Consider the following 57,671-nt stretch of genomic DNA (forward strand, 5'->3'; position numbering starts at 1 on the left):
TGCGCCCGTCCCGCGCTTCGCCGGTGCCGGGCTGGCCGTAGCGGCTGCGCCACCCGTAGAACGATGCATCGCTGAAGCCATAGCGCGCGCACAGCTCGCGCACCGGCACGCCGCTGGCTGCCTCGGCGAGATAACCGCGGATCTGTTCTTCCGAATACCGTCTGTTCACGAATCTCTCCGCTTCGCAACGGCGGGGCCCAGGCGTCGCACAGCCGCGACGCCAACCGTGCCGACTCTCGCCGTAAGTTAGCCCAGAGCCGCCGCAAAAGGCAATTCAGTGTCTTCGCAGTGCGAGTTAAGAAAATTATCGTGGCGCAGGGGTGCCAGCCATTGGCACGCGTCACCAAAATTCGTTATTCCAATTTGGAAATTGCATGGACTGATTGCATGCAAAGGTCACCCAAGCGGGGGATGAAATACCGTTACCGGAACTGGTATTTGGCGCCAGACCGGCCCGCAAACGCTTATGGCAAGCCATGTCTTCAGAGCGATACAAGAGCGTCAAAAAAGAATGTACAGGTCTGTCATCAATTCAAGTTTCTAGGACTTTCTCTAAGCATGTATTAAGATTCCTCGGCATAACTAAATTTCACACGCCTTCGCACGGCGCCCTTGCGGCGCCGGCAGAAACGCGGCCCGGCAGCGCACCACCCAGAAGTCGCCCCGCATGCCGATACCCATCCCGGCCGCCGGCATGCGCCGGATTTTGATGGATCAAAGCATCGCCAAGTTGTGGGTCTGAGCTACGTGGACACTGGCGTGTCACGCGTGTAGTGGAGCATCCTGCCGAGCCCTTGCGTGCGGGATTTCAAGCTTGACCCACTTGGCTCGCGCGGCGTGGCAAACGCGCGGTGCGCCGTGGTTTCATGCGTGCCATCACTGGCGCATCGCTGTTTGCATCGGACCGACAAGAACAAGAGAGCGAAGTCATGTGTCAGGAGAAGTCGGAATGCGTCATGTCAGCACGAAGTTGTTGCATGTCTTTGTCCTGGTCATGGAGTACCGTGACCTGAGCGCCGTTGCAGCCTGCACCCAGGGACGCGTGCCCACGGTGGCCTACAGCCTTGCGCGCTTGCGCGAGATCACCGGCGACCCGTTGTTCGTCAAGCGCAACGGCATGCTCGAGCCCACCCCGCATGCGCTGCGGCTGGAACAGACGGCGCGCCAGATCCTGGCCAAGTGGAACCACCTGGTGCGGCCCGGCGAACCGGGCCTGAGCAAACGCCGCGAAGGCGGCAGGCGCGTCTCCATCGGCTTTTCCTCATCGATCGGCGATCCCGTCATCACCGAGATCCTGACCGCGCTGTGCGAGCAGTTTCCGCAAGACAGCTTTGTCACGCGCCCGGTGATTGCCGACGCCGCCCTCGCGGGCCAGCTGAGCGAGGGCGAGCTCGACTGCGCCTTCGTCGTCGATAGCGGCCATGATGCCGAGCGCGTGCGCCAGCACAACATCATGGCCACGCCGCGCCGGCTGGTCAGCGCCACGCGCGGCGGCAGCCAGGATGAGAGCGAAAGCGCGTGGATCCTGCTGCAGGAAGACAGCGAGGCCGGCAGCCCGCTGCGTGCCTTCCTGAGCCGGCAGGCCAGCACGCCGGGTCATCGCGAGACGGTGGTGCCCTCGTGGCATACGCAGATCACGCTGCTGCACTCCGCCGGCGGCATCTGCTCCGTGCTGGATTTCAACGTGCCGCTGGTCACGCGCGAGCGCAAGACCCGGCTGCTGGCACCGCCAAGCAGCTTCCCCGAATGGGCCGCGCTGCACTTCTGGGGGCCTGAGCGCAGCCGCGACCAGGGCGTGCTGCGCGATGTCATGGAAGTCGGCAGCGCCGTGCTGCGCGACCCGCTCAAGGCCATCGACGGGCGCCGTAACGGGCGTCCCGCAGTCGCGTCCGAGGTCGCAACGACCTGACGCCAGGCGCGACACCAACGTGCAAACGGGCGCTGTCCGCCGCAAGGCGGCAGCGCCCTTTCTTGTCACGGACCGTTGTCACGGATCGGCGACAGCCGCACCGTTCATCACCTCCCCGAGATAGATTTTCGAACTGCCGGCCCGCGCGGCACTCGCGCGCGCTGGATGGCGCAAGGTCTTTTCGGACCGTGATTTACGAATCCTCCTAGTTCCGCCGCGCTGGCTCGCCGCTATGCTGCCATGGCATTGCCGCAGTCCGGCCGTCTCCCGTTTGGCCCGGACCGGCGGTCATGCGAGCAGTTGACCGGCGCCTCCATGTCTGGCGTCATTTTTGCGCCGCACGTCGCCATGGCGTGCGGCGTTTTCTTGACGTTTGCCGAAGGCTGCGCCGCCTGAACATGAATCGAGGAGCACCCGATGGCATTGAGGATCCTGCTTGCCGATGACCACCCGCTGGTCTCGGCGGCCGTCGCCGACCGCCTGCACACCCAGACCGGCTGGGAAGTCTGCGGCAGCGTGACCAGCGCGACGGCGCTGCTCAACAGCATCGACAGCCTGCGCCCCGATGTCGTCATCACGGACTACCACATGCCCGCGCAGGGCGAACGCAACAGCGACGGACTGCGGCTGCTGGCAAGCCTGCGGCGGCGGCATCCGTCAATGGCGGTGATCGTGCTGACCATGATCACCAACCCGCTGGTGCTGCGCTCGATCCTCGACACCCAGGTGCACGGACTGGTGCTGAAGGACGCCCCGCTGACCGAACTGGTCACGGTCGTGTACCGCATCCAGCGCGGCTTTCATTACATCGGCAAGTCGGCCATGGAGGTGCTGTCGCAGGCCGACCCGGGCAGTCTGGCAGGTGCTGGCCGGGCCGGCGCGGAACGCCTGTCGCGGCGTGAAATGGAAGTACTGCGGCTATACCTGACCGGGCGCTCGGTCAGCGAGATCGCGATCCAGCTGTGCCGCAGCGTCAAGACCATCAGCCGGCAGAAGAACTGCGCCATGCAGAAGCTCGGCGTCACCAACGACCGCGAGCTGTTCGAGTTTGCCGCGCTCAACGGCCTGCTGCTTAGCGGTTGAGCGCATGCAGCCGCTCGGCGTACGCTGCCGCGGCATCAGGCCGCGTCGGCCTGCTCCGCCGCGCGGGCCTGTGCGTGGGCAATGCCCGCCTCCAGGCGCGCCAGGCCGCGCGACAGTTCGCGCATGGTCGTGGGCGAGACCTCGGACAGCACATCCTCGAGAAAGGCCGAGCGCAGCGGCATGGCGCGCGCCACCACCTCGCGCCCGGCCGGCGACAGCGTGACATGGGTCACGCGGTTGTCGCGCTCGGACGTGGTGCGCTCGACCCAGCCCAGTTCCTGCATGGCCTTGAGCTGGCGCGTCAGCGCACCGGGATCCATGACGACCAGGTCGGCCAGCGCCTTCTGGCCGATGGCGCCCTCCTGGTGATGCAGCGCATGCAGGATGCGCCAGCGCGGCAAGGGCAGTCCCATGCGCTGCTCGAACGCCCCCGCATAGGCGCGGTAGGTTCGGCCGAACTGCTGCAATACGGCCACGCTCTGTCGCTCCAGTTCCATCCGTTCTCCTCAGGGTAAGTTGCCGCCGGACTTCACTCCGCCGCCATCGCCGGCGCCGGACCGCGGGTCAGCTTGATCGATGGCACCTGGCGCGCGCACCACACGCCCAGCGCGGCCGCTGCGCCCGCCACTACCAGGCCGAGGTGGATGGACCCCACCAGCGACACGCGCGCCTGCTCCAGCAGCAATGCGCCATTGTGCCCGGCCTGCTCCAGCTGGCCGAGCAGCGCCAGCTGCGACGCCTTGTCGATCAGCACCTGCGGGTCGGCCATGCGCGCTGCCCACTGGATCGCATCGGCGCCGGACAGCGCCTGCTCGACGCCGCCGGTATAGCTGCGCGTCACCAGCGTGCCCACAATCGCCGTGCCGACCATGCCGCCCACCATGCGCAGCGACTGCAGCATGGCCGTGGCGATGCCGAGGTGCTCGCGGCCCGCGGTCTGCTGCGCGAACACCGTCAGGTTGGGCATGATAAAGCCCAGGCCCAGCCCGCCGACCAGCATGATGACCATCAGCACGCCATGCGGCATGCCGCGCGTGGCCTGCGACAGCCCCAGGCACGACAGCGCCAGCATGCCAAAGCCGGCATAGAGCATGGTATTGGGCCGGCGGATGCGCGTGACGATGCGGCCGTTCAGGATGCTGCCGACGGTGATGCAGACCACCAGCGGCGTGATCAATACGCCTGCCTCCTTCGGCGAGTAGCCGAAGCCGCCCTGGAACAACAGCGGCGCATACAGCAGCAGCGCGAACATGGTGAAACCCGCGAACACCGACAGCTTGAACAGCGGCGCCAGCCCCGGGTCGCGGAACATCTCGACCGGCAGGATTGGATGGGCGCAGCGCCGCTCCCACTGCCACAGCGCCACCAGTGCCACCACCGCCAGCACGAGCAGGCCCGCGGTATAGGCGTCGAGGCCACGCGCCGGCAGCAATTCCACGCTCATCTGCAAGCTGCCGAGCCCGGCCGCGATCAGCAGCGCCCCCAGCCAGTCGACCCGGATCGGCCCGCGATGCGCCTGCTGGCGCAGATGCGGCAGGTAGCGCCAGGCAAACCACAGCCCCAGCACGCCCACCGGCAGGTTGACGTAGAACACCGCGCGCCAGCCATACCACTCCGTCAGCAGCCCGCCCAGCGACGGACCGATCGCATTGGCAATGCCGAACGCCGCGCTCAGCATCACCTGCCAGCGTAGCCGCACGTGCGAATCCGGAAACAGGTCGGCGATGCAGGCAAAGGCCGTACCGACCAGCATGCCGCCGCCGATGCCCTGCAGCGCGCGCGCCGCCACCAGGAACGGCATGTTCGGCGCCATGCCGCACAACGCCGAGGCCACCGAGAACACCACGATCGATGCCAGCACGAACGGCTTGCGTCCGTAGTAGTCGCCCAGCCGGCCGAATACCGGCACGGTAATCACCGAGGTCAACAGGTAGGCCGTGGCGACCCACGCGTAGTACTCGAACCCCTGCAGCTCCGCCACCACCGTGGGCAGCGCCGTCCCGACCACGGTCTGGTCCAGCGCCACCAGCATCACCACGAAGGCCACGCCCAGCATGGCCAGCAGCGACTCGCGAAACGGCAGGACCTGGCCGGCAGGCTGAGGACTTTGTGGTTCGGGGGTCATTTTATTGCTCGATCAATCGTTGCATTGTCAATAATTATAGGTCAACTTTTGCGGCCTTGCCTTGCCATCGCAGGCACGGTTGTGATGCCCTCGCCCGGGGGCATGAGCGGGCGCAAGCCCCGCTACACCAACAAGGTGGCGCAGGCGCCGGCGATCAACAGGATCCCAGAGTCAAGACGGCATCCGCGCCAGCATGTGCGTCGGGCTACCCACAGCTTGGTGATGTACCATCGCCGGAAACGGAGGTCGCCATGCCTGCAGAGATGCGGAAGTGCCTGTGGTGGTACAAGTTGTGCTGGGTCCTGGTATTGCTGTGCGCCAGCACCTTGCTGGTCGGGGCGCCGGGCCTCCTGATGGCCGTCCTCTTTGTAGCCGCCGCGCTCGCGGGCGGCGCTTCGGCGGCGTACCTGGAACAAGCCAAGCCAACCATCGTCGCCGATTTCGTCTGGTTCGCTGCCTCGGCGGCGGTACTGCTGTTCCCGCTGGCGCTGGCGATCCACAGCGTGCGCGTCTATCGCCTGAGCCGGACGGACTGGACGTAACGCCCGTCTCAAGCGCCATGCTTGCCTTACGCGGCTACACGGTCTGGTCGGTGCCGGAGAGCGACCGATAGCAGCGACTGGCCGCCAATGCGACACTGCGACAAGATCAGCCGGTCGGCCGCGGCGCGGCAGTCGCTATGAATCGTCGCAGGGGCCCGCAGGCCCCCGCGGATTATTCAGGTTGAATACCCGATTGCTTCACCAGATTCCCCCAGCGGTCCACCTCCGCGCGCAGCCGGTCGCCGAGTTGGGCGGGCGTCGACGCTTGCAGGTCGATGCCCTGGCTGTCTAGCCGGGCCCGGGTCTGCGGACTCGCCAGCGCCGTGCGGACTTCGTCGGCAAGCCGGTTCACCACCGCCGTCGGTGTCCGCGCCGGCGCGACCAGGGCCCACCACTGGCTGACCTGCATGCCGGGCAGCCTGGCTTCGGCGGCGGTCGGCACGCCGGGCAGCGCGGCCACGCGCACCGGGCCGGTCACCATCAGCGCCGAGATCTTGTTGCCGCCCAGCAGGCTGCTGCCGCTTGCCAGCGTGGCGAAATGCCCCTTGACCAGTTGCGCGGAGACATCGGTCAGCGCCGGCGCCGAACCGCGGTACGGCACGGCGTCGACCGGGATCCCCACCTGGCTTTCCAGCATCTTGGCGGCCAGATGGCTGATCGAGCCGTTGCCGCTGGTGGCAAGCTGCAGCGGCGTTCCCGCCTTGCGCGAGTCCGCCAGGAAGCGCTGGATCTCTCCGGCACGATATTGCGCGCTGTCCGCGAACAGGATCAGCGGCGCCTCGCCCAGCAGTGACACCGGCGCGAAGTCGCGCAACACATCGTAGGGCATCTGGCGGAACACCGACGGTGCAACGGTGTGCGCCAGTTCGATCACGCCCAGCGTGTAGCCATCCGGCGCGGACTTGGCCAGCGTGTCGGCGCCGATGCGGCCGGAGGCCCCGGCGCGGTTGTCGACCACCACCGGCTGGCCCATCGATTCGCTCAAGCGCTGCGCGACCGCGCGCGCCAGCGCATCGGTACTGCCGCCGGCGGCCCAGGGAACGATCAGCCGGATCGATTTTTCCGGATAGGCAGCCAGCGCCGCCGGCATATGGGCCGCGATGCAGCAAGTGATGGCGGTCAGCAGGTAACGCAGCTTCATCAATGTCTCCCCAAGGTGTTTGAAATCATGCCTGGCCCGGATCGCGGTCGCCGCGCGCGGTCAGCAGCAGCATCACGGCTTCGGTCCGGTCGATGCGCCCGTCGGCGCGCAATGACTGCGCCGCGGCAAGGCCGGCGCCGGCGCACAGTTCGACCCAGAATCCCGCGGCCGCAAGATGGCGGGTGCCATCGCGTGCCGCCGCGTCGTCGACCACCACCGCGCCGCCGCCCGAGCGCCTGACGGCAAGGACCTGTTGGGCGGTCACGGTGGAGCCGGCGGTGGAGAACTGAATCGTCGTGCCGGCGAAGTCGGACTGCTGCGACGCTCCCGCCAGCACGCGCGACAGCCGTGGAAACGGCTCGACCGCCCAGAGGCGCGGCAGCTTCGGCAGGTGCCCCAGCGCAGCCAGGTCCCGCAGCGCGCTATAGATGCCCCACAGCAGGTCTCCGCGCGCGGTCGGCACGATCACATGGTCGGGCCGGCACCCTTGCGCCACCCATTCCAGCGCAACGGCCCGGTAGCCTTCCACGCCGAATACCGGGCTGCCCACCGCCGGCACGCTGTAGTTGGTCAGCGCGAAGGCACCGTCGTCCCGGACGCGCCGGCGCACATGCGCCCAGCGCGCATGGCCGTTATCGCAGACGACGCGCCGTGCGCCGTAATGGCGTAACGCAGCGTCGAATACGGCGGGCAGCGCCTGGTAAGTCGCAACTTCGCAGTCCAGCCCCGCGGCGGCGCAATAGGCCGCCGCTGACACCGCGGCATTGCCGCTGGATGCCAGCACCACCTCGCGCGCGCCGATATCGAGGGCCCGGCTGACGGCCTGCGCCGACATGCGGTCCTTGTGCGATCCGGTCGGGTTCGCCCCTTCGTTCTTGATCCAGACCGACGCCACGCCGGCCAGCGACGCCAAGGCTGGCACCCGAAGGCAAGGCGTCGCGCCCTCGCCAAGGGATACGCCGTCCAGGTAGGGCTGCCAGCGCCCCCATGTATAACTTCCGCTTTTCGGTGCAAAATGCAGTGCCTGGGCGTCGTAGACCGCTTCGAGGCTGCTTGGATGACCGGCGGCGGCGCAGGCCGGGCAGCCTTCCGGCATGTCGTCGAGCGCATAGCGGGCGTGGCAGGTGATGCATCGCAACCCCTGCATGGCCGGGTTGATAAGCGGTTGGGTCGGATTGGCGCGGGAGCGCATGGTAAAGGCTGATGGCCGGAGTGGAAGTGGCTCGAGTCTATGCCAGGCCACGCTCCCGTGGCACATGCGCGCCGATGATCGACTTAAGTAAAACTTATAGGGTAGAGATGGAGACAGCCGCTGATTCAGGCATCAGCGCCCGCCAGGTCGAGGTGTTCCGCATGGTCATGCGCCTGGGATCGGCGCGGCGCGCCGCAGAAGCCTTGCATATCAGCCAGCCCGCCGTGACGCAGATCGTGCTGCAGCTCGAAAAGGCCGCGCGGCTGAGGCTGTTCGACCGCAGCAAGGGGCGCATGGTGCCGACACCCGAGGCGGCATCCTTGATGGATGAAGTCGAACGCGTCTATGTCGGCCTCGACGCCGTGCAACGCCGGATCGATCAATTGCGCGCGCATGAGGATACGGTGCTGCGCGTGGGGGTATTGCACGCCATGGCGTCCAGCGTGATGCCGGCGGCGGTGGCGGACTTCGTCCACAGCTATCCGCGCGTTCGTTGCCAGCTTGAGGTCGACAGCTCCCGCGGCCTGCGCGAGCGCTTGCTGCAGCGCGAACTCGATATCGCCTTCATGGGCGACGAAGCGGACACCAGCGGCCTGACCGCTTCCGAGTTCTACGCGGTGCAGGCCGTCTGCGTCGCGCCGGCAACGCATCCGTTCGCCGCACGCGCGAAAGTGGGAATCGAAGACCTGGTCGACGTGCCGCTGATCGGCCTGGACGCCGCCGATCCCGCGCAACGCGGGCTGCAGGCGTGCTTTGCCGAACTTGGCATCGCGCCGCGCTTCGTGGCGACGACCCCGTACAGCCATACGCAGTGCTCGCTGGCCCTGGCCGGTGCCGGCCTGGCGATCACCAATCCCCTCGTCGCCCGTACCTATGTGGCGCTCGGGCTGCGCAGCGTACCCCTGAGCGCGCCGATTCGATTCCGCGCCATCCTGGCCTTCCATCCGGGCCTGGGGCAATCGACCGCTGCGCAGCAGTTTGTCAGCCTGTGCCGCCAGCGCCTGGCCGATCTGCAGTGATGCACGCACGGCCGCGGCGTCTTTGTCAGGCGGCGTGGCTGCCGCACTGCGCCTCCAGTCGCTCCGCCAGCTGCTCCAGTTCGGCGTGGATGGCTTGCCAGTCGGCGCCGACGGCGCCCAGCCCGGCGCGCCGCACGGTCTGCTCAAGCCAGCGGCAGGCCTGGCTCTGCACCGGATGGCCCATCACCGACAGTGCGCCGGCCAGCCCATGCAGGCGCTGGGCGAAGGTGTCGGCATCGCCGGCGCGCAGCGCTTCGGCCAGCGCGCGCTGGTCGCTGCGCAGCGCATCCGCATGCAGCACGGCGCCGCCGGCTTGCAGGTCGGGCACCGTGCGTGCGGACACGCGGGTGCCGGAAATATCTTCCAGCAGCTCGCGCAGCGTCGCCAGGCCGACCGGCTTGGTCAGGCAGCGGTCGATGCCGGCGTGCCGGCAGCGCTCGGCCACATCGGGTCCCACGCTCGCCGTGATGGCGACGATGGGCATGGCATGTCCCGCCTCGCGCAGGCGCCGCGCCAGCGTGAAGCCGTCCATGCCCGGCATCTGCAGGTCGGTCAGGATCAGGTCGTAGTGCCGGCCCGACGCCAGCGACAGCGCTTCGGGACCGTCGTGGGCCAGGTCGACCGATTGGCCCAGGCTTTCCAGCTGCTCGCGCATGACCACCTGGTTGATGGGATGGTCCTCCACCAGCAGCAGGGCCAGCTGCGCAGCGGGCGCCTCGGCACGCGCCGGCGCGCTGGCGGGCCCCTCGTCCACCTCCGCACCCGCCGCGGCCGCGATGGCCGCGACCAGGCCCTGCCAGGCATAAGGCGAGGCCACCACCGGGGTCTGGGTCAGGTCCGGCGCGATCGGTGCCAGCGCGGAAATCACCACATCGGCATCGGGGCAGGCCGACAGCGCCTCTTCGTCGCAGACCAGCACGTCGACCGGCGTCACCGGCGGTGCGCCGGGATCGTACCGGACCGCGCGTGCGCCGTAGTACCGCAGCAGCTGCTCGACGCCCTGGTAGAGCTCCTGCAAGGTGACGTTCAGGCCGACGGTCAAGCCGCGCAGCCCGGCCTGCGGCCAGGGCTCCGCGGGCGCCGGAATGCCGGCGCTCGCCAGCGGCAGGCTGACAATGAAGCAGCTGCCCAGGCCCGGCTCGCTGACCACGCGGATCTCGCCGCGCATCAGCTCGACCAGCCGCCTGCAGATCGACAAGCCTAGCCCCGTGCCGCCGTAGTGGCGCGTATCGGGCTGCTCGGCCTGCACGAACGGCTCGAACAGGCGGCGCTGGTCGTGCGCCGCAATGCCGATGCCGGTATCGACCACACGGATTTCGACGCCTTCGGCGCCGCCGCCCTGCGCAAGCCGCATGCGCCTGGCCGTGACGATCACCTTGCCCTGTTCGGTGAACTTGACCGCGTTGCTGACCAGGTTGTTCAGGATCTGTTCCAGCTTGACCACGTCGGCCATCACCGGCTCGGACAGCGACGGATCGTTGATGCACAGCAGGCGCAGGTGCTTGCGCGCGGCTTCGGCGGCAAAGCCCCGGGTCACTTCCTCGACCACCTCGTCAAGCCGGCACGGCCGCGGCTGCAGCGACATTTGCCCGGCCTCGATCTTGCTGAAGTCGAGCACGTCGTTGATGATGTCGATCAGCGATTGCGAGGCGTGCTGCATTACGGCGAGCTGGTCGCGCTGGCGCGGCTCGAGCCGGGTCATGCTCAGCAGTTCGATGCTGCCCAGCATGCCGTTGAGGGGGGTGCGGATTTCGTGGCTCATGGTTGCCAGGAACGCGGACTTGGCCCGGTTGGCGGCATCCGCCGCGCGGATGGCCTCTCGCAGGCGCGCCTCGCCGCGCCGCACCTCGGTGACGTCGTTGAGCGCGCACAGCAGCGCCGCGCGCACCTCGTAGGTGATCTGCACCAGGCGGACCTCCAGATAGCGCGTCTCGCCATTGCTGCAGGCCATGTCGACGTCGAAGCAAGGCAGCACCTGCGGCGGGCCCTCGGCACTGGCATCGCAGCTTGCCAGGCGCGCTTCGCAGGCGTCCTGCAGTTGCACCAGGCCGGCAGGCGTGGCCTGGTCGATGAGCACCTGGGCTGCGGCATTGGCCAGCAGCACCTGGCGCGTGTTGCGTTCGACGATCATCAGGCCCACGCCCGCCACCTCGATCACGAAGCGACCCAGCGCATCGCTCTCCTGCAAGCGCAGGGACTGGCGCTGCGCCGGCCGCATGATGCGCCGGTCGATCAGCCAGATCCACGCGAAGATCAGCAGCGACAGCGAACCGGTCAGCCCCACCATCCACAGCGTGTTCTCCCGGAACTGCCGCCACACGCGGGCGAGGTCGACCACGCTCACGGTGCGCCAGCCCCAGGCGTCGAGCGGATAGTCCAGCACCACCACGTGCCGCAGCAGCCCGTACCGCACCAGCGATGAACGCACCGTGCCCGGCCGCGCGCCGCCCGCCGCCAGCGCCGCGGCGACGGGCGCCTCGAGCGGGCCTGCCGGCATGCCGTCGGCGCCCAGCACCATGCCGGCATCGGTCAGCAGCATGAAGCCGCCATCCTCGGCCGGGTCGTCGGGGAGCATCGGGGACAGCGGGAACTCCATCGCCAGCACCGCGGCAGGTTCGCCGCCGTCCTGCACCAGCGTGGCAAAGGTGACCGTGCGGATGCCGCTGATCCAGTCCTGCGCCGGCGGCAGCATCACCGCCTGGCCCGGACGGGCACGCAGGCGCGCCAGCAGCGCATCGTTGCGCAGCCGCTGCAGGGTGTCGCGCAGGAACACCTGGCGCGCGTCGTCGCGCTGCAGCAGCATGCGCGCCGGATTCAGCCGGCGCGGAATGACGTACAGCTGGTCGGCGTGCAGGTCGATCAGGTAAGCGCTCTGCACATCGCGGTATTGCAGGTTGTTGACGCGGAAGGTGAACGTCATGACGTGGGCCAGGTCCTTCAGCCGCTTGGCAGGCTGGCTGGCGCTCGCGGGCGGCACCAGCAACGCGATGTAGGGCCGGTCGCCGCGGCGCTGCAGGCGCTCGGACCATTGCGCGTCGCTGACCGCCGCGACATCGTCGGCGAGGCCAATATCGGACAGCCGCGCCAGCGATCCCTGCGCGCGCACGGTCAGCGCCTCGGCAAGGTGCAGCGTGGACTGCAGCTGTTCGGACTGCGCGTGCAGCACCATGCCCTGCCGGTCGATCGCCTCGCGCAGGCGGTAATGGAGCAGCACGCCCCAGGACAATACGGTCAGGCCCACCACGCAGGCCGAGAACAGATAGACCAGATAGCGGATCTGGCGAATGCTCAACGGCAATGCGGCGCTGGTGTCGGCCGGCATCAGCCTTTTCATTGCTTACCTCGTCATCACGTCGACCGGCCCGGGCGCTTGCTGCGCCGGGCTTCTCACAACATGCCGCGCTGGATGGCGAAGGCGGCGAGCTCGACGTCGTTGTCGGCACCGACCTTGCGCATGACGCTCTGCTTCTGCGTACTGATGGTCTTGACGGTGCGCCCGGTCCGCACCGCGATTTCGGTCACGGACAGGCCGGACAGATAGAGCCGCAGCACTTCGCTTTCGCGGGTGGTGAGCAGTTCGGCCCAGTCGTCGAAATCGCCGAGGCCGCGGCAGCGCCGGCCCCAGATCAGGTCACAGGCGATGTCCGACACCGAAGCCAGATCCAGGTGTGCCATCCGCACCGCCTTCACGACCTCGTCGGCGTGGTCACGGGCGGTCACGACATTGCGGCAGCCATCCTTGATCAGTTGCAGCACGCCGGCGCGGTCCGCGATATTGGCAATGGCGACCACGCGTTGCCGGCCCAGCGCGGCCAGCCGCGCGCCCAGGCGGGCGTAGCTGCCGCAACGCGCATCGTTGCCGGTGCCGAGCGGGAACCGCAGCGCCACCACATCGCAGACGCCATGCCCCAGCGCCTGCACCAGGCCGCGCTCGTCGCCGACCAGGCCTGACACCTCGATGCAGGCGCTGGCCGCGAGCCGCCGGCCCAACAGCCGCCGCGCCACAGGTTGCGAGTCCGCGACGATCACCCGGATTTTTTCCATGACCGCTTTACGCTCCAGCGTTGTCCCGGTCTCAGGATGGGCCATGCGCCTGGCTTTCGAAATCAGCCAAGCCTGAAATGTCCGCGGTATTTTCTGATCAGCAGCTGCCGAGGGACCGCGCGGCCGAGCGCAGGCCGGCAATAACGGCGCGCGTCAGCGCCCGCGCGCAAATCGGCAGTGAAAAAGGGAAAGGGAGGAAGAGAGAAAGAAGGGAAGCCTGACCTGGATGCTCACGCGGCCGCGATTATCCCGCGCCGCCAAGCAGGCCGTTGGTGCGGGCATATTCGTAAAGCTCATAATCGTTTGCCAGACCCAGCTTTTTCATGGCAATGCTTTTTTGCGCGCTGATGGTCTTGCTGCTGCGATTGGCCTGACGCGCAATCTCGATGACCGGCACGCCGGCCGCGCATTGGCGGATCACTTCGAGTTCCCGGCGCGTCAGGATCGGCCGGCGCGACAGTTCATCGAGCCCGCCCGAGGCGAGAATGGCGCGCACCGAGGCCGGCTGGTAGCTCAGTCCGCTGAACGCGGCGCGCACCGCGGGGATCAGTTCCTGGACCGGATCGGTCTTGTTGAGGATCACCGAAATGCCGACCTTCTGGATATTGCGGATCAGCGCCGGATTATCGAGCATGGTCATCACCACGATGCGCGTGGTGGGATAGCGGCGCCGCAACATCTGCAGCATCGGCAGGCCGTCGCCAAACTGCCCGCCGGGCATGGAGTAATCGGTGACGATGACGTCGCAGTCGGTGCTTTCGAGCAACGCCACCAGTTGCGTCGAATTGGTGGCGCTGCCCACGACCTGCATGCCCACTTCAACGGCCAGCACACGACTCATGCCGTCCAGGACGACGGGGTGGTCATCGGCGATGATTATTTTGATCATTGTTACCCCCTGATTTTTCGGTTCCGTGGCCACGCAGCGGTGTCCCAGGGAACTGAGCCGGTATTGCAATACCGGTCATCTTGGCTGACTTGAATATTAGGAGTTCTCCGAAAAACCCGAATTAAGGTATTCCTTAAATAGTACTCCGCCAATCGCCAGGATGGCCGTTCCGGCTGCCGCTGTTGTTGCTGCCCTGGCTGCCCTTCTGTTCGCTTGCCGGATCGTCGGACCCCTCGAAGTACGCTGCAAGATACAAGGCCAGGTTGTCGACATGAGCCTGCACGGCCTGCTGCGCCTGCGCCACATCCAGTTCCAGTTCCCGGCACAACGCGACGATTTCTTCGCCGTCCTCGGCCAGCGCCATGGCGCCGCGCATGCGGTGGGCGTGGTGGCGGAGCGCCTTCCATTCCCCGCGGCGCGCGGCGGCGGACAGCGCCGCGAAATCTTCGCGCATGGTATGCGCCAGCAGCGCCAGGCTGGCGGCGCTGTCAGGGATTCGTGGCAAGCCGGCTTCGTCGTCGGCGGGTCGCATCGGTGCGGCGGCATGCTCGGGCAGCACCGCCCGCAGGCACTCGGCCAGGGGACCGAGCAAGACGGGCTTGGACAGGTAACGGTCCATGCCGGCGTCCAGGCAGCGCTCCACCTCGCCCTGCGCGATGCTTGCGGTCAGCCCGACGATCGGCACGGTCGACCCTTGCGCGCGCAGCCTGCGGCAAAGTTCGTTGCCGTCCATGCCGGGCATGTGGACGTCGGTGAGCACCAGGTCGAACTTGCGCTGCTGCCACAGCGCCAGCGCTTCCTCGCCACCGCTCGCCAGCGTGGCGCGGCAGCCCAGGCGGTCGAGCTGCTGCTGCATCAGCAGCCGGTTGTAGGGATGGTCGTCCACCACCAGGATCTCCATGCCCAGCTGCGGCACGGGCTCGGCGGCCGTCGCCGCTGGCGGTGCGCTAGCCGGCGTCATGCCGGCGGCCAGGCACAGTGCGCGCAGGATGCCGGCCTGGTGGTAGGCGCTGACGAGCCAACTGCCGCCGACGAGCTGCGGTTCGACCGGGCCATCGGCACGTCCGAACACCACGCCGGCATAGCCTTGCGGAATCGCCGCGATACGGCGGGTGGCAACGAACAGCACCATGCCGGGTTGCGGCGCCGGCCCGTCGCAAGCGGTCGCCTCGCACCCCGTCGCGCGCAGGGTCTCGATGGCATGGTTGCGGATCTCGTCGTCCTCGGTCAGCACGGCCACCGGCGGCAGCACCGGCTCCAGCGCCGTGCGCGGCCCCGCTTGCGGCAGCCGCAGCAAGACCCGGAACACGCTGCCCTTGCCGGGCTCGCTGTGCACAAAAACGCTGCCATCCATCAGCGCGGCCAGCCGCCGGCAGATCGACAAGCCCAGGCCCGTGCCGCCATAGCGCCTGGCGGTGGACGGGTCGGCCTGCACGAACGGCTCGAACAGTTTTTCCTGAACCTCGGGCGCGATGCCCGGCCCGGTATCCGCGACCTCGAGTTGGATCGTGATCCTGCCAGCGGCAGCGGCGGTTTCCGGCACGGCGGCCACCTCGCCTTGAGGCGCTCGTCCCAGGCGCACGATGACATGGCCTGTGGCGGTGAACTTCAGCGCATTGCCGATCAGGTTGCCGATGATCTGGCGCACGCGCACGGGGTCGCCGGCCAGGCACGGCAGGCCCGGCTCCGGATAGCACGACAGCGCAATCCCCTTTTGCAGGGCGATCGGCGCGTGCGCCCGCACCGTCGATTCGAGCAGGTCGACCGGGTCGAACGGCACGCTGTCCAGCTGCATCTGGCCCGCTTCCGCGCGCGAGTAATCAAGCAGGTCGTCCAGGATCTGCAGCAGCACCTGCGACGAAGACTGGATGGTCGACAGCATCTCGCGCTGCCTATGCGCAAGGCTGGTCAGCGACAGCAGTTCCAGCGTGCCCAGCATGCCGTACAGCGGCGTGCGGATCTCATGGCTCATGGTGGCAAGGAAGCGCAGCTTGGCGGCGCCGGCCTCGTCCGCAAGCTGGCGGGCGCGGGCCAGCTCGCGGTTCGCCTCGCGTTCTTCCGTGACATCATGGATCGCGCACAGCAACACGTCCTCGCCTTCGAAGCGGGTACGGCGGCCGACCACCAGCACGTCGCGCGCACCGCCGGCGCCCGCCGGTACCCGCACCTCGAGCCGCACGGGGGTTTCGCCGCGCCGCGCCAGGATGGCGTCGAGCCAGGGCCGGCCTTGCGTGCGCGCATCGAGCGGCAGCCATTGCGCGGCCAGCGCGTTCTCGGCGCGCACATGCGCATCGGCGGTGCGCACTACCCGCAGGCCTACCGGCGCGGCCTGCATCACGGTGCGGTTGAAGCGCTCGCTGTCTTCGATGCGCTCGGCGTTGCGCTGCATCGGCACCAGCACCCGGCGCCGGACCATGCGCGCGCCTTGCAGCACCGCGGCGACGCCGAGCCCGTAGAGCAGCAGCGCCACCCCCAGCGCCAGCCCGTGGTCGGCCAGGCCTCGCGACAGCGGATAGGCATAGGCCGCGCGCCAGCCGTGGTCGCGCGCCATGCTGCCGATCATCAGGCTGCCTTGCTCGAACCAGTAGGCCACGCCCTGCTCGCCGGCGGCCAGCTCGCGCGCGACGCGGTCGCCCATGGCCTGCGTGTGCAGCCAGCCGGCATCGCGGCCCTGGAACAGCAGCTTGCCGCGCTCATCGAAGAACACGGCGCGCTTGCCCGATACCCGCTGCACCGCTTGGGTGGCCCCCGGCAGGCTGACATCGCCCATCAGGGCGCGGATCGGAATGGCGGTCGCGGTATAGCCGAGCAGCGTTCCGGTGGCGTTGCGAACGGGCAGGAAGCAGCTCAGCATGGTTTCCTGCCCGATCAGGCCCGGATAAGGGCCGGCCCACAGCGGCGTGCCCGCCGGCGTCGACGCCCGCGCCTCGCGCGACCGGCGCGCCAGCGCCTTGGCCCAGTTGCTGACGGCATCGGCAACCAGTGGCCCGCTCAGCGACAGCGCCGCCGGCAGCGCGGGGGTCACCAGCGCCTCGCTGCCGTCAGCCATCAGAAACACCGAGCGCACGCCTTGCGGCGCCGTGCCCCAGTACGCGCGCTCGAAGATGGCAAAGCGGATGATGTGCGACACCGCCGCGGACCGGTCCGCGCCTGGCACCGGCGCGCCGCGCATCAGGGTGGCGGGATTGATCAGTCCGGGCAAGTCGACGGCTCTCGCATTGCCCGCGGGAACCGCCATCAGCGCGGCTTCCAGCTGGGTCGCGGGCCGGTCGCTGCGCACCAGCCGGTACTCGGGCCCGGTGATCTCGGCCATGCGCCGGATAAAATACTCATGGGTTGCCTTGGCCGCCAGCACCGCGCCAAAGTGCTGGCGCGCGGCCCACGCCTGCTCCCAGACGACGCGCTGGAACCGGCTATGCAGAAACAAGGCGAGGCACCCGCTGATGACCACGATCAGCAGGGCGGCAACGACGGCGAGAAGGCGACCGGGAAACTGCTTGTTTGCGCGAGACAGCCAATTGGGCATTGGCGAAACTCCTTCTCAGCAACCTGCCTGACGCGGCTCGGGAACCGGGCCGTCTTCCGGCGCCCGATGGCCGGGAATTGCCTATGGATTATGCATCAACATCCCGGCTCTTCCTGGCACGCCGCCGTGTCGCGATGGCTGAGGCGCCATGGACGACGTCATGGTCCCGGGTCAGCGCGCCGCCGATGCCACGCAGGCCGCGTCAAGCACTGCCAACGGGTTGGCAGGGCGCGCCGTTTCCGGCGGCAGCGCATAGCGCAGCGCGCAAGAGGATTTCGCATCGCTGCCCCATTTGACCTGCAGTTCGCCGCTGTCCTGCTTCAGCCCGCGCACGATGATGCGCCCGCCCTGCCCGACGGTGCCCGCCGCCTGGCCATGCGCGTCGGTGACCTCGGCCCCGAACGGCAGCGGTGCCCCATCCGGGCCCATGACCCGCAGGATCGCGGCGCGCCCGGGGTTCTCGGTCTCGAACTTCATCTTCACGATGGCGCCCGCGGTGGGTGCGGTGTTCTGCTGCGTAGTCTTCAGCGCCACGCTGAGCGGCAGCCCCTTGGGATCGATCTCGATCTGGTTGCGCGAGAACGGCGTCAGGCTCGGCACGAGGGCGTGGCCCCACGGGTCCACGCGCAGGCCGCTGCCATTGGTCACGCGCGCGCCGGCTGCGTCCGCGGCCTCGATGATGGCCATGGTGTCGCCCGGCATCGGCGTGAACGCCACGCCGCCGGCATAGGCAACGATGCCGCCGCTGATGCCGAAGCCGGCCTGCGAGTAGTTGCGGCCCTTGCTGGCGCTGGCGGTGACGGTGGCAAATGGCGACACATAGCCGACGTTGGCGCCCACGGTGGCGGTGTCGGTGCTGTTGCCGCCGCCCGTGTAGCCGGCATTGATGCCGTAGGTGAAGGCGTTGTCGTCGCCCAGCGTGCCGGTCACCGATTCCTGCAGCGAGGTGCCGCCACTGGAGTCGTGCGACAGGCTTGTCATCGAGTACGGCGCATGCTGGCCGCTGCCCAGCGGGATGCCCACCGTGAGCATCACCCGGTTATCCCATTTGCCCGCATTGACATTGAACTGGCGCGATGCCGAGATGCCGTAGTTGATGCGCTTGTAGCTGTTGTTGTAGCCGGCCTGGAACTGGGTGTCGCTGCCGCTGCGGTTCCAGTAGTTCTGCGTGGATCCGGTCAGGTAAAAGGAGCCGTAGCCTTGCGGCAGCATCTGGTTGATGGTCACCTGCAGCCGGCCGCGCTGGATCCCGCCCATGAACATGCCCGCGGCCATGCCGCGCTGTTCCAGGTCGCGCAGCGCCATGGCATCGGACATGCTGAGGTAGCCGCTGCTGGAGTAGCGGTAGGCGGCCAGGGTCAGGTTGGTGTTGGTCGGCGCCACCAGCTTGCTGTAAGACAGCCGCAGGCTCTGGCCGTCGTGGCCGCCCGCGTCCTGCAGCGTGGTCCAGGCTTGCGTGATGTCGGCACCGAAGGCGCCCAGGTCCGTGTTCAGCGCGCCGCCGCCCATCACCGCGGTGTAGTCCTGCGCCACGATAAAGCCGCCGTAGCCCGTCACCATATTGCTGATGCCATGCTGGACCGTGGCCTGCATCATCATCGGCCGGCTGTGGAGCGAGACATTGCGGTACTGCCCCACGGTAATGCTGTAGCGCGTGATGCCCGGGCGCAGCGCATTGACGGCCGCGGCAAAAGGCAGGCGCGAGATGCGCACGTTGCCGTCGGCTTCGGTGATCACCAGTTCGAGGTCGCCCCCATATCCGGTCGGATACAGGTCAGTAATCTCGAACGCACCGGGCGCGACCGTGGTTTCGTAAATGATGTTGCCGCTCTGGCGCACCTGCACCCGGGCATTGCTGTTGGCAATGCCGCGCACGACCGGCGCGTAGCCGCGTTGCGATTCCGGGTACATGCGGTCGTCGCTGGCAATCTGCACGCCGCGAAAGCCGAAGCTGTCGAACAGGGCCCCGTCGGTATAGGCCTCGCCGATCACCAGCTGGCTGCGGATCGGCGCCAGCGAGCGCTGCAGGCTGGTCTGCACGCTCTGGTAGCGGCTGCCCTCGAAATCGCCATGGGTCAGGTTGCCGACATGGCGGAAGCGCCAGCCACCGAAGTTGAAGCCGGCGTTCAGCCCGACGTAGCTCTGCGTGGTCGAGAACCCGGCCGCATCCGAGTGGTAGACGTTGGCGTTGTACTGCAGCCGCGCCGCGGTGACGCCCTCGTCCCAGTACTTGGGATCGACATAGCCGCGCGCCGTGCGCGACATCGCAATCTGCGGCACGGACACGTCCAGCCGCTGCTCGCCATTGTCGAAGCTGGCGGTGGCATCGGGCACCAGTTCGGGCAGCGCCACGCAGCCCGCCACCAGTTTTGCCGAGGCCTCGGGCGAGAGTTTCGACAGGTCGATGCCGATGCGCTCGACCGCGGTGCGGTCGAAGCAGGGCTGCACGTTGCGCGTATCGTCGCCGACCTGTCGCAGCGTCGCCTCGGTCCGGCCCAGCCAGGCATCGTTCACGTAGAGTTCTGCGCGATAGCTTCCGGGCAAGGCCACGTTGCCCTTGTTGAAGCGGCTCACGTCGATGCGGACGCCGCCCGGCTGCTGCAGGAAGGTGTCGTTGAACTCGACTTCGGCGAGCATGGTCGAAGCGCCGGAGCCGCCGGCCGCTCCCCATGCATTCACGCTGGCAAACAAGGACAACACCACCGCGCTGGCCGGACGCAGCCGCGACGGGAACGACGAGGTCTTCTGGGTTTTCATGGTCTATGCCGGATAACTGGCACTGCGCGGGCAACACTTGCCCCTGCCGCCTGCGCGGCATCGTCAATCGAAGGCATTCAGCCTGGAGGTTCGCCGGGCGGCGCCCGGCGCTAGGTCAGCGCGAAATTCAGTGCGAAGTTCAGCGCTAAAGGGCCGGGGCGGTGCGGCTGTCGAGCGCGGCTTCGCCGCGGGCGGAGCCGCCATAGTCATTGATGGTGTTGAAGCGGACCGTGGCGTCCGGGCCTTGCGCCACCTCGCCGGTCAGCGGAAAGTTCTTGGTTTCGCCCGGCCCGATCATGCCGCCTTCTTCAAAGCGGGCGGTCCTGCCACCGCCGACCAGTTCGATCCGGGAGAAGGAAACGTGATACGCGCTCGGGTTGCGGCCTTCCAGGACAGGCTTGCCGCCGGCCTGGACCACGCGCCAGCGGATCATGGCCGGGGCTTCCTCGGCCGTTCCCTTCAGGCCGGCAGGACGAAAGAACAGCTTGATGCGTGAACGGAACGCCAGTTGCAGCTTGTTGGCATCGGCCTGGTCCGCGCCCGGCTTGGGCGGAATCTCCAGCACGTTGAGCCAGAACACGGATTCGCGGTCCTGCGCCAGCGGCTCGCCGGTGTAGAGGATGCGCAGCGTCTGGCCCTTGCCGGGGTCGATGCGCGACACCGGCGGCGTCACGGTGAACGGCACCTCGATGGCGGCGGGCGCGGCCTTGGGATCGCCCTTGTCGATCCACGCCTGCGTCAGTGCGGGTGTCTTGCCTTCGTTGGTCAGCTTGATGGTGGTCTCGCTCTCCTGCGCGCGATAGATGACCCGGGTGCCGGCGATGACCACGGAGGCCTGCGCTTGCACTGCACTCAGGAGCCCCAGCGCAACAACGCCGGCGGAAATCAGAAACTTGATCGTCATGTTCTTGCTGGCAGCGGGCGCCGGCTCGGGTGAACCGGCAGCCGGATCGGCCGCCAAAATGGTTTACCGGCGCGACGTCAGTTGGTGAAGGCGCGGAGCGCGCCGGTATCACGCTCCGCACCGGCGGCACTGGGTTTACTCGTAGGAGATCGAGTACATCACGCTGGAGTTGGCGGCACCAGGAGTGGCCTGGCCGGTAGCGTAGTACTGGGCGTAGTACCACAGCGTGGCCGCGCCGTTGGTAATGGGAACAGAGTTCGAGTTCTGTGCCGCATCGGTAAACCCGGCCTTGATCGGGGTGTTGGCGGTGCCGCCGTTCAGCAGCCGGATCTGCACGTTCGTGGCGCCGCCCGCCTCCAGGATCAGGTTGCCGGTGGTGGCATCGGTGGTCGGGCCTGCCTCGAAGAACGTATGCACGTTACCGGTGTCCGGCGTGCAGTCGGTCAACGCGATGTTGAAGGGGGTCTGTCCGGCAACGTTGCCGGCCGCGTTCAGGGTCGTGGTCGAGACCGTCGGCAACTGCACGGCAAAGTTGGTGTTGCCGGGGCCTTTGCCGTTACCGTTGATGGTGCAGGTCTGGCCGATGACTTTGCCATTGAAAGTAATGGTGCCATCGACGGCATGGGCAGACTGCGCGCCCATGGCGGTACCGGCAACGATCAGAGCGGCGAGAAGCTTGTTGTTGGTCATGATGGGTGATTCAGAGGTTGGTAGGTCAATGGCTTGCGGATCCGGCGGATCCCGCCCTGCCCCGTGCCGCGTGCAACTGCCGATCAGCTTGTGCATTTGCCGGCCGCCCCGGGGACAAGTGGAATATAGGGATGGGGCTTAATGCCACCAATCAGGCAAGCCTTAGATCTTGTTCGGAATTTTCCCTTTGACAGGGCAGGGTCACCCCATGATGCGTCGGCACCACCAGCGGCTGGCGTGGCGGCCAGCCAGCTCCCTGCAGGCCGCCCTGTTGCAGGGCCGGCGCCGCGCGCGTCAGGCCAGGCGCGGCAGGTGCACCGATACCGCCAGTCCGCGCGGCTGCGCATTGCGCGCGGATACCGTGCCGCCATGCGCGGCGATACCCGCCTGCGCGATACTGAGCCCGAGCCCTGCGCCGGCCGGATGGCCCGGGCCGCTGCGCACGCGATAGAACGGTTCGAACAGGCTTGCCAGCGCATCGGCCGGCACGCCGGGACCACCATCGACGATGTCGAGCCGGATCGCGTCCGCGTCAGCCCGCAGCGTCACGCTCACCGGCGCGGCCGGATCGGTGTACCGGATGGCATTGCGCAGGATGTTCTCGATCGCGCTGCCCAGCGCCGCGGCATCGGCATCGAAGACCAGCTCGTCCGGCGCGGTCCAGTGGATCGCCACACCCCGGGCCGCGGCCTCGAAGCGGGCATCGGCGACGATCACGTCGACCAGATCGGCGAGGTCGACGGGGCTGCGCACCGGCGCCATCGCATGCAGCCGTGCCAACTGCAGCGTGCGTTCGACCAGGGCATCGAGCCGCTCGGTCTCGCGCTCGATGCGATCGAACTGCAGCGCGAGCGTGGCATCGCGGCGGCGCGCCAGCTCCAGCGACAGGCGCAGCCGCCCCAGCGGCGAGCGCAGCTCATGCGCAATATTGCGCAGTAGCTGCTCGCGCCAGTCCACCAGGCGCTGCAGCTGATCGGCCATGGCGTCGAAATCTCGCGCGAGCTGGCCGAGTTCGTCGGCGCGGCGGGCCAGCACCGGCGGCGTGCGCGTGGCCAGCTCGCCGTCGGCGAGCGCCTGCGTGGCTTCGCGCAGGCGCCGCACCGGGCCGGCCACGTGCCGCGTCAGGGCCCAGCACAGCGGCGCCGACACCGCCAGCGCGAACAGGCCGAGCGCCAGCGCCACCGGCGACAGGTGCAGCACCTCCCAGCGCGACGAGTCGAACGGCAGGAACAGCAGCAGTACCTCGCTGCCGTCCGGCAGCGCGATCGGTTGCGGGTCCCACCACGACACCCGCGCGCCGGGCCGCGGCACGTGCTCGACCGCGTGGCCGATCATGCCCGCGCGCCACATCGGCACGATGCGGTCGGCCACGTGGTTACGCAGCCGCGTCGGCAGTTGCCGGCCCAGCATGTCCCGCAGCGCGTCGTCGACGATATAGACGTCCAGCGCCGAGTCATGCGAATCCATCGCCCGCAGCCAGCGCCGCAGGCCTGGACGCCCCTGGGTCCGCGCCACCTCGAGCGCGTCTTCGGTGAGCGCGGCGGGGCTCAGGCCGTCAAGCGCCTCGAAGCGGTACCAGGCCACCGCGGCCGTCAGCGCCATGCCGATGCCGACGATCGCGGCCATGCCCAGCCAGAACGCCAGGAAGTTGCGCCAGAACAGCGGCAGCGGGAACAGCGCGCGCATGCGGCGCCAGCCGTTCACGGCGCCTGCACCAGCAGGTAGCCCTGGCCGCGCAGGTTGCGGATCCGCAGCGGCGACGAGGTGGCGTCGAGCGCCAGCTTGCGGCGCAGCGCGCTGACGTGGGTGTCGAGGCTGCGGTCGTAGCGCTCGGGAGCGCGTCCCAGCGCGAAGCGCCCGATTTCTTCACGCGTCACTACCCGGCCGGCCGAGCGCATCAGGATTTCCAGCACGCGCTGCTCGGCGCCGGTCAGCGTGGCCAGCGCCGGTCCGTGCATGGCTTCGCCGGAGGCCAGGTTCAGGCGCAGCGCGCCGGCCTCCAGCCACGGGCTGGCGCCGGTGGCCGGCGTGGCGCACTGGAACCGGCGCAGCACCGCGTGCATGCGCGCGCGCAGTTCGCGCGGGCTGAAGGGCTTGCTCAGGTAGTCGTCGGCACCGAGCTCGAGCCCGAGCACGCGGTCGGTCTCGTCGCCATGCGCGGTAAACATGATCACCGGGCGCTGCGAGCGCGCGCGGTGCAGCCGCAGCAGCTCCAGGCCGTTGCCGTCGGGCAGCATCAGGTCCAGCAGCGCGACATCGAAGTCATTGCGGGCCAGCAGGGTCTCGCCCTGCTCGCGGGTGTGCGCCAGCGTGACGGTGCAGTGGTCGGGCTCCAGGTATTCGCGCAGCATCTGCGCCAGTTCCAGGTCGTCGTCGATCAGCAGCACGCGCGCGGGGGGCGTGTGAGAGCACATCAGCATGCAGCTTGCCGGGGCCCTGGCGGGCGAGGAGTAGTCCGCCGGCCTCCGGTTCCGTCAAGAAACGTCAAGAAAACAAAAGCTTTCCAAAGTGACTGGTTAGCAATTTGCCCCCGATTCTAATATGAGAATGATTGTTATTTGCATACAGCGGGGAAAATAATGAAGGACAGGCAGGCCGCCGGAAGCGGGTGGGCATTGAAGGCGGCAGCACGGGCAGTGGTTGGGACGGCAGCATCGGGGGGCATGCCGCGTGGTCAATGGATGACCGGGCTGGCGGCAATATGCGCGGCGTCGGGCATGACCGGGGCGTGGGCCCAGGCGCAGGAAGCCAAGACGGAAGCCACCCTCGCCACCGTGGTGGTGACCGCGGCGGGCAGCGCGCAGGATATCCGCGATGCACCCGCGTCGATCAGCGTGGTCACGCGTTCGGACCTGGAAAACAAGGCTTACCGCGACCTCAACGACGCGTTGGTGGAAGTGCCGGGCGTGATCGTCAGCGGCGGCGGCGACCGCACCGATATCAGCCTGCGCGGCATGGGCGCCAAGTACACCCAGGTGCTGATCGACGGCAAGCGCCAGAGTTCGCGCGAGACCCGCACCAACTCCGACTCGTCGGGCGTCGAGAGCAGCTGGACCCCGCCGCTCGCCGCGATCGAGCGGATCGAGGTGGTGCGCGGCCCGATGTCGTCGCTGTATGGCTCCGATGCCATGGGCGGCGTGGTCAACATCATCACGCGCAAGGTGCCGAAGCAATGGACCGGCGAGCTGCGCGGCGATGCCACGCTGCAGCAGCACAGCGACTCGGGCAACCAGTACCAGGGCAACTTCTACCTGGCCGGCCCGCTCAAGAGCGACCTGCTCGGGCTGCAGCTGTACGGCCAGAGCACGCATCGCGTCGAGGACGACATCGATTACGGCTTTCGCGGCCGCCGCGCCGAAAGCCTGACCGCCAAGCTGGCGCTCACCCCCACGCGCCAGCACGACATCGTGTTCGAGGCCACCGGCATGCGCCAGCAGCGCAGCGAGACCGTGGGCAAGACCGTGCCGCCGCTGCCGCCCGGCACGCCGTGCCCGCGCACCGGCTGCCCCACCTCGTCCGAGACCGACTACCGCAGCGAGAAGTACGCGTTGTCGCATACCGGCCGCTGGGGCTTTGGCGTCTCCGACAGCTATATCCAGCAAGAGGAGTTCGACAACCGCAGCCGCCGGATGAAAATCAAGAACCTGGATGCGCGCACCAGCTGGGCCATGCCGCTGGGCAACCACATGCTGTCGGTCGGCGCCGAATACCTGAACCAGCGCCTGAACGACCAGACCGGCAACCAGATCGCGGGCGGCCCGAACCGGGTCGAGCGTTACCAGTGGGCCCTGTTTGCCGAGGACGAATGGCGCCTGGCACAGAGCTTTGCACTGACCGGCGGCGTGCGCATGGACCATGACCAGAACTTCGGCCAGCACTACAGCCCGCGCCTGTACGGCGTCTGGCACGCGGCCGAGCGCTGGACCGTCAAGGGCGGCGTATCCACCGGCTTCCGCGCGCCGGACTTGCGCCAGACCGTCGCCGGTTGGGGCCAGACCAGCCGCGGCGGCAACATGTACGGCAACCCGGACCTGAAGCCCGAGACCATGGTGTCGCAGGAACTGGGCCTGCTCTACGACAAGGGCAACGGCCTGCAGGCCGGCATGACGCTGTTCAACAATGACTTCAAGGACAAGATCACGCGCGTGGCCTGCCCGCTCACGCAATGCACTGATGGCCCGAACCAGTTCGGCGCCGCCCCGACCACGTACATGAACGTGGACCGCGCCTACTCGCGCGGCGTGGAAGCCAGCCTGCGCTGGCCCATCGCGCAAGCGTGGTCGCTGACCGGCAGCTACACCTACACCCGCTCGGAACAGAAAAGCGGCCAATACCAGGGCCAGCCACTTAACCAGTTGCCGATGCACCTGCTGGTGGCCACGCTGAACTGGCGCCCGTCGGAAAAGCTCAACGCGTGGGCTCGCGTCAACTACCGCGGCAAGGAAAGCCAGCCGATCACCGGGCCGTCTTCCAGCACCGTAGTGGCGCCGTCATACACCTTCGTCGACCTGGGCGCGACCTACGCGGTGACCAAGAACGTGTCGGTGTTCGCCGGCATCTACAACCTGTTCGACAAGCAGGTGAACTACACCGACTACGGCTATGTCGAGGATGGCCGGCGCTACTGGATGAGCGTGGCGGTGAAGTTTTGAAGGGGTGGGGTTTGGGGCTTGGGGGCAGCAGGTCAGAATCCCTGGCGCGGTACGCTCACCTCTAAGCCCCAACGCCATCCGCGCGGCACGTTGCCGGAACCTCGCCGTAGCGTGCCATCAGCGCCCCGGCAACCGCATTGGTCCAGCCAAAGCCGTCCTGCAGCGGATACTCGCCGCCGCCCCCGCCCTGGGCGGCGCCTTCGATGCGCCGGATGCGGTATTTCTCGACCAGCTTGCATTCGTGGGTGTACAGGCTGGCCACGGTGGCCAGCCAGCGTTGCGCGATCTCGCGCGCGAGGGCCTCGTGGCCATAGCGCTCCAGGCCGCAAACCGCCAGCCATTGCAGCGGCGCCCAGCCATTGGGATGGTCCCATTGCTGACCCGAGGTGCACTCCGTGGTGGCCAGGCCGCCGTCCACCAGCAGCCGTTCCTGCACCGCCTGCGCCACCGCTTGCGCCTGCGCCGGACTGGCCAGGCCGAGATAGAGCGGCATCACGGTGGCCGCGGTCAGGTAGCGGCGCTGCGCGCCGCGGCACCAGTCGTAGTCGACGAAGACGCCCGCGGCACCGTCCCACAGGTATTCCAGGATGGCAGCCTCGCGCCGCTGCGCCGCGGCGCGGTAGATCTCCGCCGCGGCGTCGCCGGCCTGCTCGCACAGCGCGGCAAGCCGCCTTTCCAGGTGCCACAGCAGCGCATTGAGGTCGACCGGCAGCATCGCCGTGGTGCGGATGGTGGCCAGGTCGGCGGGCTGGCCGGCGCGCGGATCTGGCGCATCGAGCCAGCGCGAGCTGAAGTCCCAGCCCGATTCCGCCGCGGCGCGCAGGTCGCGGAACACCATATGGTGCGGGCGGCCGCTGCGCAGCGCGGTCTCCATGTCTTCCAGGAAGGCCTCCTCGCGCGGCCATGGGCGGTCGTCCCAGTAGCGGTTGAGCAGCGCGCCGTCAGGCAGGCAGACCACGCGGCGGTGCGCGTGGCCGGGACACAGGCCGTCGGCGCCGTCCATCCAGAACGCATATTCGCGGCGCAGCTGCGGCAGGAAGTCGAGCGCGCCGGCCAGTTGCTCGCGCTCGAGCAGGTCCACCATCAATGCAAAGACCGGCGGCTGCGAGCGGCTCAGGTAGTAGTTGCGGGTGCCGTTCGGCACCAGCCCGTAGGTGTCGAGCAGGTAGGCGAAATTCCGCGTCATCTCCACCATCAGGTCGCCGTGCCCGCTGCGGGCCAGCCCCTGCATGGTGAAGTAGGAATCCCAGTAATAGAGTTCACCGAAGCGCCCGCCCGGCACCACGTAGCGATGCGGCAGCGGCAACAGCGACGACAGCGGAGGATGGGCCACGGGCGCGCGCGTCAGCACTGGCCACAGCCCGTCGATATGCTCGCGCAGGGTGCTGGCCGGATCGGATACGTAGTGGCTGTCCGGCACGGTGGCGCGGGTGAAGTACGCCTGCACGAAATCCGCCAGCGAGAAGCCGGGCGTGTCGCGGCTCTCGCGATAGCGCGCCACGATCTGGTCCGGGTCGCAGTTGGGAATGCAGTCAGGGAAGGTCTTGCTGTCGGCGAACAGGCCGCTGTGCTGGACGTCGACGAACAGTTCGCAATAGCGTGCCGCGGGCGACAGCACGTCGGCGCAGGCGCAGCCCGGCAGCGTGTGCGGCGGCGGGCAGTCGCGGTGCGTGATCCAGGCGGGCTGCGCCGCCGCATGGATCTTGCCGGGCGCCGCGGCCGGTCCGGCCACGGCGCCGGCCCCGTCGGGCGTGGCCGGGGCGCTGCGCGGCACCGTGCTGCCGCTTGCGGCGGCGCCGGGCGATGACGGTACCGCGGGTTCGGAATCGGGCTTGCCGGTTGGCCGCATGGACGCCTCCTTGTACCGGCCGCGCCGGCTCCGATGGGATAGAAATAGGAGCCGCGGCGCGCACGGTAAGTTCGCCGCCGCCACGCAAAGCGGCGCATGTGCCACGCCGGGACAAGCCCGGGCGCGCCCTAGACCTCCTTCTCGCCGTGTTGCACCGGAATCGCCGGCGCCGGCTCGCGCACGCCCAGCTGCATGAAGATCCAGGCCGACGCGCAGGTGATCAGCCCCATGCAGATAAAAGTCGCATGGAAGGCCGGCAGCACCGCCGCGGGATCCCCGCCAAAGCGGTGCTGGAACGTCGCCAGCAACGCCCCCGCCGCGGTCACGGCCAGGCTCATCGACAGCATCTGCACCATCGACAGCATGCTGTTGCCGCTGCTGGCGCCGGCGCCGCTGAGGTCCTTCAGCGTGACCGTGTTCATCGCCGTGAACTGGATCGAATTGACCATGCCGAACAATGCCAGCAGCGGCACCAGCAGCCACAGCGGCAGCTGCGGCGTGATCAACGCAAAGGCTGCCATCACCACGCCCACCACGAAGGTGTTCGACACCAGCACGCGCCGGTAGCCATGGCGCTGGATCAGCCGTGTGGCGAGCCGCTTGGACGCCATGCCGGCTGCGGTGACCGGCAGCATCATCAGGCCTGCATCGAACGGCGCATAGCCCAGGCTGACCTGCAGCGTCAGCGGGATCAGGAACGGCATCGAGCCGTTGCCGATGCGCGCGAACAGGTTGCCCAGCAGCCCGACGCTGAAGCTGTGGATGCGGAACAGCCGCAACGGGAACAGCGGCTGCTTGCGGCGGTTGGCATGCAGCCCGTAGGCGGTCAGCGCGGCCATGCTGGCGATCAGCAGCATCAGCACGGTGGCGTGCTGGAAGCCCAGCCCGGCCAGGCCGTCGAGCGAGAACGACAGCGCCAGCATGGCGGTGGCCAGCAGCAGGTAGCCCGCGATGTCGAAGCGGCCGACGCCGGCCAGCCGCGCATTGGGCATGTAGCGCACGGTGGCCAGCGCCCCCAGCACGCCGACCGGCACGTTGATCAGGAAGATCCAGTGCCAGGACAGCGCCTGGGTCAGCCAGCCGCCCAGCGTGGGCCCGATCAGCGGGCCGATCATGCCGGGGATGGCGACGAAGCTCAGCGCCTGCAGGTACTGCTCGCGCGGGAAGGTGCGCAGCACCGAGAGCCGCCCCACCGGCAGCAGCATCGCGCCGCCCACGCCCTGCACCACGCGCGCGCCGATCAGGAAGTTCAGCGTCGGCGCGTAGGCGCACAGCAGCGAGCCGGCCACGAACAGCGCGATCGCGGTCTGGAAGATGGTGCGGGTGCCGAAGCGGTCGGCCAGCCAGCCCGAGGCCGGGATGATCACCGCCATCGTCAGCGAGTAGGCGATCACCACCGACTGCATCCGCAGCGGGCTCTCGCCCAGGCTGTGCGCCATCGACGGCAGCGCGGTATTGACGATGGTCGAGTCCAGCGTCTGCATGAAGAAGCCGACCGCCACCACCCACAGCATGATGCGGCGGGTGCGGTCGTCGGGCGCGGGCGAGGTCATGGTGCGGCTCCGGGTCCGGCCGGCGCCGCGCTGACCCGCGCGCCGGCCAAAGCCAACACCTTAAAGGGCAACGACGGCCGAGGCAATCGGCGCCAGGCTTACAGCGCGGCGCGCAGCCCGATGAAGAAGCGCCGGCCCGGTGCCGGCTCGAAGTAGCGTCCGTTGGCCTCGTTGACGATGACCGAGCCGATATAGCGCCGGTCGGCCAGGTTGTCGATGCGGCCGAACAGGTAGAAACGCGTCGGGCCGAGGCGGAAGGCATAGCCGGCGCGCAGGTTGATCACGGCATAGCCCGGCGCCGCCTGGGTGTTGAGGTCGTCGGCATAGACGCGGCTGTCGACACGCAGTTCGGCCCCGAGCGTCAGCGGTGCGAGCGGCCGCCATGACAGGTCTGCGGCCAGGCTGTGGCGCGCCGTGCCGGGCAGGCGATTGCCGGCCGCCACGGCCTGGCCCTGCGCATTGACAAAGCCATCGCCGAAGTACGCATCGAGCCAGGTATAGGCCAGCCCCGCCTCGATCCGGCTGCCGCCGTCCTGGCCCGGCGTGCCGACCTGACCCAGGAAGCCGCCGCGCCAGCCCAGCTCCAGCCCGCGCCGGCGCACGCCGCTGACATTCTGGTAGACGGTGCGGCCGGCGTTGTTCGATTGCGGCACCACCTCGTCATGGCTGTCGGCATCGAACAGCGCCGCTTCCAGGCGCTGCCCCGACCCTTGCCACTTGATGCCGATCTCGCCCTGGCGGCTGGTCGATGCCTGCAGCCCCAGGTTGCTGCCGACGTCGCCGGGGCCGTAGGCGACCTCGGTCAGCGTCGGGGTCTCGAAGCCGCGGCCGAGGTTGGCATAGACGTTGAGGGAGTCCAGCGCATGCCAGACCACGCCGAGCACCGGGCTGACATTGCCGTAGCTGGCGTGGCCGCTGTCGTCGGGGCTGGCCGCGGTGATGAAATGGTCGTCGATGCCCAGCCGCACCCGGCTGGCGCGCGCCCCGCCCACCAGTTGCCAGGCCGGATGAAAGCTCCAGTCGAACTGCGCGAAGGCGCCAAGGTCGGTTGCGGTATTGGTTTCATCGCGGCGCAACGCCCCCTGGGTGCCGTTCTGGTTGACGTAGCCGTTGCGGCCGTCGCGCATGCCGTTGGCTTCGAGCCCGGCGCTCCACAGCAACGGCAGACCCGCGGCCGTGGTGGTGCGCCGGTTCCACGACAGCGCGGCACCGCCGAACGTACGGTCGAGATCGACGATGCCACCGGATGACGTCAGCGCGGCGCCGCTGAAGCCCAGCCGCTGGTACAGGTTGCGCGTGCCGCCGTACAGCCGTGCCGACAGGCTGTCGGTGCCGCTGACCTGGTGGTCCACCACCACCCCGGCCTGGGCCTGCTCGACAGTCTTGCCGGTATCGAACTGGGTGGCCGCGGCCACCGCCTGGCGCGGGTTGGCATCGGCCTGCGCGCGGGTCAGGCCGAGCGGGTCCTGCGCCAGCGGCTGGTTGAAGTAATTGAACTGGCCGGTCACGCGCGTGCCGCTGGCCGGCTGCGCCACCACCCTGGCATTGAGCTGGTAGCGGCGCGCCGCGCTGTGCTCGCGATAGCCGTCGGTCTGGTAGGTCCACGCGTCGAGCGAGCCGCCGAGCCGCTCATTGCCGCCAGCCAGCGCCACGCCGGCCTGCCACTGGCCATCGGCGCCGAAGCCGGTCGAAACGCGCCCGGTAACCCCATCCTTGGGCGGATCGGGCGTGAACACCTGCACCACCCCGCCCGAGGCATTGCCATACAGCTGCGCGAACGGGCCGCGCAGCACCTCGACCCGGCTGGCGTTGGCCAGGTCCGCCGTGGACGCCTGCCCCTGTCCGTCGGGCATGGTGGCGGGGATGCCGTCGACATACAGGCGCACGCCGCGCACGCCGAAAGTCGAGCGCGTGCCGAAGCCGCGTACCGCCAGTTGCAGGTCCTGCGAATAGTTCTGCCGGTCGCGCACCGCCACGCCCGGCACGCCGGCCAGCACCTCCGACAGGTTCACCAGCGGCGTGGCGCTGCGCAGCGGGTCCACCGGCACGCTGTCGACCGCGGCGGGCGCATCGAAGCGGCGTTGCTCGCTGCGGGTGGCGCTGACCACCACGTCCGGCAGGGTCTCGCCGGTGGCCGCGGCAACGGCCGTGCCGGGCGCGTCCGCCGCCAGCGCGGCGGCGCTGGCCAGCATCAGCACCACGCACGCCAGCGTAGAACGCGCCCGGAAACGATGAACGGAGCGGCGCTGCTGCCGCATCGCCGGGATCTGCCTGCCGCCTGGGTGCATGGGAATCGGAAGCGGTTGCGGGTGGGGCGCGGAGTCGGGCAGCGCCGGGCGGGGTGGATATGGCGCAACTTTATCCGGGTCGCGGCGCGATGGCTACGCGCCGCGCTGCCGGGAAAACCCGGGGACCGGGGCCGGGGCCACTTTCCGAACCAATGTTCAGAAACTTTCAACGACTTATTGCGGAAGCACCCCCGCTTGCAGTGCTTTGGCACCCTACACTTTCCTCACCAGCCGCTGCAGCCCGCAAACTTCCGTCAGGCGACGCAGCATAACGATATTCAGATTTTCGAAATCAAAAGGATCGAAATCATGACCACCGCCTCCACCCGCGTTGCCATCGTCTACCACAGCGGCTACGGCCACACCGCCCGCCAGGCCCAGGCCGTCGCGCGCGGCGCCGGCAGCGTCGCGGGCGCCGAAAGCCTGCTGATCCCGGTCGAGGACATCGACCAGCACTGGGATACCCTGGAACAGGTCGATGCCATCATCTTCGGCGCGCCGACCTACATGGGCAGCGCCTCGGCCCAGTTCAAGGGCTTCATGGACGCGACCTCGCGCAACGTGTTCGCCAAGGGCGGCAAGTGGGCCAACAAGGTCGCCGCCGGCTTTACCAACGCGGCCTCGCGCTCCGGCGACAAGCTGGCGACGCTGCAGCAGATCGCCATCTTCGCGGCACAGCACGGCATGCACTGGGTCAACCTGGGCCTGCCCCCGGGCCACAACAATTCCAAGTCGACCGAGGATTCACTGAACCGCCATGGCTTCTTCCTGGGCGCGGCCGCGCAGTCGGATGCGGATGTGAGCGCCGAGGTGGCGCCGCCGCCTGCAGACCTGCGCACCGCCGAACACCTGGGTGCGCGCGTCGCCGAAGTGGCGCAGCAGCTGGTCGCGGGACGGCAGGCGCTGGCGGCGCTGAAGGAAGCGGCCTGAGGCCACGTCAGGGCCGGGCCAGCCGGGCCCGGCACCGCCACAGCAGGCCCAGCAGCGCCGCGGCCAGTGCCAGTTGCTGCAGCCCCGCGCGCCACACCGCATGCCATGGGGGGCTGTCCGTCCAGGCGAAGCGCGGCGCGTCGGCGTAGTCGTGCGGCAGCACGCCGCGATAGCTCATGATGCGCGGCACGAAGAAGGCGCGCCACTCGGCTTCGAAGCGGTTCACCTGCGCCATGTAGCGGGCGTAGCGCGGGGCGTCGTGACCCGCCAGCCGGTCGGCCGCGAGCAGCAGCGACAGCGGCGGCGACAGCCACGCCCAGCGTTCCGCGTGCTCGAAGCGCTGCGCGCGCACGCGCTCGAATTCGGCCGCGATCGGCTCGATCCGCGCGGCCTGGTCGAGATAGCGCGGCATGAATGAAACCGGCCAGCTGTGCTGGCGCGGCGCGGCCGGCGCCCATTGCGGATGGGCGCGGTACCACGCCCGCACCAGGTCCGCCGCGGCGGCTTCGGCGTCCTGCTGGGCGGCGCGCATCTGCACGATCGCGGCCAGCCGCGACGGCATCGGCGCCATGCGGTCGGTGGCCGCCGCGATCATGGCCGGTGCGCCGAACGTGACCACGGCCCACAGGCCCAGGCCGGCCAGCACCGCCGTGGCAGCGGATCCCGGCAGCAGGTTCAGCCATGCACTCGCCGCACTCCAGAACAAGACGAACGCGCTCAGGCAGAACACCCACGCGCCGAAGGCGCGCAGCGTCGCCGCCGGGTCCAGCATGAATGCCAGCAGCGAAGCCAGCACCGCCACCACCCACACCGCGCCCGTCCGCACCGCCATCGCCGCAAGCAGCAGGCGCCAGCCGGCCGCGCCCTGCGCCAGCGACATCCGCCACGTGCCCTGCTCGCGCTCGCCCTGGACCATGCCCGCGCACAGGCACACCAGCAGCAGCGGCACCAGCAACGCGAGCGCCGTCGCCAGGTCTGCCATGCCGTAGCGCTGCAACAGCGGATTGCCCAGCTTCTCCTCGTTGCGGGCGTCGGTATGGCGGCTTTCCACGGTGACGCGGATGGCGGGCGGCAGCAGCTCGAGCATGCCGCTGGCCAGCGCGCGGCCGCCGGCGGCGGGCAACAGTGCCGCAGGCGCGTGCGCCCGGGCGAAGCGGAACGCCGCCATGGCGGCCTGGTCCCCCGCGGCCGGCGACGCCTGCGCGCCAGCCTGGCGCAGCGCTGCCTGCGTGCCGGCTTCCAGCTGCTGGAACTTGCCATGCCAGGCGCGCGCGCCCAGCCCCGACACCACCGCGCAGGCGCACAGCGCGGCAGCGGTCAGCAGCAGCCCCCAGCGGGCGCCACTCGCGCCCCACAACGCCCGCCATTGGGCCGCCAGCAGGCGCCCGGTCTGCCCGATCTGGTTCATGGCCGCATTCTCCGCAGGCAACCGTACAGCCCGGCCAGGGCCACCGCACACCACCACAGCAGGCAGGCGATCTCGGGCCACGCCGCGCGCAGCGCGAAGCCCGCCGGCGGCATGGTGTAGGCAAAGGGCGGGATCGCGCGCCACAGCGATGCGCCCGCATATTTGTCGTCGAACGAGGTCAAGCCGCGCGTATGGCCGGCATCCCAGGTATCGATCGCCGTATTGACGGTCTGCCGGTAGCGCTCGGCGGCGGTCTCGTAGTGGCGCTGGTGCGCAAGGTCGGTGCCGGCCATCTTCATGGCGAAGTTGCGCATCGCCAGCGTGGGGCTCAGCAGCGCGGCCGCGCGCATCACGTTCTCCTGCGCCGCGTAGCGCTGCCACAGCGCATCGAAATGCAGGGCGTGGACGCGGTCGGCGTAGGCGTCGCGCTGCAGCCTGCGCAGCGGTGCGGCGCCCACCGGCAGGTCGGCCAGGCGGGTCACGCCGTAGCGCGCCAGCAGCGCCGCGTCATGGCGCGCGGTGCGGGCGGCCAGGTTGCCGTCGCCCGGCAGCCCTTCCAGGTAGTCGTGCTGGATCGCGGCCCAGAAGGCCTGCGCCGATGGCAGCGGCACGGCATGCCGCGCCAGCGCCGCGCCGGCGCCGGGGACCACGAAGACAAAGGCCAGCCACAGCCCGGCCAGCGCCAGCAACGCGCTCCTGCCGTCGGCCATCCATGCCGACACCGCCAACCCCAGGCCCGCCAGGATGGCGGTGTAGAGCAGGTAGCCGGCTCCCAGGCCGGCGGCGCGCCACCACACCGCGGCGTCGAGCGAGCCTTGCGCATGGCTGGCCACCACCGGTGCCAGCGCCAGCGCGACCGAAAAAACGGCGAAGCCCGCGACCAGCGCGAGGAACTTGCCCGCCAGCAGGCCGGCCGGGGCCACGCCGACGCCGTGCAGCATACGCAGCGTGCCGCGCTGGCGCTCGCCGCTGACGGCATCGAAGCTGACCGCAAACACCAGCAGCGGCAACAGCGCCGCGAACACGAAGCCGGCGCTCAGGTCGCCAAAGCGCGCGGAGGGCAGCGCGTCCTGCGCCGGCTCGAAGCGCGCGAGATTGCGCCGGTGCGGCTCCAGCCACAGCGCCTGGCCGAAGTAATCGCCCAGTCCCGGCTCGATCGCCGTCAGCGCCGAGGCCGGCCGGAACGCATACAGGCCGAAGTGCGCACCGCGGTGCGGATGCTTGTCGCCCTGGTCGTCCCACTGCTGGCGCGTGGCCGCGGCCGCCTGCGCCACTTCGCCGGCGACCGTGGCATGCCGCTGCAGCGACACCAGCACGGCGATGGCCAGCACCACGGTGCCAATGCCCAGCAGCGCCATCGCCCGCCCTTCCCTGACCATCGCCTTGAATTCCTTGCGCAGCAGGGCCCCGATCATGATGCCGCTCCCGCTGCGCGCGCGTGCGCCAGGTAGGCGGCGGTCAGCGCCTGGTGGTCGAGCGTGGAGGCGTCGAACTCGGCCACCAGCACGCCGGCACGCAGGATGCCGATGCGGTCGGCCAGCTGCCTGGCGTTGAACAGGTCATGGGTGGCCATCAGCACCGCCATGCCGGCATCGGCGGCCGCGCGCACGCGGCGCGCCATGTCGTCCGCGGCAGCCGGGTCCAGCCCCGATGTCGGCTCGTCGAGCAGCAACAGCGAAGCCGACCTGGCCTGTGCAATCGCCAGCCCGACCTTCTGCCGCATGCCCTTCGAGTAGCCGCGCACGCGCCGGCCCTGCGCCTCGCGCGCCAGCCCGGCGCGGTCCAGCAGCGCGGCGGCCTCGGTGCGCCACAGCGCAATTCCCGCCATCGCGCAGAAATAGTCCAGGTTCTCCAAGCCGGACAGGTAGGGATACAGCGCGACATTCTCGGGCAGATAGGCTACGCGCCGCCTGACCGCCACCGCGTCGTCCGCCGGCGACAGCCCGTCCACGTGCACCATGCCGGCGGCGGACGGGACAAAGCCCAGGATGGCGTCGATGGTGGTGGTCTTGCCCGCGCCGTTGCCGCCCAGCAAGGCATAGACAGAGCCCGCGGGCACGCAAAGCTGCAGGTGGTCGACCACGCGACGGCCGTCGCGCAGGACGACCAGGTCATGGATTTCAAGCATGTTGGGGTCTCCGTCGGGCAGGTCAGAAGAAGTAGCGCGCCGCCATGCCGAACTGCCATTTCGGCTGCGGCGACACCAGCAGCCCGGCTGCCGAGCCATAGGCGGCCTCGGTCGAGAACCGGTGCGGCTGCAGCACCGCGAACAGCGACAGCTGGTATTGCTTCCAGTCCAGCACCCCGCGCACGTCGAAGCGCGTGTAGACCGGCATGAAGCGCAGCTGGGTCTGCGGCGTCCCCATGTAGTACGGGATGCCGGTAGTCAGGTAGGCGTCGGCGTTGACGGTCAGCTGCACGCCCTGCAGCCGCTGCCGGTATTCCGCCCCGAGCTTGAGCTGGTGGCGCGGCACCGACAGCCTGGCGCCGGTGTTGGGCAGCGGGTTGTTGGCTTCGGCCTGGATGATGTGGCCGTAGCTGGCATAGAGCGAAACCGGGCGCACCGGCCGCCAGCGCGCCTCGACTTCGTAGCCCTTGCGGGTAGTGTCGCCCACCGATCGAAACGAGCCGTCCGCCTGCCCGACGATCTCGTCCTCGTTGAGGGTGTAATAGGCCGCCGCGGTGACCGTCAGGTTGCGCGCCGGGGTGGCGGTGAAGCCCACGTCGTAGGACTTCACCTTCGACGGCGATACGTCATAGACCGTCCCGCCGGGCGCGCCCAGCGGCCCGGCCGCGCCGCTGCTGCTGATCTGCTCGGCAGCCGGCGAGCGGAAGCCCTGGGCGACGTTGGCGAACAGGTCTAGCCCGGGCAGCACGGTCCAGGCCGCGCCGAGCTTCGGCGTGGTGACTCCCTTGCAATAGTCCGTGCTGGCTGCCGGCAGCTTGCGGTTGACGATGTCGTAGTCGAACCAGTCGCGCCGCAACCCGGCACTCAGCTTGACCGCATCGACCGGCTTGAACTGTCCCTGCACGAACAGCCCGTAGGTCAGCAGGGTCAGTCGCTGTGCGTTGACATAGTTGGCGGTGGGCACGCCGCGCAGCCAGATCTGCCGTTGCGCATCGCCGTGGTCGCGGCGCACTTCGAGGCCGGCCATCAGCGCGGCGCGGTCGCCGAAGGTAACGTTGCCCGCCAGCCGGCCGCCGAAGATATTGCGGTCGTCGGAGCCGACGGTATGCTGCACGCTGCTGGTGGCGATACCGCGCTCGCGCTCGAAGGCTTCGCCGTACAGCGTCGCGTACCAGCCTGCTTCGCCGTGCGCGGGCGCGCGGTTCAGCGCGAACATCGAGCGCTTGCCGCTGCCGAAGCCAGGCAGGCCGTACTGGGTCGAGCGCGGGTCCACCTTGCCCGACTGCAGGTCGCTCAGCAGCAGGTAGCCGGCCGCCGTCGATTCAGCGCGATAGTGATTCAGGCGCAGGCTGTAGAGACCTTCGCCGATGCGCGTCGACAGCTTCCAGAACAGGTTGTCGCGCTCGGTGCTGCCGTCGTAGCGGTAGCTGTGGGTGCGGTACAGGTCCGCGACGAACAGCGACTCGATCGGTTGCGCGTCAGGCCGCAGCGCATGGCGGCCCGACAGCACCAGGGTGGCGCGCTTGCCGTCGTAGCGGTCCAGCCCGATGCCGAAGCTGGACGGCACCTCGCCGGACTGGGTCTGGATCGGCACCGCGCCGGCCCGGTTCTGGTCGCCGTACAGCGCCGACACCGGCCCCTTGATGACATCGATCTGGCCGATCATGTCCGGCGTCAGCCATTCCAGGAAGGCCGGACCGTGCCCCGCCCCCGCCTGGCTGGACGGCATGTTCTGCGGCACCCCGTCGACATAGACCGCGGTGTCGGCACCGTGCGTGCCCTGGGTGGCAAAACCGCGCATGCGGAAGCCATTGCCGGTATCGCCCTGGTCGATATTGTTGGCCACCACGCCGGGCACGCGGCGGAACATGTTGGAGATGTCCCGGCCGATATTGATGGTGGCCAGTTCCTCGGCCGTGACCACCGATACCGCTGCCGGCAGCCCCGCGCTGTCGGTGGTGACGACGTTGCGCCGGTCGTGCGGCCGGTCGTCCTGCGTCGCCACCACGCTGACTTGCGGCAGCATGCCGTGACCGGCTTCGGCCGCGGCGGGCTGGCTGAGAAGACCCGATGCCAGCGGCAACAGCGCGCAAGCGAAGGCGCGCGCGGTACCCGTGTGTTCGTTGTTGTTGTTCATGAACCCTTGCGACGGCGCGCACGGAAGCCGCTGCGGGCAGCGGGCGGGCCGTACCAAATCCAGACGTGAGCAAGCCACCCGCCTGGGCTGGCGGGCGGGGAATCAGACGTAAGCGGAAGGCGGCGCCGCGGCGTTCAGCCGGCGGCGCAGGGCAGCGCCGGGGGCGCGCGCAAGGTGGGGGGTGAAAGGAAGCGGGTGCGCCATGGCGGCGCGGTGACAGCGACCGGCCGGCTCCGCGACAGCAAGCGCCGGATCACGCCCAGCAGCTGGGCCGCGAACGCGATGCACAGGAACAGATGCAGCCGGGGCGAACACCACAGGCAATCGCACTCGGTCTGCTCTTCGGCGGGGGCGCGCCCGGATTCGACGGCCCCGGCTCCGTCGAACTGGTCCGCAGCCACGGCCACGGCCGGGTGCGCCGCCGGCGTCGGTTCCGGCACCGCATGCACGTGCGTCGCCGCGGCCCACGCCTGCACGAGAACGAGCAGGAGCACGGCCCAGGCGAGACGCACGAGGTTCGCATGCAGACGCATTGAAGGTGGCGCTGGCGGTTTCGACGGGCGCCATCATAACGCAACTCAATTGCAAATGTAAGCGGCGCCGCTCGCAAGAAGGCTAAAGCCCTCGCCCTTTCTCGCCGTTAAGCAATGGGGTCGCATTGGGACGGAGACAGGAGACAGAGATGCAGAATCTTGGCATTCGCATACGCCTGGGCGCGGCGTTTGGCGCCATGTGGTCGCTGATGGCGATCGGGACCGCGGTGGCCTTGCCGCGCTTGCAGGATGACGCCGATGCGCGGCGCGTGCTGATCGCGCTGGCTGCGGGAGCGCTATGCGTGGCCGTGGGCGCGGTCTGGGGACTGGCGCGCGGCATCGAGGCGCCGCTGTCCGAAGCCGTCCACATTGCCGAAACCGTGGCCGCGGGCGACCTCAGCCAGGAATTCAATACCGACCGCGGTGGCGAGTTCGGCCGGCTGCTCGGCGGTCTGGGCGAGATGGAAGACATGCTGACCGACCTGGTCACGCGCATCCGCACCGCCACCGACTCCATTACCGACGCCTCGCACCAGATCGCCGCCGGCAATACCGACCTGTCGCAACGCACCGAAGAGCAGGCCGCGGCGCTGCAGCAAACGGCATCGAGCATGGGCGAGCTGACCGCAATGGTGCAGCAGAACACCGAACGCGCCCGCGCCGCCAACGGCATGGCCGCCAGCGCCTCGGGCATCGCCGCGCGCGGCGGCGAAGTGGTGGGCAACGTGGTGCAGACCATGTCGGCGATCAGCGCCAGCTCGCGCAAGGTCACCGACATCATCGAGGTGATCGAAGGCATCGCCTTCCAGACCAATATCCTGGCTCTGAACGCCGCGGTCGAAGCGGCCCGCGCGGGCGAACAGGGCCGCGGCTTCGCGGTGGTCGCGGGCGAGGTGCGCACGCTGGCACAGCGCAGCGCCGCTGCGGCTCGCGAGATCAAGCAGCTGATCGACGATTCGGTGCAGCAGGTCGACAGCGGCTCGGCCCTGGTCGGCCAGGCCGGCACAACCATGCAGGAAATCGTCCAGGCCGTGGCCAGCGTCACCGGGCTGCTGGGCGAGATCACCACCGCATCGGAACAGCAAAGCGCCGGCATCGCCCAGGTCAACGAAGCGGTGGCGCAGATGGACACCGTCACGCAGCAGAACGCCGCACTGGTGGAGCAGGCGGCCAGCGCATCGCAGGCGCTGGCGGGGCGGGCGACGGAGTTGCAGCAGGTGGTGGGTGAGTTCAGGCTGTAGGGGTGCCGGCTAGCGCGGGCCCGCTGCGCGTTGCTTGCGTCGGTCGATTCAAACGCCCGCTTGTGTACTCCGCCAACCACCAGCAAGCGGTGCCTTCCTGCAGATCACACCGTAACGCTCACCGGAAACACCGACTGCACCGCCACGGCAAAGCGGTCGACGATATTGTCGATATCCCGCGGCGTGCAGATGAACGGCGGTGCGAACAGCACGTGGTCGCCATGCACACCGTCGACGGTGCCGCCCATCGGATAAACCAGCAGCCCGTTCTGCATTGCCGCGGACTTCAGCCGCGCGTGCGTCTTCAGCGCGGGATCGAGCGTGGCCTTGCTGTCGCAGTCGGAGACGAATTCCACGCCGACGAACAGGCCGCGACCGCGCACATCGCCCAGGTTGGGGTGGTCGCCAAGTGCCTCGCGCAGCCGCTGGCGCAGTTGCTCGCCGCGGGCCAGCACGTTGGCCAGCAGCTTGTCTTCGGCAATGGTCCGCTGCACCGCCAGGGCCGCGGCGCAAGCCGTGGCGTGCCCGATATAAGTGTGGCCGTGCTGGAAGAAGCCGCTGCCGCCGACGATGGCGTCGTAGATCCGGCGCGTCGACAGCATCGCGCCGATGGGCTGGTAGCCGGCGCCCAGCCCCTTGGCGATGGTCACGATGTCAGGCACCACGCCGTCCTCTTCGCAGGCGAACAGGTAGCCGGTGCGGCCCATGCCTGACATCACCTCATCCAGGATCAGCAGCACGCCGTACTTGTCGCACACCGCGCGGATGCGCTTCAGGTAGTCACCCACCGGCGGCACCGCGCCGGCGGTGGCGCCGACCACGGTTTCGGCGACGAATGCGGCGACGGTTTCTGGACCGAGGTCCTGGATTTTCGCGTCCAGTTCGTCGGCCAGCCGCTGCGCGTATTGCGCATCGGTCTCGCCCGCCTGCCGCTCGCGGTAGGCATAGCAAGGCGACACGTGGTGCGCCGGCACCAGCAGCGGCAGGAACGGCTCGCGCCGCCAGGCGTTGCCGCCGATGGCGAGCGCGCCGAGCGTATTGCCGTGATAGCTCTGGCGGCGCGCGATGAAGTGGCGGCGCGCGGGCTGCCCGACCTCGACAAAGTACTGGCGCGCCAGCTTCAGCGCCGATTCCACCGCCTCCGAGCCGCCCGAGACGAAATAGACATGATCGAGATCGCCCGGCGCGGCCCGCGCCAGGGTATCGGCCAGCGTCTCCGACACCTCGGTGGTGAAGAACGAGGTGTGCGCATAGGCGATGGAGTCGAGCTGCGCCTTGATCGCCTCGATCACGCGCGGATGGCCGTGCCCCAGGCACGACACGGCGGCTCCGCCGGAGGCGTCCAGGTAGCGCCGGCCGGTGCTGTCGATCAGTTCGATGCCCTGCCCGGCCACGGCAACGGGCAGTTGCTGGCGCGGATTGCGATGGAATACGTGGGTCATGATGGTGTGGTGGTGGCAGTGTGTTCGGTGGCAAGGCGGCGCAGCACGCGGCCGGAAAATGCCGGCCGCGCGCTGCCGGCGGCATCCCCGGCCTGCGCGCCTTGTTGCCAGACCTGTGCGCCGTTGACCCAGACGCCGTCGATGCCGGTGCTGAGCTGCAGCGGGTCTTCAAAGGTGGCGCGGTCCTGCACGCGCTGCGCATCGAACAGCACCAGGTCGGCAAACGCGCCCGGCGCGATGCGCCCCCGGTCTTGCAGGCCGTATTGCTGCGCGGCCAGCCCGGACATCTTGTGGATCGCGGCTTCGAGCGTCAGCAGCTGCTCTTCGCGCACCATGCGCGCGAGGATGCGCGGGAAGGTGCCCCACTGGCGCGGATGCGGGCGCGGGTCGAACGGCAGGCCGTCGGAGCCGAACATGGTCAGCGGGAACTGAGCGATGCGCGCGACGTCGCGTTCGTCCATGATGAAGTAGATCGCCGCCGCGGGACGCAGGCGGGCGAGCAGCGCTTCCTCGTCCAGCCCCAGTTCCTGCATCAGCTCATGGAAATCGCGGCCGCCCGCCGCGGGATAGCCGGTGGACCACGTGATCAGCGTGCGTGTGGACTGGCGCACGCGGTCCAGCCGCAGCATGGTCGAGGTGGCGGGATAAGGATGGCAGTCCAGGCACAACGGCTGCAGGCGCGCGGCCTCGGCCAGCAGCCCCAGCGTTTCGGCCGAGCGGCCATGGTTGCGCTTGCCCGCCACCTTGTGGTGCGAGAACACCACCGGGCAGTCCAGCGCGCGGCCGATGCGCAGCGCCTCCTCGATCGACGGCACGATGGCGTCGGTCTCGTCGCGCAGGTGGGTGGAATAGAGACCGCGATGGGTGCGGACCGGCTCGCACACGGCGATGATTTCCGCTTCAGTGGCGGCGGCAGCCGGCGGATAGAAGGTGCCGGTGGACACCCCGAAGGCGCCCGCCTCCATCGCCAGCCTGACCTCCTCGCGCATCGCGGCAATCTCGGCGTCATTGGCGGGGCGGTCCAGCTCAGGCATGGCACGCACGCGCAGCGTGGAGTGCCCGAGCAGCGGCACCACGTTGACGTTGGCCGGCGCCGCGCGCAGCGCGTCGAGCCACTGCGCGAAGGTATCGAAGCGGAACAGCGCGGGCGGGCCCAGCAGGTCCAGCGGCTGCGGCGGCGCGCCGCTGAGCAGCGGCGCCACGCTGATGCCGCAGTTGCCGGTCACCACCGTGGTGATGCCCTGCGACACCTTGGGCGTCATGTCCCGGTGCACCAGCAGGTAGCCGTCGTCGTGCGTATGCGCGTCGATAAAGCCCGGCGCCAGCACGCGGCCGCCGGCGTCGACGGTGTGGTCCGCGGCGATGCCGGCGCAGTCGCCTACGGCAACGATGCGGTCACCGCTGACCGCGACATCGGCGCTGCGGCGCGCCGCGCCCGTGCCATCCACCACCGTGGCGTTGCGAAAGAGCAGGTCGGCGCGTCGGGGCGCCGGGGATTGCGATGCCATTGTCAGTCCTTGTCTCGTCGACGGGCCTTACTGCGGCGCGATGCCGGCCTGCCTGACCACCGCCGCCCATTTGTCGGTTTCGCGCGCGGCATAGCCGGCCAGCGCCTGCGGCGTGCCGCCGACCGGCTCGGCGCCCAGCGCGGCGAATTTCTCGCGCATGGCCGGCTCCGCCAGCGCGCGGTTGAAGGCGCCGTTGAGCCTGGCCACCACGTCGGCGGCGGTGCCCTGCGGCGCCACCAGGCCGCCCCACGCCACGCCCTCGAAACCCGGCACGCCGGATTCCGCGATGGTCGGCAGCGCCGGCAGCAACGGCGAGCGGGCCAGGCTGGTCACGGCAAGCGGCTTGAGTTTGCCGGCCTTGATCAGCGGCAGGATGGTGGGCATGTTGTCGATCAGCACGTTGACCTGGCCGCCCACCACATCGGTTGCGGCCTGCGGACTGCCCTTGTAGCCGACATGGGTCCAGGCAAGGCCCGCCTTGTCGGCCAGCAGCTGCCCGGTGAGGTGGCCGGACGTGCCTTGCCCGGGCGAGGCGTAGGTGACCTTGTCCGGGTTGGCCTTGATGTGCGCCACCAGCTCGGCAAACGTCTTCACCGGCATGTCCGGCCGGACCGCGATCACGTTCGGCACCTTGAACAGCAGCACCACCGGCACCAAGGCATCGGGCCGGTACGGCAGCTTGCGGAAGGTGCTCTTGTTGATCGACAGCGTGACGTTGTTGGCGTAGCCGAGCGTATAGCCATCAGGCGCGGCGCGCTCGAGCTCGGAGATGCCGATCACGCCGGAGGCGCCGGGCTTGTTGTCGATCACGAAGGACTGGCCCAGCGACTTGCCGGCCTCGGCGCCCAGCGCGCGCATCAGCACGTCAGGGCTGCCGCCGGCTGCCGACGGCACCACCAGGCGGATCGGTCGCGCCGGATAGGTATCGGCCGCCGCCGGGCCGGCCAGGAGGGCGGCGCCCAGCCACAACAGGGTGGCCAGCGACCTTCGCTTTTGCTGCTGCCTTTGCATTTGCATCTCGATATCCCGTTCAGTCCCTGGGGTTGGCCCGGTCAGGCGCTTGCAGTATAGGGGCACTCCCGCAGCCAATGCAACATTTGTTTCTTTAGATGATTCATACAAAACAATTAGAATGGAAATTCGCGGCAACCAGCCTTCTGTAACCCCAATTCCGCGATGCAACACTCGTTACATAGATCGGGGAACCGCCCTGCGGCACAGCCAGGTGGTTGCGTCCGACTTCATAGGCGGAAATCACCGACGCCGCATCGCGCGCGGCATCCGCGTCGGGCAGGTCGATGGTGCGCACCGCGCCGAAGGCCGATGCCACTCGCAGCACGGCCGCCTGCACTGAAGGCTCGGCGAAATCGGCAAAGCCCTGGCCGAGCACGCCGACGCGCAACGCCGCGACACCCCTGCCTTGCTTATCCTCGGGCGCATGCCAGGTGACGGAAACCTCCCGCCCAAACAAAAAGGGCGGCAATGCCGCCCTTCAATGACCCGGCCGCTGCCCGGCCAGCCCGCTACAAGCCCTATCCGGGCGTAACATCCTGCGACGCCCCCACCATCGTCAGCGCGTTGCCGTGCTCGTCCAGCGTGACCTCGCCTTCTTCATGGATGTCGCGCAGGCTGCCGTCCGGCAGCTGGATCCGGTAGTCGACCCGATACGGCGCCTTGTCGACGATGGCGGCGCGGATCGCGGCCTGCACGCGCGGGCGGTCGGCCTCGACGATCGATGCCAGGTAACGCTCCATGGTCACCTTGAACGCCTGCGGGGCCCAGCCGAAGATGCGGTAGGCCTCGTCGGTCCAGGCGCAGTCGTCGGTCTGAATGTTCCAGTACCAGCCGCCCAGGTGGGCAATCTGCTGCGCCTTGGCCAGCAGCGCCTCGCTCTGGCGCAGCGCGGCCTCGGCGCGGCGACGCTCGGTAATGTCGAGGCTGACGCCGATCATCTTGACCGGGCGCTGGTCGAAATCGCGCACCAGCGTGGCCCGCGACGAAATCCAGCGCGTGTTGTCCTCATGCACCACGCGGAATTCCCACTCGTGCATCTCCTGCGCACCCAGCGTGCGGGCCAGCACTTCCTTCAGCCGCGCCACGTCGCCCGGATGCACGCAGGCCCAGAAGTCATCCATGTTGCGGATATGGCGGCCGAACAGCGAGACGTCGTTGGAGGAATAGGTCAGGCCATCGGTCAGCACGTTCCATTCCCAGGTGACGATGCCCGAGACTTCCTGCGCAAACTTCATCCGCGCCTCGCTTTCCATGATCTCGGCGAGGTGCTTCTGGCGCAGTTCCTTGATGTGCGGGTCGGACGCGGTGCTGGCCTCGAGGTCGGCAATGGCCTGCTCGCCGTAGCGCAGCCACAGCCAGTTGACGCCCAGGTAGCGGGCCAGCGCCAGCAGGCGCTCGTATTCGATCTCGCCGCCGCGCGTCCACTTGTGCACGGCCGACGGCGATACCGACAACGCCTCCGCCACCTGCTTGAGCATGATCCTTTTGCCTTCCAGCACCCCCTTCAGGCGCGTGGCAAAAGTGTCTTCGGTCATGGGCGCTCCTCCGCTTTTTTTCAACCGATGGTGAATTGAGTAACTCGAACCTTACACCATCCCCGGAATTCGCGCGAATTCATAGCCATCATCAATTCATATCAGAAATCTTATCGTTTTTTTGAATTGCACCAACCCGCTTCGTCTCACTAGACTCACGTCACATCACCGTAGGTAATTTAATTTACTTATAGTGAATCGATAAGGCACAGAGACCAACGAGGAGACACCCCATGCAAGAGACCGCCGCCCCCGTCTGCAGCACCACGCCGCCGCTCGCCTACACGCTGCCGGCCCACTACTACACCTCGCAGGAGGTCTTCGAGCAGGAAAAGAAGACCATCTTCGCGCGCAGCTGGGTGTGCGTGATGCACAAGAGCCAGGTGGCCGAGAACAACCAGTACGCCACCGCCCAGGTAGCGGGCGAGAACATCTTCGTGGTGCGCGGCCGCGACGGCGTGCTGCGCGCCTTCTACAACGTCTGCCCGCACCGTGCGCATGAACTGTTCGCCGACGGCGCCGGCAAGGCGAAGAACGTGATCACCTGCCCGTACCACGCCTGGTCGTTCGGCCTGGACGGCAAGCTGATCCACGTGCGCAACGCCGAGAACGTGCCGGGCTTCTGCAAGGACAACGCCGGGCTGACGCCGGTGCGGGTGGAAGAGTTCTGCGGCCTGGTGTTCGTCAACCTGGACATGGACGCGAAGCCGCTGGCCGAACTGGCAGGCAGCCTCAACGACGAGATCCGCGCGCGCTGCCCGGATGTCGACAAGCTGGTGCCGGCGCACAAGCTCACTTACGAGATGAAGGCCAACTGGAAGGTTGTAGTCGACAACTACCTGGAATGCCTGCACTGCCAGACCGCGCACCCGGCGCTGGTGGAGTCGATCAAGATGGAGACCTACAAGCATGAAGTGCGCGGCCTCTACACCAGCCAGGTCGGGCAGACCCGCTCGGGCAGCGACGCCTTCACCTATGACAGCGACGCCCCCAACACCGACTTCGCCGCGTACTGGCTGTGGCCCAACGTGACGCTGAACGTGCTGCCGGGCGACGGCAACTACGGCGTCTTCTACATGTTCCCGGTGGACGCCGACACCACCATCCAGCACTTCGAGTTCTACTTCCGCGACAGCACGCCCACGGCCGAGCAGGAGCAGCTGATCGAGTACTACAAGAACGTGCTCAAGCCCGAAGACCTGAGCATCGTCGAATCGGTGCAGCGCGGCCTGAAGTCGCGCGGCTACCGCAACGGGCAGGGCCCGCTGCTGGTCACCGACGACAAGACCTCGGCCATTGGCGAGCACGGCGTGCAGCACTTCCAGCAGATGGTGCTCGACGCCCTGGCCGCCTGAAACCACCAGATCAACCGGAACCGCAGCAATGATCCAGACCCAGCTCTATATCGACGGCCAGTGGCAGTCGCCCATCGACCAAGGCACGCGCGCCATCGTCAGCCCGGCCGACGAAACGGTGATCGCCCAGGCCGCCGAAGCCACCCGCGCCGATGCACGCCTGGCCATCGCGGCCGCGCGCCGCGCCTTTGACGGCCCGTGGCGCCAGACCACGATCCGCGACCGCGCCAGGCTGTTGAACAAGATTGCCGAACTGATCGACCGCGATGCCGAAAAGCTCGCCCACCTCGAATCGCTCAACACCGGCAAGACCCTGACCGAAAGCCGCACCGACATGGGCGATATCGCCGCCACCTTCCGCTACTTTGCCGGGCTGGTGGCGTCGGAATCGGGCGCCGTCAACGAAGCGCCGCACCACGTGATCAGCCGCACGCTGCGCGAGCCGGTCGGCGTGTGCGGACTGATCACGCCGTGGAACTACCCGCTGCTGCAGGCCGCGTGGAAGATCGCGCCTGCGCTGGGCGCGGGCAACACCGTGGTGATCAAGCCGAGCAACCTGACGCCGCTGACCACGCATCATTTCACGCAGCTAGTGGCCGAGCTGGACCTGCCGCCGGGCGTGTTCAACCTGGTGACCGGCGGCGCCGAGGTGGGCGCGGAACTGGCTGAAAGCGTGGACGTGGACCTGGTGTCCTTCACCGGCGGCGCGTTTGCCGGCGAGAGCATCATGAAGGCCGCCACCGGCAACTTCAAGCGCATCGGCCTGGAGCTGGGCGGCAAGAACCCGAACATCGTCTTTGCCGACGCCGACCTGGATGCCGCGGTCGACTACGCGCTCAACGCCGCGTTCTTCCACGCCGGACAGGTCTGCTCCGCGGGCTCGCGCCTGATGGTCGAGGACAGCATCTATGATGCATTCATCGGCCGGCTGGCCGAGCGCCTGCCGCGCATCGTGATCGGCAACGGCTTCCATGGCGAAACCCAGATGGGCCCGGTGCAGTCGGCGCAACAGCACGAGAAGATCCTCGGCATGGTCCAGGCCGGCATCGCCGAGGGCGCGCGCCTGGTCCACGGCGGCAAGCGGCCGCCGGGCGACGTGTACAAGCGGGGCTACTGGCTGGAACCGACGCTGCTGGCCGACGTGACGGCAGAGATGAAGATTGCGAAGGAGGAGATTTTCGGGCCGGTGATCACCGCCGAGCGCTTCCGCTCAGAGGAAGAAGCGCTGCGTGCCGCCAACGACACGCCGTATGGCCTGGCCGCCGCGGTCTGGACCCGCGACCTGGACAAGGCCAACCGCATGTCGCGCGCGCTGCGCTTCGGCACGGTGTGGGTCAACGACTACCACCCGTACTTCCCGGAAGCGCCGTGGGGCGGCTACAAGGCAAGCGGCATCGGCCGCGAGCTGGCCCGCATCGGCCTGGACGAGTACACCGAGCTCAAGCACAGCTATATCAACCTCGCCCCGAAGGCGATGGGCTGGTTCGGCGCCTGAGCGCAGCTGACTTCGCAATCGCGTGCGCGGTGGCACCGCCCCCGGGCTGCCACGCACGGCGTCACGCAAACAAGGAGATTGCACCATGCAGGCAATCCATGAATACGACTACATCATCGTCGGCGCGGGCTCGGCCGGCTGCGTGCTGGCGGCGCGGCTGACCGAGGACGCCGATGTCTCGGTGCTGCTGCTGGAGGCAGGCGGCCCCGACTGGCGCCTGGACTGGCGCACCCAGATGCCCGCGGCGCTGGCGTATCCGCTGCAGGGCACCACCTACAACTGGGCCTATGTCACCGAGCCCGAGCCGCACATGAACAACCGGCGCATGACGCAGGGCCGCGGCAAGGGCCTGGGCGGCTCATCGCTGATCAATGGCATGTGCTATATCCGCGGCAATGCGATGGACTACGACGGCTGGGCGCAGAACCCGTCGCTGCAAGACTGGAGCTACGCCGACTGCCTGCCCTACTTCCGCAAGGCCGAGACCTACGACAAGGGCGCCAACGACTACCACGGCGGCAACGGCCCGCTGCACGTGACCACGCCCAAGGCGGGCATCAGCCCACTGTTCGACGCCTTTATCAAGGCCGGCGAGCAGGCAGGCTACGGCCGCACCGATGACCTCAACGGCTTCCGGCAGGAAGGCTTCGGTCCGATGGACCGCACCACCACCGCGGGCGGGCGCCGCTGCAGCACCTCGCTGGCCTACCTCGACCAGGCCCGCGAACGTCCCAACCTGACCGTGCATACGCGTGCGCTGGCCGACCGCATCCTGTTCGCCGGACAGCGCGCCATCGGCGTGTCGTACCTGCAGGGCGACCACGTGCGCGAAGCCCGCGCGCGCCGAGAGGTGATCGTCAGCAACGGCGCGATCGCGTCGCCGCAGCTGCTGTTGCGCTCCGGCGTGGGCAATGCCGACGAACTGCGCGCGTTCGGCATCGACACGGTAGCCGACCTGAGGGGCGTGGGCGAGAACCTGCAAGACCACCTGGAGATGTACCTGCAGTACGAATGCACCAAGCCGGTCTCGCTGTATCCGGCGCTGCAGTGGTGGAACAAGCCGGCGATCGGCATCGAGTGGTACCTGCGCGGCACCGGCACGGCGGCCTCCAACCACTTCGAGGCCGGCGGCTTTATCCGCAGCAGCGACGAGTTCGCATGGCCCAACCTGCAGTACCACTTCATCCCGCTGGCAATGAACTACGACGGCAGCAACCCGGTGAAGTCGCACGGCTTCCAGTGCCACGTGGGCTCGATGCGCTCGCCCAGCACCGGCTTCGTCAAGCTGGCCAGCCGCGACCCGCGCGTCAAGCCGCGCCTGTTGTTCAACTACATGGCGCACGACGTCGACTGGCGCGAGTTCCGCGCCGCGGTGCGGCTGACGCGCGAGATCATCGGCCAGCAGGCGATGGACCAGTTCCGCGGCCGCGAGATCAAGCCCGGCATGATGGTGCAGAGCGATGCCGAGATCGACGCCTTCGTGCGCGAGCATGCCGAGACCGCGCTGCACCCGTCCTGCACCTGCAAGATGGGCGACGCTTCCGACCCGATGGCGGTGGTCGACCACCAGGGGCGCGTGCATGGCTTGTCTGGCCTGCGCGTGGTCGATGCGTCGATCATGCCGAAGATCGTCACCGGCAACCTGAACGCGCCCACCATCATGATGGCCGAGAAGCTGGCCGACGTGATCCGCGGCCGCGCGCCACTGCAGCGCTCGACGGCGCCGTACTACAAGGCGGCGCCTGCACGCAGGCAGGGTGGCGCAGAGCAAGCGCAACCGCCCGCGGCGCGCATCCCCATGCCGATGCCTGCCTGACCCGAGCGGCGCGACACGCGGGCCTTGCGCCCGAACCCTGACTGCGGCACACGTGCTGCCGGGACCGAGGTCCCGGCGGGCAGCGTGCGCGCGGTTGGACGCGTCGCGCCTCCCCATCACCAAAGCCGGCGACCCATAAACAAATCCAGACCGGCTGCAAGGAGGAGACAACTTCCATGCTGCGCAAGTGCTTTCCCGCAAGACGGGCCCTGCAAGGTGCCCTGCCCCTGTTGCTGTGCCAGGCGCTGCCCGCGCTGGCGCAGACCGATGGCGACACCACGCTGGCGGTCGCGCCGGTGCCGCAGGTCACCGCTACCGTGCCGCCGGCTGAAGCCGCCGCGGCGACGTCGCCCTGGAGCGCCAACATGACGCTGACCTCGCAGTACGTCTCGCGGGGCTTTCGCCAGACCTGGGGAAAACCTGCCGTGCAGGGCGGCATCGACTACGCCCACCCCAGCGGCTTTTCCGCCGGCACCTGGATGTCGAGCGTCAGCGACAAGTTCATCGAGGGCGGCACGGTCGAATGGGACCTGTATGCCGGCTATACCGGCAGCGTCGGCGACTTCGTCTACGCCGGACAGGTCTACTACTACCTCTACCCGGGCGCGAAGCTGCAATACGCGCAGACCAAGTACAACTACGGCGAGGCGGTCGCGTCGCTGACGTACAAGTGGTTCAACGTCAAGTACTGGCTGACGTATACCCCCGATTACTTCGGCTACAACAGCGCCTCGCTGCTGACCGGCAACAACCTGCACAGCCGCGGTTCCGGCTACCTGGACATCAACGGCACCTTTGACCTGGGCCACGGTGTCACGCTGCTGCTGCACTACGGCCAGGAGCGCGTGCGCAACTTTGCCGCCTACAACTTCCGCGACGTGCGCGTGGCGCTGTCCAAGGCCTTCGAGGGTGGCTGGACCGTGACCGGCGCCTATACCCGCGGCTGGGGCCGCACCGACGTCTACGACAAATACACCACCGGCGCGCTGGATTCCTCCGGCAACCCGTCCGTTTCCAATCCGCTGAAAAGCACGTTCCTGGTCTCGGTGACCAAGACGTTCTGACGGCGCTTATCCACCGCTGTACCACTGCCTTACGAAGCAAACCACCATGGCCTCCCTGGGTCTTACCGACGCGACCGGTCTTGTCGGCGTTGCCGCCTACGTTGCCGCGCACTTCGCCGTGCAGGTCCTGCACAAATCCCCGACCGGCCGGCTGGCCGTCGTCCTCAACGTGATCGGGCCGAGCTGCATCCTGATCTCGCTGGCCGGCGCCTTCAACCTGGCGTCGTTCCTGACCCAGTGCTTCTGGCTGGTGCTGACCTTGCTGGGCTGGTGGCGCAATCGCCGGGCCGGACGCTCCGGACGCGCGATGGTGGAAACGCTGGGCGGTCCGCGCCCCGGCCAGCCCGTGCAGCAGTAGCAAAAGGGACGGCCGGACACCCGGCAACGCGATACAAAACTTCCGTTGCCTTGGTGCCGTGCCCTTCCTATACTCACCAAAACACCCTAGGTAATCTAATTTACTTTGGGTAAATCAACAGCCCGGAATGCCAGGCACCCTGCGAATCGGGCAACTGGCAACCCGGGATGACAACAGGAGACAACCATGAGAAACGCCCCCAGAATCCCCGCCAGACATTCCCGACCGTCGTAACCCCGGCAGGCAGTACCGCAACGTACCCACCCAGACCGCAGACGGCAGACCGTGACGGAGCCTAGCTCCCGCAACACGGCGACCCGGGAAGCAAGGAGACATCGTGTATTCACAGAAAGACGTGCTGTCGATCGGCGCGCAGGCGCCGCTCGCCCCCGCGCAGCAACCCCAGCAGCAAACCCAGCAACCCACCGCATCGCACGAACTGCAGCGCAGCCTGACCTGGAAGGACGCCTTCTGGGTCACCAGCGGCGTGCCGGCGGGCGTGCTCTTCACCATCGGCGGCGTGTCCGCCACCATTGGCAACCCGGCCTGGGTGATCTGGATCCTCGCCATCCTGGTCGGCTTTGCCCAGTGCTTCGTCTACGCCGAGATCTCCGGCCTGTATCCGCACAAGTCGGGCGGCGCGTCGGTGTATGGCGCGATGGGCTGGGTCCGCTACAGCAAGTTCGTCGCACCGGTCTCGGTCTGGTGCAACTGGGTGGCGTGGTCGCCGATGCTCGCGCTCGGCACCAGCCTGGCGGCCGGCTATATGCTGAGCGCGCTGTTCCCGGCCGATTCCGTCATCAACACCTGGCAGCTGACGCTGGTGGACCTGGGCTTCGTCAGCAAGGGCCTGACGCTGAGGGTGAATTCCACCTTCCTGCTCGCCACCGCGTTCCTGCTGATCACCTTCAAGCTGCAGCACAGCGGCGCTTCCGCCGCCGCGACCACGCAGCGCATCCTGGGCATCGCTTCGCTGACGCCGCTGGTGGTGATCGCGCTGGTGCCGCTGTTCACCGGCGACATGCCTTCGACCAGCTTCTTTCCGTTGCTGCCGCTGACGCATGACGCTTCGGGTGCCGCGGTGCTGGGCGGCTGGAACGCCGCCGGCATCAGCACGGCGATGGGCGCGATGTTCCTGGCGTGCTGGTCGACCTTCGGCTTCGAGACCGCGGTGTGCTACACCCGCGAGTTCAAGGACCCGCAGAAGGACACCTTCAAGGCGATCTTCTGGTCCGGCGTGCTGTGCCTGTTCATGTTCATCGCGGTGCCGATCGCCTTCCAGGGCTCGCTCGGGCTGCAGGGCATGCTGGCGCCCGACATCATCGACGGCTCCGGCGTGGGCGCGGCAATGGCCAGGTTCGTCGGCGGCGGCGCGGTGGTGTTCAACGTGATCGTGGTGATGCTGGTGCTGGCGATCCTGCTGATCGTGATGACCTCGATGATGGGTTCGTCGCGCACGCTGTACCAGGCCTCGGTCGACGGCTGGCTGCCGCGCTACCTCTCGCACGTGAACGAGCACGGCTCGCCCACGCGCGCGATGTGGACGGACTTGCTGTTCAACCTGTTCCTGCTGCTGATGTCGAACTACATGGCAGTGCTGTCGATCTCCAACGTCTGCTACATGATCTTCGTGTTCCTGAACCTGCAGTCGGGCTGGATCCACCGCATGGACCGTCCCGACTGGCCGCGCCCGTACAAGTGCAAGAACTGGCTGCTGGCGCTGGGCGCGTTCCTGGGCTTCTTCGACCTGGCCTTCGTCGGCGCCGGCGCCAACTTCCAGGGCGAACACACGCTGCGCAACGGCCTGATCGCCGCGCTGCTGATCGTGCCGGTCTTTATCTACCGCCATTACATCCAGGACAAGGGCCGCTTCCCCGAGTCGATGCGCCGCGACATGGAACTGCCCAACGCGCGCGCCGGCATGCTGCCCTATGTGGCGCTGGTCGTCGGCGGACTGGTGGTGTGGATTGCCGCCAGGCTGACGGTCATTACCTGATCGCCCCGGGCGGGCCGGCGCCATGCCGGTCCGCCTTCCCTCCCGCATTTCTCGCTTTTCCCGCGTTTTCCGCAATCCCTGAATTCCGAGGTACCGCCATGACTGACACGCTCCGCGTTCGCGTCGGCCGCGTCGAGCCGCTGGCCGCCGGCATCAAGCGCTTCACCCTGCAACCTTGCGACGGCGGCGCGCTGCCCGCCTTCGACAGCGGCAGCCACGTCGTCGTCCACATGGACGGCGGCCGGCTGCGCAACGCCTATTCGCTCACCAGCACGCTCGGCGAGCCCGGCCATTACCAGATCGCCGTGCGGCTGGAAGAAGCCTCGCGTGGCGGCTCACGCTTCATGCACGAGCAGGTGCGCGAAGGCGACGAACTGCGCATCGGCGCGCCCGGCAACCTGTTCAGCCTGGACCACGGCGCCGGCCGCCACCTGCTGATCGCCGGCGGCATCGGCATCACGCCATTCATGACGCATATCCAGGCCCTGGCCGCGCGCGGTGCCGACTTCGACCTGCACTACTGCTTCCGCAACGCCCAGTCCGCCGCCTTCCTCGACGTCCTGCCTGCCACCTTGCAGCCGGGCCAGCTGCACCTGTATGAAAGCGACAGCGGCACCCTGCTCGACATCGCCGCGCTGATCGCCGCACAGCCGGACGACACCCACGTCTACGTGTGCGGCCCGGCCCCGCTCAACGACGCCGTGGTCAACGCCGCGCGCGCCGCCGGCTGGGACGCCGGCCGCATTCACTTCGAGCAGTTCCGCAACGAGGTCGACGCCACCGGCGGCGCCTTCGAGGCCGTGCTGAACAAGAGCGGGATGACGCTGCAGGTGGGCGCCGACGAATCGCTGCTGCGCGCGATCGAGAAGGCCGGGATCAAGGTGGACTGCATGTGCCGCGAGGGCATCTGCGGCTCCTGCGAGACCGCCATCCTGGAGGGCGAAGCGGACCATCGTGACCAGTACCTGTCCGATGCGGAGAAGGCGGCGCAGAAGACGATGATGCTGTGCGTGTCGCGCTGCAGGGGACAGCGGCTGGTGCTGGATCTGTGACCCAGCCGCAGGCTTACGCCGGCAACGCAGTCCTGCGGTGGGCCAGCGCGTCGCAGGCGGCGCGCGCATCGGCCACCAGCCTCGCCACGATCCGGCCGGCGGGTTCGATCGCATCCGCGAAGCCCCCCGCCGGGCCGAGCGACACGATTCCCGCGTCGACCTCGCCGTCCAGATAGACACGCTGCCGTGTGCGCGACGACAGGATCAGGTCGCCGAAGGCCGCGTGATTGCGCGCCCCTTGCGCCTCGAGGCGCTGCACCGCGCGGGCGCTGTCGTTGGCGAGCACGCGCCAGGTATCGCCAAGACTGCCGAGGATGGTGGTCGAGCAATGCTCGTCCGACGCGATGATGCGTTGCTTCAGCGCATCGTGCGCGGCGATTTCGCTGGCGACCATGAAGCGGCTGCCCATCACCACGCCATCGGCTCCCAATGCCAGCGCAGCGGCGATCTGCCTGCCGCTGCCGATGCCGCCGCCGATCACCAGCGGCAACTCCAGCCGCTCCAGCGCAAAGGCGCCATTGACGAAGGCCGACAGCTGGTTGGCGCCCGGATGGCCGCCCTCCTCCAGCCCGACCAGCGCCACCGCGTCGACGCCCAGCCGCTGCGCCGTCACCGCATGGCGCACGCTCGGGCACTTGTGGACCAGGATGCCGCCGCAGTCATGGATGGGGCCGACCAGCGCCTCGGGCGAACTGCCGGCGCCCTCGAACAGGCGCACGCCCTCTTCGAAGGCGATGCGGATCCAGTCCGGCACCAGCCGGTTGAAGCCCTCGCGCCGGGAAATCGTCAGGTTGACGCCGAACGGGCGCCCGCCGGTCAGCGCGCGGCAGCGGCGCAGGTCTGCGCGGTAGTCGTCCAGCGATTCGAACGAGCGTGCCGTGATGAAGCCCATGGCGCCGGCATTGACCACCGCGGCCACCACACCGGAGGTGCCGAGGTGGTGCATGCCGCCGAGCAGGATGGGATAGCGGATGCCCAGCAGTGTGGTCAGCCGGGTCTGGAGCACGGGGTCCGGCGCCGAGCCGATTGCGCGGGTGTCCATGGCGTCAGGCCGCGGCCAGCAGGTCACTGGTGTCGTGCTGCGCGGCCTTGTACTGTGCCGACAACTCGTCCACCAGCCCGGCCACGTCCCGCACCGCGTCGACTCCCGACACCGAATGGCCCGCGCTCCAGACATCGACCCAGCGGCGCGGCGCGCGCCCGCCGTTGTGGTGCTCGCTATACAGCTCCGCGGCCCGCTGCGGCGTGATGGGGCCTGCCAGCGCCTTGGGATCGAGGCCGGCGGCAACGACTGACGGGCGCAGCATATTGGTGTCCAGGCCGGTGAAGGCCTGCGTCAGCATGACGTCGTCGAGCGAACTGTCGACCAGCATCTGGCGATACGCGTCGCTGGCCATGCTCTCGGGCGTGGCGATAAAGCGCGTGCCCATGCAGCCGAGGTCGCAGCCCAGCACGCGCGCCGCCCACAGCGCGGCGCCGTCGGAAATGCCGCCGGACAGCACCAGCGGGCCGTCGAACATCTGGCGCACCGCGCGCACGAAGGCAAAGGTATTGAGCCAGCCGGTCTGGCCGCCGGCACCGGCGGTGAGCAGCACCAGCCCGTCGGCGCCCGCCTGCAGCGCCTTCTCGGCATGGCGCAGCGTGGCCACGTCGGCCAGCACCATGCAGCCGACGTCGTGCAGCGGCTTGACCACCGCGGCCGGCGAGCCGACGCTGGCGATCACCATCTCGACCTTGTGCCTGACCAGTACCGCCACGTCCTCGGCCAGCATCTCCGGCTTGCGGCGCATGATCAGGTTCGGGCAGGCCGGCGCGGTCGGGCCATGGACTGCGGCGCAGTCCGCGGCGACCCGCGTCAGCCATGCATCCAGTTCCTCGGCCGAGCGCGCGTTGACGGTGGGAAAGGATCCGATCACACCACTGCGGCAGGCGGCCGAGACCAGGTCGGGACCGGAAACGCGCAGCATGGGCGCGGCGATCAGGGGCAGCCGCAGGCGGCTGGCGAGTGAGGCGGGCAAGGTCATGGCAAGGGATTCCAGGAGATTCAGTCGGGTGGCATCGGTGCCGGTGCGGCAGCATCCGGGGCATCCGTGGCAGCGGCATCGGCAGGCGCCGCCGGCGCGGCGATGCCCTGCCGGAAGATGCGGATCAGCATTTCGCCCAGCGCGGGCAGGTCCACGTGTTCGGGGTCGATCAGCGACTGCGCCGTCACGCCGCGCAGCGTGCCCAGCAGGATCAGACCGAACATCTCCGGATCGACGTCGCTGGCGATCTCGCCGCGCGCGATGCCGATGCGCACCTGCGCGGCGAACGCCGCGACACTCTCGGCATTGATGGGCCGCGCCATCTGCTGCAGCTCGGGCATCGACGAGAACGATTCCCCCCACAGGATGTGCAGCGCCCGCGACGGCACCGGGTCCGCGCCGGCCATGCCGACATAGGCGCGCACGGTGGCCTCGAGGTTGGTCAGCCCCGGCCGCACGCGGACCGGACTGT

General features: G+C 68.6%; 44 protein-coding genes (2 of these 44 only partly in view). 14 read left to right on the forward strand and 30 right to left on the reverse strand.

Annotation, left to right across the window (positions count from 1 at the left end):
* Window positions 1–169 carry the 5' portion of a transposase gene (locus CBM2588_RS27865; RefSeq protein WP_172583681.1) on the reverse strand. 122 nt of this gene lie to the left of the window's left edge, so 169 of the gene's 291 nt are visible here — the first part of the coding sequence; it begins with the start codon at window positions 167–169; the stop codon falls past the left edge of the window.
* A 780-nt stretch (window positions 170–949) separates the two neighbouring features.
* On the opposite strand from CBM2588_RS27865, the gene CBM2588_RS27870 reads away from it, so the two are divergent.
* Both CBM2588_RS27870 and CBM2588_RS27875 read left to right on the forward strand, forming a co-directional pair.
* Window positions 950–1,909 carry a LysR family transcriptional regulator gene (locus tag CBM2588_RS27870; protein ID WP_115683467.1) on the forward strand — a complete coding sequence of 320 codons (960 nt, stop codon included), beginning with the start codon at window positions 950–952 and terminating at the stop codon, window positions 1,907–1,909.
* Between the two features lie 417 nt (window positions 1,910–2,326).
* Window positions 2,327–2,992, forward strand: a complete 666-nt coding sequence (locus tag CBM2588_RS27875) for a response regulator (protein WP_115683468.1) — start codon at window positions 2,327–2,329, stop codon at window positions 2,990–2,992.
* Between the two features lie 35 nt (window positions 2,993–3,027).
* Here the strand turns inward: CBM2588_RS27875 and CBM2588_RS27880 are convergent, their stop codons facing one another.
* Both CBM2588_RS27880 and CBM2588_RS27885 read right to left on the reverse strand, forming a co-directional pair.
* The gene (locus CBM2588_RS27880; protein ID WP_062803497.1) at window positions 3,028–3,489 is read right to left on the reverse strand and encodes a MarR family winged helix-turn-helix transcriptional regulator; all 462 of its coding nucleotides are present in this window, start codon (window positions 3,487–3,489) and stop codon (window positions 3,028–3,030) included.
* A gap of 32 nt (window positions 3,490–3,521) precedes the next feature.
* A complete protein-coding gene (locus CBM2588_RS27885; RefSeq protein ID WP_115683469.1) occupies window positions 3,522–5,117 on the reverse strand; it encodes an MDR family MFS transporter in 1,596 nt (531 codons plus the stop codon).
* Between the two features lie 251 nt (window positions 5,118–5,368).
* Between CBM2588_RS27885 and CBM2588_RS27890 the strand changes: the two genes are divergently transcribed.
* The gene (locus tag CBM2588_RS27890) at window positions 5,369–5,659 is read left to right on the forward strand and encodes a hypothetical protein (RefSeq protein ID WP_115683470.1); all 291 of its coding nucleotides are present in this window, start codon (window positions 5,369–5,371) and stop codon (window positions 5,657–5,659) included.
* A 172-nt stretch (window positions 5,660–5,831) separates the two neighbouring features.
* On the opposite strand, the gene CBM2588_RS27895 is transcribed toward CBM2588_RS27890, so the two are convergent.
* Window positions 5,832–6,800, reverse strand: a complete 969-nt coding sequence (locus CBM2588_RS27895) for a tripartite tricarboxylate transporter substrate binding protein (protein ID WP_115683471.1) — start codon at window positions 6,798–6,800, stop codon at window positions 5,832–5,834.
* A 25-nt stretch (window positions 6,801–6,825) separates the two neighbouring features.
* The gene (locus CBM2588_RS27900; protein WP_231942299.1) at window positions 6,826–7,947 is read right to left on the reverse strand and encodes a pyridoxal-phosphate dependent enzyme; all 1,122 of its coding nucleotides are present in this window, start codon (window positions 7,945–7,947) and stop codon (window positions 6,826–6,828) included.
* 56 nt (window positions 7,948–8,003) lie between these two features.
* Here CBM2588_RS27900 and CBM2588_RS27905 point away from each other — a divergent pair, with 56 nt between their 5' ends.
* The gene (locus CBM2588_RS27905; protein WP_231942300.1) at window positions 8,004–9,011 is read left to right on the forward strand and encodes a LysR family transcriptional regulator; all 1,008 of its coding nucleotides are present in this window, start codon (window positions 8,004–8,006) and stop codon (window positions 9,009–9,011) included.
* A gap of 25 nt (window positions 9,012–9,036) precedes the next feature.
* Here CBM2588_RS27905 and CBM2588_RS27910 read toward each other — a convergent pair whose 3' ends face one another.
* The 9 genes from CBM2588_RS27910 to CBM2588_RS27950 all read right to left on the reverse strand — a co-directional run bounded on the left by CBM2588_RS27910 (window position 9,037) and on the right by CBM2588_RS27950 (window position 24,241).
* Complete coding sequence (locus tag CBM2588_RS27910; protein WP_115683474.1) at window positions 9,037–12,345, reverse strand: hybrid sensor histidine kinase/response regulator; 3,309 nt, start codon at window positions 12,343–12,345, stop codon at window positions 9,037–9,039.
* A 53-nt stretch (window positions 12,346–12,398) separates the two neighbouring features.
* Window positions 12,399–13,100: a response regulator transcription factor gene (locus tag CBM2588_RS27915; protein WP_231942301.1), complete on the reverse strand. Its 702-nt coding sequence runs from the start codon at window positions 13,098–13,100 to the stop codon at window positions 12,399–12,401.
* A gap of 199 nt (window positions 13,101–13,299) precedes the next feature.
* Window positions 13,300–13,944 (reverse strand): response regulator transcription factor, encoded by a 645-nt coding sequence (locus tag CBM2588_RS27920; RefSeq protein WP_115683476.1) that lies wholly within the window; start codon window positions 13,942–13,944, stop codon window positions 13,300–13,302.
* Window positions 13,945–14,077: 133 nt separating this feature from the next.
* Window positions 14,078–17,470: a response regulator gene (locus CBM2588_RS27925; protein ID WP_115683477.1), complete on the reverse strand. Its 3,393-nt coding sequence runs from the start codon at window positions 17,468–17,470 to the stop codon at window positions 14,078–14,080.
* Window positions 17,471–17,641: 171 nt separating this feature from the next.
* Window positions 17,642–20,227, reverse strand: a complete 2,586-nt coding sequence (locus CBM2588_RS27930) for a fimbria/pilus outer membrane usher protein (protein ID WP_115683478.1) — start codon at window positions 20,225–20,227, stop codon at window positions 17,642–17,644.
* A gap of 145 nt (window positions 20,228–20,372) precedes the next feature.
* Window positions 20,373–21,131: a fimbria/pilus periplasmic chaperone gene (locus CBM2588_RS27935; RefSeq protein WP_115683479.1), complete on the reverse strand. Its 759-nt coding sequence runs from the start codon at window positions 21,129–21,131 to the stop codon at window positions 20,373–20,375.
* 135 nt (window positions 21,132–21,266) lie between these two features.
* The gene (locus CBM2588_RS27940) at window positions 21,267–21,821 is read right to left on the reverse strand and encodes a fimbrial protein (RefSeq protein WP_115683480.1); all 555 of its coding nucleotides are present in this window, start codon (window positions 21,819–21,821) and stop codon (window positions 21,267–21,269) included.
* A gap of 294 nt (window positions 21,822–22,115) precedes the next feature.
* Window positions 22,116–23,525, reverse strand: a complete 1,410-nt coding sequence (locus CBM2588_RS27945; RefSeq protein ID WP_115683481.1) for a sensor histidine kinase — start codon at window positions 23,523–23,525, stop codon at window positions 22,116–22,118.
* On the reverse strand, window positions 23,522–24,241 hold the full coding sequence (locus CBM2588_RS27950) for a response regulator transcription factor (protein ID WP_115683482.1): 720 nt from the start codon (window positions 24,239–24,241) through the stop codon (window positions 23,522–23,524). Before CBM2588_RS27950 ends, CBM2588_RS27945 begins: the two co-directional genes overlap by 4 nt.
* Window positions 24,242–24,484: 243 nt before the next feature.
* Here CBM2588_RS27950 and CBM2588_RS27955 point away from each other — a divergent pair, with 243 nt between their 5' ends.
* On the forward strand, window positions 24,485–26,473 hold the full coding sequence (locus CBM2588_RS27955; protein WP_439897471.1) for a ligand-gated channel protein: 1,989 nt from the start codon (window positions 24,485–24,487) through the stop codon (window positions 26,471–26,473).
* 61 nt (window positions 26,474–26,534) lie between these two features.
* Here CBM2588_RS27955 and treF read toward each other — a convergent pair whose 3' ends face one another.
* The 3 genes from treF to CBM2588_RS27970 form a co-directional block, all read right to left on the reverse strand.
* Window positions 26,535–28,322, reverse strand: coding sequence for an alpha,alpha-trehalase TreF (gene treF / locus CBM2588_RS27960; RefSeq protein WP_115683484.1), 1,788 nt, complete (start codon window positions 28,320–28,322; stop codon window positions 26,535–26,537).
* Window positions 28,323–28,450: 128 nt separating this feature from the next.
* The gene (gene mdtD / locus CBM2588_RS27965; RefSeq protein WP_115683485.1) at window positions 28,451–29,875 is read right to left on the reverse strand and encodes a multidrug transporter subunit MdtD; all 1,425 of its coding nucleotides are present in this window, start codon (window positions 29,873–29,875) and stop codon (window positions 28,451–28,453) included.
* Between the two features lie 98 nt (window positions 29,876–29,973).
* The gene (locus tag CBM2588_RS27970; protein WP_115683486.1) at window positions 29,974–32,163 is read right to left on the reverse strand and encodes a TonB-dependent receptor family protein; all 2,190 of its coding nucleotides are present in this window, start codon (window positions 32,161–32,163) and stop codon (window positions 29,974–29,976) included.
* A 309-nt stretch (window positions 32,164–32,472) separates the two neighbouring features.
* Between CBM2588_RS27970 and CBM2588_RS27975 the strand changes: the two genes are divergently transcribed.
* Window positions 32,473–33,093, forward strand: coding sequence for a flavodoxin family protein (locus CBM2588_RS27975; protein ID WP_012356616.1), 621 nt, complete (start codon window positions 32,473–32,475; stop codon window positions 33,091–33,093).
* A 7-nt stretch (window positions 33,094–33,100) separates the two neighbouring features.
* Here the strand turns inward: CBM2588_RS27975 and CBM2588_RS27980 are convergent, their stop codons facing one another.
* From CBM2588_RS27980 to CBM2588_RS28000, 5 genes are all read right to left on the reverse strand, one after another.
* Complete coding sequence (locus CBM2588_RS27980; RefSeq protein ID WP_115683487.1) at window positions 33,101–34,501, reverse strand: DUF3526 domain-containing protein; 1,401 nt, start codon at window positions 34,499–34,501, stop codon at window positions 33,101–33,103.
* A complete protein-coding gene (locus tag CBM2588_RS27985; RefSeq protein WP_115683488.1) occupies window positions 34,498–35,916 on the reverse strand; it encodes an ABC transporter permease in 1,419 nt (472 codons plus the stop codon). Before CBM2588_RS27985 ends, CBM2588_RS27980 begins: the two co-directional genes overlap by 4 nt.
* Window positions 35,913–36,629 carry an ABC transporter ATP-binding protein gene (locus tag CBM2588_RS27990; RefSeq protein WP_115683489.1) on the reverse strand — a complete coding sequence of 239 codons (717 nt, stop codon included), beginning with the start codon at window positions 36,627–36,629 and terminating at the stop codon, window positions 35,913–35,915. Before CBM2588_RS27990 ends, CBM2588_RS27985 begins: the two co-directional genes overlap by 4 nt.
* Before the next feature lie 22 nt (window positions 36,630–36,651).
* The gene (locus tag CBM2588_RS27995) at window positions 36,652–38,766 is read right to left on the reverse strand and encodes a TonB-dependent receptor (RefSeq protein WP_115683490.1); all 2,115 of its coding nucleotides are present in this window, start codon (window positions 38,764–38,766) and stop codon (window positions 36,652–36,654) included.
* A gap of 134 nt (window positions 38,767–38,900) precedes the next feature.
* Window positions 38,901–39,260 (reverse strand): hypothetical protein, encoded by a 360-nt coding sequence (locus tag CBM2588_RS28000; protein WP_147298450.1) that lies wholly within the window; start codon window positions 39,258–39,260, stop codon window positions 38,901–38,903.
* Window positions 39,261–39,448: 188 nt separating this feature from the next.
* Here CBM2588_RS28000 and CBM2588_RS28005 point away from each other — a divergent pair, with 188 nt between their 5' ends.
* A complete protein-coding gene (locus CBM2588_RS28005; protein WP_115683492.1) occupies window positions 39,449–40,540 on the forward strand; it encodes a methyl-accepting chemotaxis protein in 1,092 nt (363 codons plus the stop codon).
* Window positions 40,541–40,644: 104 nt separating this feature from the next.
* Here the strand turns inward: CBM2588_RS28005 and CBM2588_RS28010 are convergent, their stop codons facing one another.
* The 5 genes from CBM2588_RS28010 to CBM2588_RS28030 form a co-directional block, all read right to left on the reverse strand.
* Window positions 40,645–41,982, reverse strand: a complete 1,338-nt coding sequence (locus CBM2588_RS28010; RefSeq protein ID WP_115683493.1) for an aspartate aminotransferase family protein — start codon at window positions 41,980–41,982, stop codon at window positions 40,645–40,647.
* Window positions 41,979–43,490, reverse strand: a complete 1,512-nt coding sequence (locus CBM2588_RS28015; RefSeq protein WP_115683494.1) for an N-acyl-D-amino-acid deacylase family protein — start codon at window positions 43,488–43,490, stop codon at window positions 41,979–41,981. Before CBM2588_RS28015 ends, CBM2588_RS28010 begins: the two co-directional genes overlap by 4 nt.
* A gap of 27 nt (window positions 43,491–43,517) precedes the next feature.
* Complete coding sequence (locus tag CBM2588_RS28020) at window positions 43,518–44,507, reverse strand: Bug family tripartite tricarboxylate transporter substrate binding protein (protein WP_115683495.1); 990 nt, start codon at window positions 44,505–44,507, stop codon at window positions 43,518–43,520.
* A gap of 97 nt (window positions 44,508–44,604) precedes the next feature.
* A complete protein-coding gene (locus CBM2588_RS31155; RefSeq protein ID WP_231942302.1) occupies window positions 44,605–44,973 on the reverse strand; it encodes a hypothetical protein in 369 nt (122 codons plus the stop codon).
* Window positions 44,974–45,022: 49 nt separating this feature from the next.
* Window positions 45,023–46,039: a helix-turn-helix domain-containing protein gene (locus CBM2588_RS28030; RefSeq protein ID WP_115683496.1), complete on the reverse strand. Its 1,017-nt coding sequence runs from the start codon at window positions 46,037–46,039 to the stop codon at window positions 45,023–45,025.
* 233 nt (window positions 46,040–46,272) lie between these two features.
* Here CBM2588_RS28030 and CBM2588_RS28035 point away from each other — a divergent pair, with 233 nt between their 5' ends.
* From CBM2588_RS28035 to CBM2588_RS28065, 7 genes are all read left to right on the forward strand, one after another.
* The gene (locus tag CBM2588_RS28035) at window positions 46,273–47,394 is read left to right on the forward strand and encodes an aromatic ring-hydroxylating oxygenase subunit alpha (protein ID WP_115683497.1); all 1,122 of its coding nucleotides are present in this window, start codon (window positions 46,273–46,275) and stop codon (window positions 47,392–47,394) included.
* Between the two features lie 28 nt (window positions 47,395–47,422).
* Complete coding sequence (locus CBM2588_RS28040) at window positions 47,423–48,889, forward strand: aldehyde dehydrogenase family protein (protein WP_115683498.1); 1,467 nt, start codon at window positions 47,423–47,425, stop codon at window positions 48,887–48,889.
* Between the two features lie 85 nt (window positions 48,890–48,974).
* Complete coding sequence (gene betA, locus CBM2588_RS28045) at window positions 48,975–50,705, forward strand: choline dehydrogenase (RefSeq protein ID WP_115683499.1); 1,731 nt, start codon at window positions 48,975–48,977, stop codon at window positions 50,703–50,705.
* A 176-nt stretch (window positions 50,706–50,881) separates the two neighbouring features.
* Window positions 50,882–51,769 carry a TorF family putative porin gene (locus CBM2588_RS28050; protein ID WP_115683500.1) on the forward strand — a complete coding sequence of 296 codons (888 nt, stop codon included), beginning with the start codon at window positions 50,882–50,884 and terminating at the stop codon, window positions 51,767–51,769.
* A gap of 46 nt (window positions 51,770–51,815) precedes the next feature.
* Complete coding sequence (locus tag CBM2588_RS28055) at window positions 51,816–52,127, forward strand: CBU_0592 family membrane protein (protein WP_115683501.1); 312 nt, start codon at window positions 51,816–51,818, stop codon at window positions 52,125–52,127.
* A 337-nt stretch (window positions 52,128–52,464) separates the two neighbouring features.
* Entirely contained in the window at window positions 52,465–54,123 is a 1,659-nt protein-coding gene (locus tag CBM2588_RS28060) for an APC family permease (RefSeq protein WP_115683502.1), read from the forward strand.
* 98 nt (window positions 54,124–54,221) lie between these two features.
* Window positions 54,222–55,175, forward strand: a complete 954-nt coding sequence (locus CBM2588_RS28065) for a PDR/VanB family oxidoreductase (RefSeq protein ID WP_115683503.1) — start codon at window positions 54,222–54,224, stop codon at window positions 55,173–55,175.
* Window positions 55,176–55,188: 13 nt separating this feature from the next.
* Here CBM2588_RS28065 and CBM2588_RS28070 read toward each other — a convergent pair whose 3' ends face one another.
* The 3 genes in view from CBM2588_RS28070 to CBM2588_RS28080 are tightly spaced (at most 20 nt apart) and all read right to left on the reverse strand, a layout consistent with a single transcriptional unit that may run on beyond the window.
* A complete protein-coding gene (locus CBM2588_RS28070; RefSeq protein ID WP_115683768.1) occupies window positions 55,189–56,217 on the reverse strand; it encodes an NAD(P)H-dependent flavin oxidoreductase in 1,029 nt (342 codons plus the stop codon).
* A 4-nt stretch (window positions 56,218–56,221) separates the two neighbouring features.
* Window positions 56,222–57,199 carry an NAD(P)H-dependent flavin oxidoreductase gene (locus tag CBM2588_RS28075; protein WP_197717977.1) on the reverse strand — a complete coding sequence of 326 codons (978 nt, stop codon included), beginning with the start codon at window positions 57,197–57,199 and terminating at the stop codon, window positions 56,222–56,224.
* 20 nt (window positions 57,200–57,219) lie between these two features.
* Window positions 57,220–57,671, reverse strand: the 3' portion of a protein-coding gene (locus CBM2588_RS28080; RefSeq protein ID WP_115683504.1) for a TetR/AcrR family transcriptional regulator. The gene runs 283 nt beyond the window's last position; the window shows 452 of its 735 coding nt (coding positions 284–735); the start codon falls outside the window, past its right edge; its stop codon occupies window positions 57,220–57,222.

The organism is Cupriavidus taiwanensis, from assembly GCF_900250075.1.
GTDB classification, from domain to species: domain Bacteria; phylum Pseudomonadota; class Gammaproteobacteria; order Burkholderiales; family Burkholderiaceae; genus Cupriavidus; species Cupriavidus taiwanensis_C.

Excerpts from the sequence above, each read along its gene's own strand:
- CBM2588_RS27870 (WP_115683467.1), top strand. The coding sequence starts at position 950 with ATGCGTCATGTCAGCACGAAGTTGTTGCATGTCTTTGTCCTGGTCATG.
- CBM2588_RS27875 (WP_115683468.1), top strand. The coding sequence starts at position 2,327 with ATGGCATTGAGGATCCTGCTTGCCGATGACCACCCGCTGGTCTCGGCG.
- CBM2588_RS27880 (WP_062803497.1), bottom strand. The coding sequence starts at position 3,489 with ATGGAACTGGAGCGACAGAGCGTGGCCGTATTGCAGCAGTTCGGCCGA.
- CBM2588_RS27885 (WP_115683469.1), bottom strand. The coding sequence starts at position 5,117 with ATGACCCCCGAACCACAAAGTCCTCAGCCTGCCGGCCAGGTCCTGCCG.
- CBM2588_RS27890 (WP_115683470.1), top strand. The coding sequence starts at position 5,369 with ATGCCTGCAGAGATGCGGAAGTGCCTGTGGTGGTACAAGTTGTGCTGG.
- CBM2588_RS27895 (WP_115683471.1), bottom strand. The coding sequence starts at position 6,800 with ATGAAGCTGCGTTACCTGCTGACCGCCATCACTTGCTGCATCGCGGCC.
- CBM2588_RS27900 (WP_231942299.1), bottom strand. The coding sequence starts at position 7,947 with ATGCAGGGGTTGCGATGCATCACCTGCCACGCCCGCTATGCGCTCGAC.
- CBM2588_RS27905 (WP_231942300.1), top strand. The coding sequence starts at position 8,004 with ATGGCCGGAGTGGAAGTGGCTCGAGTCTATGCCAGGCCACGCTCCCGT.
- CBM2588_RS27910 (WP_115683474.1), bottom strand. The coding sequence starts at position 12,345 with ATGAAAAGGCTGATGCCGGCCGACACCAGCGCCGCATTGCCGTTGAGC.
- CBM2588_RS27915 (WP_231942301.1), bottom strand. The coding sequence starts at position 13,100 with ATGGCCCATCCTGAGACCGGGACAACGCTGGAGCGTAAAGCGGTCATG.
- CBM2588_RS27920 (WP_115683476.1), bottom strand. The coding sequence starts at position 13,944 with ATGATCAAAATAATCATCGCCGATGACCACCCCGTCGTCCTGGACGGC.
- CBM2588_RS27925 (WP_115683477.1), bottom strand. The coding sequence starts at position 17,470 with ATGCCCAATTGGCTGTCTCGCGCAAACAAGCAGTTTCCCGGTCGCCTT.
- CBM2588_RS27930 (WP_115683478.1), bottom strand. The coding sequence starts at position 20,227 with ATGAAAACCCAGAAGACCTCGTCGTTCCCGTCGCGGCTGCGTCCGGCC.
- CBM2588_RS27935 (WP_115683479.1), bottom strand. The coding sequence starts at position 21,131 with ATGACGATCAAGTTTCTGATTTCCGCCGGCGTTGTTGCGCTGGGGCTC.
- CBM2588_RS27940 (WP_115683480.1), bottom strand. The coding sequence starts at position 21,821 with ATGACCAACAACAAGCTTCTCGCCGCTCTGATCGTTGCCGGTACCGCC.
- CBM2588_RS27950 (WP_115683482.1), bottom strand. The coding sequence starts at position 24,241 with ATGCTGATGTGCTCTCACACGCCCCCCGCGCGCGTGCTGCTGATCGAC.
- CBM2588_RS27955 (WP_439897471.1), top strand. The coding sequence starts at position 24,485 with ATGCCGCGTGGTCAATGGATGACCGGGCTGGCGGCAATATGCGCGGCG.
- treF (WP_115683484.1), bottom strand. The coding sequence starts at position 28,322 with ATGCGGCCAACCGGCAAGCCCGATTCCGAACCCGCGGTACCGTCATCG.
- mdtD (WP_115683485.1), bottom strand. The coding sequence starts at position 29,875 with ATGACCTCGCCCGCGCCCGACGACCGCACCCGCCGCATCATGCTGTGG.
- CBM2588_RS27970 (WP_115683486.1), bottom strand. The coding sequence starts at position 32,163 with ATGCACCCAGGCGGCAGGCAGATCCCGGCGATGCGGCAGCAGCGCCGC.
- CBM2588_RS27975 (WP_012356616.1), top strand. The coding sequence starts at position 32,473 with ATGACCACCGCCTCCACCCGCGTTGCCATCGTCTACCACAGCGGCTAC.
- CBM2588_RS27980 (WP_115683487.1), bottom strand. The coding sequence starts at position 34,501 with ATGAACCAGATCGGGCAGACCGGGCGCCTGCTGGCGGCCCAATGGCGG.
- CBM2588_RS27985 (WP_115683488.1), bottom strand. The coding sequence starts at position 35,916 with ATGATCGGGGCCCTGCTGCGCAAGGAATTCAAGGCGATGGTCAGGGAA.
- CBM2588_RS27990 (WP_115683489.1), bottom strand. The coding sequence starts at position 36,629 with ATGCTTGAAATCCATGACCTGGTCGTCCTGCGCGACGGCCGTCGCGTG.
- CBM2588_RS27995 (WP_115683490.1), bottom strand. The coding sequence starts at position 38,766 with ATGAACAACAACAACGAACACACGGGTACCGCGCGCGCCTTCGCTTGC.
- CBM2588_RS28005 (WP_115683492.1), top strand. The coding sequence starts at position 39,449 with ATGCAGAATCTTGGCATTCGCATACGCCTGGGCGCGGCGTTTGGCGCC.
- CBM2588_RS28010 (WP_115683493.1), bottom strand. The coding sequence starts at position 41,982 with ATGACCCACGTATTCCATCGCAATCCGCGCCAGCAACTGCCCGTTGCC.
- CBM2588_RS28015 (WP_115683494.1), bottom strand. The coding sequence starts at position 43,490 with ATGGCATCGCAATCCCCGGCGCCCCGACGCGCCGACCTGCTCTTTCGC.
- CBM2588_RS28020 (WP_115683495.1), bottom strand. The coding sequence starts at position 44,507 with ATGCAAATGCAAAGGCAGCAGCAAAAGCGAAGGTCGCTGGCCACCCTG.
- CBM2588_RS28030 (WP_115683496.1), bottom strand. The coding sequence starts at position 46,039 with ATGACCGAAGACACTTTTGCCACGCGCCTGAAGGGGGTGCTGGAAGGC.
- CBM2588_RS28035 (WP_115683497.1), top strand. The coding sequence starts at position 46,273 with ATGCAAGAGACCGCCGCCCCCGTCTGCAGCACCACGCCGCCGCTCGCC.
- CBM2588_RS28040 (WP_115683498.1), top strand. The coding sequence starts at position 47,423 with ATGATCCAGACCCAGCTCTATATCGACGGCCAGTGGCAGTCGCCCATC.
- betA (WP_115683499.1), top strand. The coding sequence starts at position 48,975 with ATGCAGGCAATCCATGAATACGACTACATCATCGTCGGCGCGGGCTCG.
- CBM2588_RS28050 (WP_115683500.1), top strand. The coding sequence starts at position 50,882 with ATGCTGCGCAAGTGCTTTCCCGCAAGACGGGCCCTGCAAGGTGCCCTG.
- CBM2588_RS28055 (WP_115683501.1), top strand. The coding sequence starts at position 51,816 with ATGGCCTCCCTGGGTCTTACCGACGCGACCGGTCTTGTCGGCGTTGCC.
- CBM2588_RS28065 (WP_115683503.1), top strand. The coding sequence starts at position 54,222 with ATGACTGACACGCTCCGCGTTCGCGTCGGCCGCGTCGAGCCGCTGGCC.
- CBM2588_RS28070 (WP_115683768.1), bottom strand. The coding sequence starts at position 56,217 with ATGGACACCCGCGCAATCGGCTCGGCGCCGGACCCCGTGCTCCAGACC.
- CBM2588_RS28075 (WP_197717977.1), bottom strand. The coding sequence starts at position 57,199 with ATGACCTTGCCCGCCTCACTCGCCAGCCGCCTGCGGCTGCCCCTGATC.